Source organism: Methylophaga sp. F-2 (genome assembly GCF_056859315.1).
Map to the genome: position 1 here is coordinate 57,672 of NZ_JBSXOF010000021.1, position 57,671 is coordinate 115,342.

Annotated in this window: 52 protein-coding genes (2 of these 52 cut by a window edge); 20 read left to right on the top strand and 32 right to left on the bottom strand. The window is 44.7% G+C overall.

What is annotated here, in order from left to right; all coding sequences use genetic code 11:
- A protein-coding gene (gene fae, locus AC13DA_RS14880; RefSeq protein WP_007143952.1) for a formaldehyde-activating enzyme crosses the window boundary here: on the top strand, positions 1-220 show its end. The gene continues 299 nt to the left of window position 1, outside the view; 220 of the gene's 519 nt are visible here — the last part of the coding sequence; the start codon falls outside the window, past its left edge; its stop codon occupies positions 218-220.
- Between the two features lie 27 nt (positions 221-247).
- Here the strand turns inward: fae and AC13DA_RS14885 are convergent, their stop codons facing one another.
- On the bottom strand, positions 248-964 hold the full coding sequence (locus AC13DA_RS14885) for a HisA/HisF-related TIM barrel protein (RefSeq protein ID WP_284451572.1): 717 nt from the start codon (positions 962-964) through the stop codon (positions 248-250).
- Positions 965-986: 22 nt separating this feature from the next.
- Here AC13DA_RS14885 and AC13DA_RS14890 point away from each other — a divergent pair, with 22 nt between their 5' ends.
- From AC13DA_RS14890 to AC13DA_RS14910, 5 genes are read left to right on the top strand one after another with little or no spacing between them, the layout of a single operon-like run.
- Positions 987-1,943, top strand: coding sequence for an ATP-grasp domain-containing protein (locus AC13DA_RS14890; protein ID WP_284451571.1), 957 nt, complete (start codon positions 987-989; stop codon positions 1,941-1,943).
- Positions 1,940-2,986: a hydantoinase/oxoprolinase family protein gene (locus AC13DA_RS14895; protein WP_284451570.1), complete on the top strand. Its 1,047-nt coding sequence runs from the start codon at positions 1,940-1,942 to the stop codon at positions 2,984-2,986. Before AC13DA_RS14890 ends, AC13DA_RS14895 begins: the two co-directional genes overlap by 4 nt.
- Positions 2,987-2,995: 9 nt before the next feature.
- Positions 2,996-4,381 carry an aminodeoxychorismate synthase component I gene (pabB, locus tag AC13DA_RS14900; RefSeq protein WP_284451569.1) on the top strand — a complete coding sequence of 462 codons (1,386 nt, stop codon included), beginning with the start codon at positions 2,996-2,998 and terminating at the stop codon, positions 4,379-4,381.
- Position 4,382: 1 nt separating this feature from the next.
- Positions 4,383-4,967, top strand: a complete 585-nt coding sequence (locus tag AC13DA_RS14905) for an amino acid kinase family protein (RefSeq protein WP_284451568.1) — start codon at positions 4,383-4,385, stop codon at positions 4,965-4,967.
- Positions 4,968-4,973: 6 nt separating this feature from the next.
- Entirely contained in the window at positions 4,974-6,131 is a 1,158-nt protein-coding gene (locus tag AC13DA_RS14910; RefSeq protein WP_284451567.1) for a pyridoxal phosphate-dependent decarboxylase family protein, read from the top strand.
- On the opposite strand, the gene AC13DA_RS14915 is transcribed toward AC13DA_RS14910, so the two are convergent.
- The 8 genes from AC13DA_RS14915 to AC13DA_RS14950 form a co-directional block, all read right to left on the bottom strand.
- Entirely contained in the window at positions 6,106-7,659 is a 1,554-nt protein-coding gene (locus tag AC13DA_RS14915) for an SPOR domain-containing protein (protein ID WP_284451566.1), read from the bottom strand. The two genes, AC13DA_RS14910 and AC13DA_RS14915, sit on opposite strands and share 26 nt — an antisense overlap.
- A 7-nt stretch (positions 7,660-7,666) precedes the next feature.
- Complete coding sequence (gene aroB, locus AC13DA_RS14920; RefSeq protein WP_284451565.1) at positions 7,667-8,752, bottom strand: 3-dehydroquinate synthase; 1,086 nt, start codon at positions 8,750-8,752, stop codon at positions 7,667-7,669.
- Entirely contained in the window at positions 8,733-9,284 is a 552-nt protein-coding gene (gene aroK / locus AC13DA_RS14925; RefSeq protein WP_139031814.1) for a shikimate kinase AroK, read from the bottom strand. Before aroK ends, aroB begins: the two co-directional genes overlap by 20 nt.
- Positions 9,285-9,366: 82 nt before the next feature.
- Positions 9,367-11,448, bottom strand: a complete 2,082-nt coding sequence (locus AC13DA_RS14930) for a type IV pilus secretin PilQ (RefSeq protein WP_482945995.1) — start codon at positions 11,446-11,448, stop codon at positions 9,367-9,369.
- Positions 11,449-11,478: 30 nt separating this feature from the next.
- Entirely contained in the window at positions 11,479-12,030 is a 552-nt protein-coding gene (locus tag AC13DA_RS14935; protein ID WP_284451563.1) for a pilus assembly protein PilP, read from the bottom strand.
- Between the two features lie 12 nt (positions 12,031-12,042).
- A complete protein-coding gene (locus AC13DA_RS14940) occupies positions 12,043-12,630 on the bottom strand; it encodes a type IV pilus inner membrane component PilO (RefSeq protein ID WP_273178427.1) in 588 nt (195 codons plus the stop codon).
- A complete protein-coding gene (locus AC13DA_RS14945; RefSeq protein WP_273178428.1) occupies positions 12,630-13,190 on the bottom strand; it encodes a PilN domain-containing protein in 561 nt (186 codons plus the stop codon). The genes AC13DA_RS14940 and AC13DA_RS14945 overlap by 1 nt, the downstream gene beginning before the upstream one ends.
- On the bottom strand, positions 13,190-14,248 hold the full coding sequence (locus AC13DA_RS14950) for a pilus assembly protein PilM (RefSeq protein ID WP_273178429.1): 1,059 nt from the start codon (positions 14,246-14,248) through the stop codon (positions 13,190-13,192). The genes AC13DA_RS14945 and AC13DA_RS14950 overlap by 1 nt, the downstream gene beginning before the upstream one ends.
- Positions 14,249-14,439: 191 nt before the next feature.
- Here AC13DA_RS14950 and AC13DA_RS14955 point away from each other — a divergent pair, with 191 nt between their 5' ends.
- The gene (locus AC13DA_RS14955; protein ID WP_482945996.1) at positions 14,440-16,815 is read left to right on the top strand and encodes a penicillin-binding protein 1A; all 2,376 of its coding nucleotides are present in this window, start codon (positions 14,440-14,442) and stop codon (positions 16,813-16,815) included.
- Between the two features lies 1 nt (position 16,816).
- Here the strand turns inward: AC13DA_RS14955 and AC13DA_RS14960 are convergent, their stop codons facing one another.
- The 9 genes from AC13DA_RS14960 to miaB all read right to left on the bottom strand — a co-directional run bounded on the left by AC13DA_RS14960 (position 16,817) and on the right by miaB (position 25,852).
- Positions 16,817-18,307 (bottom strand): M48 family metalloprotease, encoded by a 1,491-nt coding sequence (locus AC13DA_RS14960; RefSeq protein WP_284451560.1) that lies wholly within the window; start codon positions 18,305-18,307, stop codon positions 16,817-16,819.
- Positions 18,308-18,333: 26 nt separating this feature from the next.
- Entirely contained in the window at positions 18,334-18,534 is a 201-nt protein-coding gene (gene rpmE, locus AC13DA_RS14965; RefSeq protein WP_007143969.1) for a 50S ribosomal protein L31, read from the bottom strand.
- A 123-nt stretch (positions 18,535-18,657) separates the two neighbouring features.
- The gene (locus tag AC13DA_RS14970; protein WP_284451559.1) at positions 18,658-19,233 is read right to left on the bottom strand and encodes a class I SAM-dependent methyltransferase; all 576 of its coding nucleotides are present in this window, start codon (positions 19,231-19,233) and stop codon (positions 18,658-18,660) included.
- Positions 19,233-20,684, bottom strand: a complete 1,452-nt coding sequence (locus tag AC13DA_RS14975; RefSeq protein ID WP_284451558.1) for a TrkH family potassium uptake protein — start codon at positions 20,682-20,684, stop codon at positions 19,233-19,235. The genes AC13DA_RS14970 and AC13DA_RS14975 overlap by 1 nt, the downstream gene beginning before the upstream one ends.
- A 5-nt stretch (positions 20,685-20,689) precedes the next feature.
- Positions 20,690-22,195 (bottom strand): apolipoprotein N-acyltransferase, encoded by a 1,506-nt coding sequence (lnt, locus tag AC13DA_RS14980; protein ID WP_284451557.1) that lies wholly within the window; start codon positions 22,193-22,195, stop codon positions 20,690-20,692.
- On the bottom strand, positions 22,195-23,058 hold the full coding sequence (locus tag AC13DA_RS14985; protein ID WP_007143973.1) for an HlyC/CorC family transporter: 864 nt from the start codon (positions 23,056-23,058) through the stop codon (positions 22,195-22,197). The genes lnt and AC13DA_RS14985 overlap by 1 nt, the downstream gene beginning before the upstream one ends.
- Positions 23,055-23,519: an rRNA maturation RNase YbeY gene (gene ybeY, locus AC13DA_RS14990; RefSeq protein ID WP_007143974.1), complete on the bottom strand. Its 465-nt coding sequence runs from the start codon at positions 23,517-23,519 to the stop codon at positions 23,055-23,057. The genes AC13DA_RS14985 and ybeY overlap by 4 nt, the downstream gene beginning before the upstream one ends.
- Positions 23,516-24,493: a PhoH family protein gene (locus tag AC13DA_RS14995; protein WP_284451556.1), complete on the bottom strand. Its 978-nt coding sequence runs from the start codon at positions 24,491-24,493 to the stop codon at positions 23,516-23,518. The genes ybeY and AC13DA_RS14995 overlap by 4 nt, the downstream gene beginning before the upstream one ends.
- Positions 24,494-24,511: 18 nt before the next feature.
- Complete coding sequence (gene miaB / locus AC13DA_RS15000; protein WP_273178436.1) at positions 24,512-25,852, bottom strand: tRNA (N6-isopentenyl adenosine(37)-C2)-methylthiotransferase MiaB; 1,341 nt, start codon at positions 25,850-25,852, stop codon at positions 24,512-24,514.
- 125 nt (positions 25,853-25,977) lie between these two features.
- On the opposite strand from miaB, the gene radC reads away from it, so the two are divergent.
- The 3 genes from radC to AC13DA_RS15015 all read left to right on the top strand — a co-directional run bounded on the left by radC (position 25,978) and on the right by AC13DA_RS15015 (position 29,914).
- Positions 25,978-26,652, top strand: a complete 675-nt coding sequence (radC, locus tag AC13DA_RS15005; protein ID WP_284451555.1) for a RadC family protein — start codon at positions 25,978-25,980, stop codon at positions 26,650-26,652.
- A 100-nt stretch (positions 26,653-26,752) separates the two neighbouring features.
- Positions 26,753-28,774, top strand: a complete 2,022-nt coding sequence (locus AC13DA_RS15010) for a TonB-dependent receptor (RefSeq protein WP_284451554.1) — start codon at positions 26,753-26,755, stop codon at positions 28,772-28,774.
- A gap of 6 nt (positions 28,775-28,780) precedes the next feature.
- A complete protein-coding gene (locus AC13DA_RS15015; RefSeq protein WP_284451553.1) occupies positions 28,781-29,914 on the top strand; it encodes a PepSY-associated TM helix domain-containing protein in 1,134 nt (377 codons plus the stop codon).
- On the opposite strand, the gene AC13DA_RS15020 is transcribed toward AC13DA_RS15015, so the two are convergent.
- The 5 genes from AC13DA_RS15020 to AC13DA_RS15040 form a co-directional block, all read right to left on the bottom strand.
- The gene (locus AC13DA_RS15020; protein WP_284451552.1) at positions 29,911-30,660 is read right to left on the bottom strand and encodes a cytochrome b/b6 domain-containing protein; all 750 of its coding nucleotides are present in this window, start codon (positions 30,658-30,660) and stop codon (positions 29,911-29,913) included. The genes AC13DA_RS15015 and AC13DA_RS15020 overlap by 4 nt on opposite strands.
- Positions 30,657-31,100 (bottom strand): bacteriohemerythrin, encoded by a 444-nt coding sequence (locus AC13DA_RS15025; protein WP_482945997.1) that lies wholly within the window; start codon positions 31,098-31,100, stop codon positions 30,657-30,659. Before AC13DA_RS15025 ends, AC13DA_RS15020 begins: the two co-directional genes overlap by 4 nt.
- Before the next feature lie 29 nt (positions 31,101-31,129).
- Positions 31,130-31,981, bottom strand: coding sequence for a thymidylate synthase (locus AC13DA_RS15030; protein WP_273178442.1), 852 nt, complete (start codon positions 31,979-31,981; stop codon positions 31,130-31,132).
- A 71-nt stretch (positions 31,982-32,052) separates the two neighbouring features.
- A complete protein-coding gene (locus AC13DA_RS15035) occupies positions 32,053-32,979 on the bottom strand; it encodes a sigma 54-interacting transcriptional regulator (protein WP_284451550.1) in 927 nt (308 codons plus the stop codon).
- Between the two features lie 5 nt (positions 32,980-32,984).
- Positions 32,985-33,710: a sulfite exporter TauE/SafE family protein gene (locus AC13DA_RS15040; RefSeq protein ID WP_284451549.1), complete on the bottom strand. Its 726-nt coding sequence runs from the start codon at positions 33,708-33,710 to the stop codon at positions 32,985-32,987.
- Positions 33,711-33,870: 160 nt separating this feature from the next.
- On the opposite strand from AC13DA_RS15040, the gene AC13DA_RS15045 reads away from it, so the two are divergent.
- On the top strand, positions 33,871-36,090 hold the full coding sequence (locus AC13DA_RS15045; protein WP_284451548.1) for a TonB-dependent receptor: 2,220 nt from the start codon (positions 33,871-33,873) through the stop codon (positions 36,088-36,090).
- A gap of 54 nt (positions 36,091-36,144) precedes the next feature.
- Here the strand turns inward: AC13DA_RS15045 and ppx are convergent, their stop codons facing one another.
- From ppx to AC13DA_RS15090, 9 genes are all read right to left on the bottom strand, one after another.
- The gene (ppx, locus tag AC13DA_RS15050; RefSeq protein ID WP_482945998.1) at positions 36,145-37,683 is read right to left on the bottom strand and encodes an exopolyphosphatase; all 1,539 of its coding nucleotides are present in this window, start codon (positions 37,681-37,683) and stop codon (positions 36,145-36,147) included.
- Positions 37,684-37,786: 103 nt separating this feature from the next.
- Positions 37,787-38,509 carry a phosphate signaling complex protein PhoU gene (phoU, locus tag AC13DA_RS15055; protein WP_007143987.1) on the bottom strand — a complete coding sequence of 241 codons (723 nt, stop codon included), beginning with the start codon at positions 38,507-38,509 and terminating at the stop codon, positions 37,787-37,789.
- A gap of 22 nt (positions 38,510-38,531) precedes the next feature.
- Positions 38,532-39,374: a phosphate ABC transporter ATP-binding protein PstB gene (gene pstB / locus AC13DA_RS15060; protein WP_007143988.1), complete on the bottom strand. Its 843-nt coding sequence runs from the start codon at positions 39,372-39,374 to the stop codon at positions 38,532-38,534.
- 3 nt (positions 39,375-39,377) lie between these two features.
- Positions 39,378-41,051 (bottom strand): phosphate ABC transporter permease PstA, encoded by a 1,674-nt coding sequence (gene pstA / locus AC13DA_RS15065; RefSeq protein WP_284451546.1) that lies wholly within the window; start codon positions 41,049-41,051, stop codon positions 39,378-39,380.
- Between the two features lie 13 nt (positions 41,052-41,064).
- Positions 41,065-43,335: an ABC transporter permease subunit gene (locus AC13DA_RS15070; protein ID WP_284451545.1), complete on the bottom strand. Its 2,271-nt coding sequence runs from the start codon at positions 43,333-43,335 to the stop codon at positions 41,065-41,067.
- A gap of 134 nt (positions 43,336-43,469) precedes the next feature.
- Positions 43,470-44,426: a PstS family phosphate ABC transporter substrate-binding protein gene (locus AC13DA_RS15075; protein ID WP_007143991.1), complete on the bottom strand. Its 957-nt coding sequence runs from the start codon at positions 44,424-44,426 to the stop codon at positions 43,470-43,472.
- A 143-nt stretch (positions 44,427-44,569) separates the two neighbouring features.
- Positions 44,570-45,859, bottom strand: a complete 1,290-nt coding sequence (gene phoR / locus AC13DA_RS15080) for a phosphate regulon sensor histidine kinase PhoR (RefSeq protein ID WP_273178449.1) — start codon at positions 45,857-45,859, stop codon at positions 44,570-44,572.
- Between the two features lie 12 nt (positions 45,860-45,871).
- Positions 45,872-46,564: a phosphate regulon transcriptional regulator PhoB gene (phoB, locus tag AC13DA_RS15085; RefSeq protein WP_273178450.1), complete on the bottom strand. Its 693-nt coding sequence runs from the start codon at positions 46,562-46,564 to the stop codon at positions 45,872-45,874.
- A 189-nt stretch (positions 46,565-46,753) separates the two neighbouring features.
- Positions 46,754-48,400, bottom strand: coding sequence for an inorganic phosphate transporter (locus tag AC13DA_RS15090; protein ID WP_284451544.1), 1,647 nt, complete (start codon positions 48,398-48,400; stop codon positions 46,754-46,756).
- Between the two features lie 140 nt (positions 48,401-48,540).
- On the opposite strand from AC13DA_RS15090, the gene dsbD reads away from it, so the two are divergent.
- The 9 genes from dsbD to AC13DA_RS15135 form a co-directional block, all read left to right on the top strand.
- Positions 48,541-50,358, top strand: a complete 1,818-nt coding sequence (gene dsbD, locus AC13DA_RS15095; RefSeq protein ID WP_284451543.1) for a protein-disulfide reductase DsbD — start codon at positions 48,541-48,543, stop codon at positions 50,356-50,358.
- A 136-nt stretch (positions 50,359-50,494) separates the two neighbouring features.
- Positions 50,495-50,932, top strand: a complete 438-nt coding sequence (aroQ, locus tag AC13DA_RS15100; RefSeq protein ID WP_284451542.1) for a type II 3-dehydroquinate dehydratase — start codon at positions 50,495-50,497, stop codon at positions 50,930-50,932.
- A 22-nt stretch (positions 50,933-50,954) separates the two neighbouring features.
- Positions 50,955-51,404 (top strand): acetyl-CoA carboxylase biotin carboxyl carrier protein, encoded by a 450-nt coding sequence (gene accB / locus AC13DA_RS15105; protein ID WP_007143997.1) that lies wholly within the window; start codon positions 50,955-50,957, stop codon positions 51,402-51,404.
- Between the two features lie 63 nt (positions 51,405-51,467).
- Complete coding sequence (gene accC / locus AC13DA_RS15110) at positions 51,468-52,808, top strand: acetyl-CoA carboxylase biotin carboxylase subunit (RefSeq protein ID WP_273178455.1); 1,341 nt, start codon at positions 51,468-51,470, stop codon at positions 52,806-52,808.
- Positions 52,809-52,814: 6 nt separating this feature from the next.
- A complete protein-coding gene (gene prmA, locus AC13DA_RS15115; protein WP_284451541.1) occupies positions 52,815-53,687 on the top strand; it encodes a 50S ribosomal protein L11 methyltransferase in 873 nt (290 codons plus the stop codon).
- Positions 53,677-54,684, top strand: a complete 1,008-nt coding sequence (gene dusB, locus AC13DA_RS15120; RefSeq protein WP_284451540.1) for a tRNA dihydrouridine synthase DusB — start codon at positions 53,677-53,679, stop codon at positions 54,682-54,684. The genes prmA and dusB overlap by 11 nt, the downstream gene beginning before the upstream one ends.
- Positions 54,681-54,971, top strand: a complete 291-nt coding sequence (fis, locus tag AC13DA_RS15125; RefSeq protein WP_273178458.1) for a DNA-binding transcriptional regulator Fis — start codon at positions 54,681-54,683, stop codon at positions 54,969-54,971. Before dusB ends, fis begins: the two co-directional genes overlap by 4 nt.
- A 33-nt stretch (positions 54,972-55,004) precedes the next feature.
- A complete protein-coding gene (purH, locus tag AC13DA_RS15130; RefSeq protein ID WP_284451539.1) occupies positions 55,005-56,567 on the top strand; it encodes a bifunctional phosphoribosylaminoimidazolecarboxamide formyltransferase/IMP cyclohydrolase in 1,563 nt (520 codons plus the stop codon).
- Positions 56,568-56,584: 17 nt separating this feature from the next.
- Positions 56,585-57,671: the beginning of a class I adenylate cyclase gene (locus AC13DA_RS15135; protein WP_284451538.1), read on the top strand. It continues 1,550 nt past the right edge of the window; the window shows 1,087 of its 2,637 coding nt (coding positions 1-1,087); the start codon lies at positions 56,585-56,587; its stop codon lies off the right edge, out of view.

Here is a 57,671-nt window from a genome sequence, read left to right on the forward strand (position 1 = left end):
ATGTGTTGAAGATGGCACAATCCCAGCTGGTGAAGCTGATGACTGCTTCATTTGCGTTGGTGTATTCATCTCTCCAACTGCTGATAGCGATGAAAAAATCCAAGATTGGAACTATCGCGCTACTAAAGAAGCTATCAAACGTGCAGTTGCTCGTGAGCCTAAAGCGGCTGACGTTGTTGCACAATACAAATCTAGCGAACACCCATTTGGTGCTAAGTAAGATTTAAGCAATTCATACATCACTCTTCTACGGAAGAGTGATGTCCCTGCTTAAATTTTCGATTGCTGATTTGCTTAGTTTACCAGTGTGTAGTGCACTGGCAATTAGTGCGCCTGCGACTCCCATTTCTAATAATCGTTCTAAATCATCTTCACTACGTACACCACCCGCGGCATACCAGCTCACACTCTGTTTAGCTTCCATTAATAACTTCAGCCACTCAAAATCAGGACCTTGATTCGCACCGATATTATCTAAACTCATCGCGATGCATCTATCTGTCCAGTATACTGATTCATGGATGGCCCCATGTCCCAGAAGCTGCCCAGACTTTTTATCCAATGACAAAATTGGTTGTTTTTCAACATTAGGTCCAGACTTTTCAAGCAAACTGATATCTTTCAGAGTTTCACTACCAAGCACCAGAAATAGTCGGGATGTGTCTGAATAACATAAATAATCCTCCATTCCCGCAATACCCGCATCAAGCCATATATTCAGCCGTGGAAATGCCGCCAAGATATTTTTATAACGCTGTGGATGATGAACTCCCTTCTCTATCGCATCCAGATCGGCAATATATAACTGCTGAAAAGGGTACCAAGCTAATAAATCGCCAATGACATCCTCAGGTATCACTGATGACGTCAATAAAGAAGTCAATGGCTGGTAGTTAGCCCTGTCCCCGCCTTTTGCATGTACAACAATACCATCACGTATATCAATGACAGGTATAATATCCATAGTTCTCAATATGTCCGCTTAAATGACGATTTTTATATATGAACATCTTACCAGTGGAGCCTTGTCAGAAGAGGTATTTTCCGCTGGCCTGATGCACGAAGGCGAGTTAATGCTTGAAAGCATCTGTCGTGATCTACTGGCATATGGTTATAAAGTCGCGCTCATGCGAGACTCAAGACTGCCAGCACTAACTATCCCTACAGATCGTTTAACGACATATCCTATCCAAAATCAGCTTCAATTCACTGAAACCTGGCAACAATGCCAACAGCACTATGATTTCTTTCTGGTCATAGCCCCCGAAACAGATTCAATACTGTTTAATTTTGTGTTGTCACTGGAGCAGCAACAAAAGCGGATATTTAACTGTAGCTCCAGTGCTATTCGACTTTGTAGTGATAAATATCTCTGCTATCAACATTTAAAAAAACATCATATAACAACGCCAAAGACCTTCACAGCAAATGACTGGTTAAACAAAGACCACTCCGCCGATGCTCAATGGATAATAAAACCAATTGATGGTGCAGGCTGTGAAAACACCTATTGCAGCGATAGTGTTGACACAAGACAGCGACTGTCGACATTGCCTAAAGATAAATTTATTGTTCAGACTTATATTTCTGGTGAGAACCTCAGCCTAAGTTTATTTATCAATGAAGGGGAAACTCAACTGCTTTCAGTCAATATTCAGCATATAAAACAAGATCAGCAACAGTTACACTTAGGTTACTGTGAAGCACAGCGTTTTGATATGTTATCTCGTGAGCAGGCATTGAGTTTAGCCAATCAGATTAGTCATTGTATCGATGGGTTAAGTGGATTTGTTGGTATCGACATTGTAAAAACGACCAATGCCATATATGTCATAGAGGTAAATCCACGACTAACCAGTACCTATGCTGAGCCTGCCATGCGAGAAAAAACAAATCCCGCTGAAACACTTAATAAACAAATACAAGCATTACTAGCAAAATGATAACAAAAACAAATATGGCTTATTGTGGCTGGGATATTGGCGGGGCTCACCTTAAAGTCGCTTATGCAGACAGCAAAGGTAAACTGCTTAATGTTTTTCAGCTCCCCTGTGCGTTGTGGAAAGGCATTGATGCATTAACTGATACGCTACAAAAAGCACTCAAACAATTGCCTGACACGCCCATATCACACTACATCACGATGACAGGGGAACTGGTTGATGCTTTTAATAATCGAGAAGAAGGTGTCAAAGCCATTGTTAATTGTGTTGATACTCACCTAAAAGCTGATGACTTGCATTTTTTTGCAGGCCAATCTGGTTGGCTCAATAAAAAACAAGCCATCCTGCAATGGCAAGATGTTGCCTCAATGAACTGGCAAGCCAGCGCAATGCTGGCTGCTAAGCATATCGAACAGGGCTTATTCATTGATATTGGAAGTACGACTTGCGACATCATCGCCATTGATAACTATCAAATCCAACCAGCCGCTACCACCGATTATGGTAGGCAGCGTTCAGGAGAACTGGTGTATACCGGTGCCATAAGAACACCACTTATGGCCATTACTGATGAAGCGCCATTGCATGGCGACCGTATTTCACTCGCTGCAGAATGGTTTGCCAGTAGTGGTGATATCTGGCTGTTATTAGATCAACTTACCTCCACCGATATTCAGGATGAAAGTGCTGATGGCAAGCCATGGAATGCGGTTTATAGCCAACAGCGATTAGCCAGAATGCTAGGCTGTGATGGACACGATGCTTCCATAGCACAATGGCAAAATGTCGCAGCCTGGTTTGCTGAAAAGCAGTTACAACAAGTCATTAAAGGCTGTCATCAAGTATTAAGCCGATTTCCAGACTGGAAACTATCCAGTCCCATTGTGGGTGCAGGTGTGGGGAAATTTATCGTCGAAAAATGTGCAACCCGGCTGAACCGTCCCTATATCGATTATGCTCAGTTTTGCCAACATCATCCCGAAGCCTCTTGTTTCGCACCTGCAGCGGCTTTAGCTCTTCTTGCCGCACATCAGTTGTCGTAGAATACCTTAATGAATGCTGATTACCCTTCTTTAACAACTGAGCTGCCCTATGTCGAAGATAGTGCCGCTCTTTTTAGTCAAATACGTGATTATCCTTGGCCGGTCATGCTGGATAGTGCTAATACCTCACCAGAAGTAGGCCGCTATGACATTCTCGCGGCAGCACCATTTATTACCTTAGAAACAGCGGCCGGCAGCACACAGATAAGCCATCATCACAATAAGCGAACTGTGACGTTGGATCCTTTTCTGCTGCTTAATGACATATTAAAAGACTATAAACAGCGGACAACCGATTTGCCTTTTGCCGGTGGTGCAATAGGTTATTTTGCCTATGATTTAGGTCGGTATTTGGAAGTATTACCTGAACTTGCTGAAGATGCTGAACATATTCCAGATATGGCGATTGGTATCTATGATTGGGCTGTCATCGTTGACCATAAGTTGAAACGCTGCTGGTTAACCAGTCATGGTCTGGATCCACAAACCCATAAAATATGGCCAGAACTGCTTCAGAAATTAAATTTGTCTACAGCTAAAGAAACATCGGATACATTTACTATTACCAGCCCACTCACCAGTAATTTTGATGAATCTGGCTATAAAGCGGCATTCGCAAAAATCAAAACATATATTACCGAAGGTGACTGTTATCAGGTAAATCTGGCAAAACGCTTTGAGGTCACAGCTGAAGGGGATCCCTGGATAGCTTATCAGGCATTACGTAAACAAAATTCAGCGCCGTTTTCAGTCTATTTTGACACGGGCAATGTAACCATTTTGAGCTCTTCACCAGAGCGCTTATTACGCGTTGATGGGGCCAAAGTTGAAACAAAACCGATTAAAGGTACAAGGCCGCGGGATCTAAACAATCCGGAAAAAGACCGCCAGCTTGCTCAATCATTACAGGCCAGCCTGAAAGACCGTGCCGAAAATTTAATGATCGTTGATTTACTCCGAAATGATATCGGCAAAGTGTGTGAGCCTGGAAGTATTCGGGTTCCACAACCTTTTGCACTTGAAAGCTTTGCGACTGTACATCATTTAGTCAGCACGATTACAGGTACACTTGCCAACACAGAGTCTGCCGTAACCTTGCTCAGGGCCTGCTTTCCTGGTGGTTCTATTACTGGCGCCCCCAAGCTTCGGGCAATGGAAATTATTGAAGAACTCGAACCACACCGTCGTGGTATTTATTGCGGAAGCATTGGTTATATTGGCTTTGATGGTAATATGGATACCAATATTACTATTCGCACTATGGTCTTCAGCGATAATCGCTTAAGATTCTGGGCGGGTGGTGGCATTGTGGCAGACTCAGATGCAGATGAGGAATACCAAGAAGTGCATGATAAAGCAGCAGCCATGATCAATTTAATCAAGTTTTTACAATAATATGCGGATTATCAAGCTGGGCGGCAGCCTTTTTCATACCCCAGAGCTGAAACAATGGCTGACATTGTTAAGCAGAGCCAGTGAATACGAAACGGTCATTATTGTACCGGGCGGTGGCCCTTTCGCCGATGAAGTCCGACATGCCCAACGTCTACATCGATTTAGTGACTCAACAGCGCATCACATGGCGATATTAGCGATGTCACAGTTCGGCTTACTGATACAAGATCTCGCGCCAAATTGTCGGCCTTTTTATTATCCAACTGAGCAACCAACCACGCCACTGAAAAACGGTCTTTATATCTGGTTACCTGATAAAAAAGTATTATCTGTCCCGGAGTTGAGACACAGCTGGAATATTACATCAGACAGTATGGCTCTATGGCTAAGTCAATCTCTACATGCTGACGAGCTGAGCATTATCAAACGCAGCACGGTAATCTCAAGTCAAATAAAATCATTGATCAGTCATAATGTACTAGATAGTGGTTTTCTGCCTTTATTCCATCAACAACCAGTGATGACCCGTTTATTTCATTTTCAACAACAAGCCTTGTTCCCTGACAAAGGTCTTGTCCTGCAATGACAGCTGATGAAAAATCCTGAATCCCCTGTCGTTCATCGTTCAGAAGACAAAGAATATATCATTGATACGCAACGGTTAATGTCGTCAGACATCTCTTACCAAGACTTAGTTAACGAAGCCAGCTATCATCAACGCGCCGACTGGGCTGCTCATATGACACCGTCATTAGCACCTTATAGTCAATTAGGCATGCAGTTAGCACTACACCACCATGGTAATCTCTTATCTCCGGAGCTTTACCCTAAACTTAAACACGCTGAAAGCGAGATAAAGACAACGTTAGCTCACGAGTTTGGCTTTTCTCATGCACGCTTCACGCATGGCGGATCCTACTCAAATTTAGACGCATTATGGCAGGCAAGAAGTCAGTCTGTTAATAAAAAGGTGGTATACGGCAGTGAAGCTTCACATTACTCGATAAGAAAAGCCTGTGACATTCTCGGCATCACCTTTGAAGCGATTCCCTGCAATACGGCTCAACAAATCGACCTCGTTGCATTAGAGAAAAAATGTGCACAAGATGCCCCCATCGCGATTATCGCTAATATGGGCACCTCCGCGACAGGGGCAATTGATCCCATAGAAGAAATCACCGCTATTTCAACAAAACATAACTGTTGGTTACATATCGATGCGGCATGGGGCGGCAGTAATTTACTCATCGATGACAACAATCTGTTTAAGCAATTTATGCCCAAAGTGGATAGTCTCAGCTTTGATCCCCATAAGTCACTGTTTCAGCCACGCCCTTGCAGTGTTTTATTCAGCCATTCAAAACCTGAACATACCCATGACATCAACTACCTCTCCGAATCACCAGAGAAGGCCATTAGCGGCTCTTACGGGGCAGAATTATTTATACCTTTATGGCTAAATTGGAAAATATTAGGAAAAGATTGGTTTATCGATAAGATCAACTACCGACTTGAGCAAGCAGAATATTTTGCAAGCCAACTTCAGAAACAAACAAAATGGCCGATTATTAATCATGGCACTGGGATTGTCTGTTTCAAAGCGGATCAAGACGCTCTGTTAGCCCCTTTAGTCGAAAAGGGTACCGTGTCTACCATTAACTTGAATCAAACGTGCTATCACCGTGTGATTTTTGCCGGGCTCGATACTAGTGCAGAAAAACTGCTCAAGGCTTTACACCCTTTTCTTTAATTTGTTTCTGTACGCTATCAAAACGGCGTAACCAGGTAGGCAAATTATTCATTGCACCTGACCACTGATTACTCGCTTTTAAAGCTGCCTGCTTAGATGGATAAACACCAAAAATTAAAACATGCCAAGGTTTGTTATCACGCAAGCTGGTAAAGCGCGCCACATCACCGGTCAGCCCATGTTCTTCAATAAAGGCATCGACTTCTTTATCATCCCATGACCCCATTAACTGGAATGTGTAATGTTTGGCTGGGCGAGAAAGAATCCACTTAGTGTCGTGAACCTTATCAAGGATACTTGATTCAAGTTTTTTGACTTGTTTTGGAGCAATTGTTTTATTTTCATTGTTAACTATTTGCTCTTCAGGCCCAGGAACGGTAGGGGTTTCTTTTTCTATTTCCTCAGGTTCTGCTTCGACAACTACCTGCTCAGCTTCAGCCGACGGCATCAATTTTTCCTGTTCTTGAGCACTTGAAGTTTCTGACGCTGGCGTTGGGATTTCTGCAAGCAAGGCCTCTAGTTTTTCTCGCTCAGATAGCATTTTGGCTTCTTTCTCTTGCTCATCGCCCACCACTACTGTAGCCAGCTTATTATCCTCTGCGGAAATATCTTCAGGTAATTCCAGTGTGTTCTGTGATGCTGTAGATGCAGATATCCAGTCATTGATTCGATTCTGGAAAATCAGAATAAGCACAATAACAGCAGCAAGTGAAATACCACCGCTCCATCGAAGCCAGTTAATCTGACCCAAGGAAATTTTAGGCGTACGTTTCCAGGTTTTTGCCTTGATACCCAGCAATTGTTGATGAGCCAGAGCATTTAACCGCGCAAGATTACCAGCAGAGGCCTTACTTAAATACTGAATTTCTTTTGCCGAAAAAGGGCTGTCGCCCTGATATCCGGCGCTTTTCAAACGATGTAGTAAATACGCTTCTGTCTCAATAAACTCCAGCGGTGGTAAATCCAACCACTGTGTAGAAACAAGATTAAATTTCGTCTCTGCCGTCATCGAAAGAACAGCTTGCAGAATGGGTTGCTGTTCATCATCCTGCCAGCTCAGGCAACTGTGTAATAGTTGCTGCTCAGGCTCAGATAAACGTTGTACGTCATCTACTAGCAATACCGGTGTGATATTGAGTTTTTTTAGATGACTCAACCGCTCTTTTAATAGATTCGCCAATGATTTTTCATCATTTGTCGACGCAAGTTCAGTAGCTAATGCCTTTAGCATGCCCTGATATTGTTCAAGTGTGGAAATATTATTACGCCAGCGATAAAAGCGCATATCCGACGTCGTTTGACGCTGTAATTGTTGCAGTAACGTCGTTTTTCCTAAGCCAGTGTCAGCTTGCAACAATATCGGTGTGGAAGTGGATCTTAATAAATGCAGAATAAGCAAACGACGTTGCTTAATATATCGGCCATCAAAAAAATCTTCCGCAGATTTGACTTCAGAAAAAGGTAAACGCTGTAAGGCCAGCTTAGTGATATATGCTGGCTCAGGCGATGTTGCCGCAATATCACTCATCTATCACCTACTGTTTTTCCTGAAATGCCACCAGCGTTTCTTGCAGCTTTTCTACATCATAATCATCACTGATGATGGCCTTACCAATACCTTTTAAGAGTACAAGACGGATAACGCCATCCTGCACTTTTTTATCCACAGACATCAGGGATAAAAATTTCTCAGCAGACATTTCCTGTGGGCTTTGAACAGGAAGTCCAGCAGCGAGAAACAAATCGGCAATTCGGCTCACTTCATCGGCAGACATCCAATCTTGCCGTGCAGAGAGATCTGCCGCCATCAACATACCAGTTGCAATCGCTTCGCCATGTAGCCAATTACCATAGCCCATGCCAGTTTCAATGGCATGGCCAAAGGTATGACCTAAATTCAATAAGGCACGAACATCCTGCTCTGTCTCATCTTTGGCAACAATATCCGCTTTATCCTGACATGAGCGTTCAATGGCGTAAGCCAGGGCTTGGGAGTCACGTTGTTTTAATGCTGAGATATTTTTTTCTAACCACTCAAAAAAGTCCAGGTCATTGATCAAACCATATTTAATGACTTCGGCAAGACCCGATGCTAATTGTCGGTCATCCAACGTATTGAGTGTATTGGTATCAGCGACCACACACTGAGGCTGATAAAAAGCGCCGATCATGTTCTTACCCAAAGCATGATTAACCGCTGTTTTCCCACCCACAGAAGAATCCACTTGTGACAATAATGTGGTGGGTATTTGAATAAAGGGTACACCACGCTGATAGCAAGCGGCTGCAAACCCTGTCATATCGCCAATCACACCACCACCTAATGCAATCAAAGTCACTTGTCTGGAAAACTGCTCAGACAGTAACTTGTCAAAGATATGATTCATGACCTCCAGAGTTTTGTATGATTCGCCATCAGGAAGCACCACCGAGTCACATTTAAACTCTGTCAACAGAGCACTTACTTTATCGAGATATAAAGGTGCGATTGTTTCATTGGTGACAATCAATACTTCCTGACGTTTAATATGCTTTGTAAGGAGTTCTTTCTGTGACAATAAGTCAGTACCGATGTATATCGGGTAGCTTCGCTCTGCTAATTCAACCTGTAACGTTTTCATGAGTTCTTCTTTTCTTGTCTAATTCTTTCAGCCTACGGATAACTTCATTTACAGTGTGCTGGACGGATTGTTCACCGGTTTTTATTATGATGTCAGCCACGTCACGATAGAGTGGTTCACGAATAGTGAGCAAATTTTCGATTTGTTTACGTCTATCCGTATTTTGTAACAATGGCCGTTTTTTATCTCTGGCCGTGCGCCGATATAACTGTTCGGCTGAGGCTGATAAATAAATCACCTGGCCACGAGACTTCAGGCATTGTCGATTCTGCTCGGATAAAACGGCACCTCCACCTGTAGCCACGACCACATTTTTTAGCTCTGTCAGCTCGTCAATCGCTTTGGATTCACGTTCTCTAAAACCCGACTCGCCTTCCATCTCAAAAATCCAGGAAATCGAGACGCCTGTACGCTTTTCGATGACTTTATCGCTATCATAAAATTTTCTATGCAGAACTTTAGCCAGTTGTCTACCAATCGTAGACTTCCCTGATCCCATCGGCCCAACAAGAAATATATTACCTAAACTCAATGTGGTTTATCCAAATGCTGATGACAAAAAAGCCGGCTCATACAAGACCCGGCTTTTTGATTTTAACTGAAAATGACTGATTTCAGTATTGAAAACCTTCTTTTACAATTTTTGGTGTAATGAAAACAAGTAGTTCGCGCTTTGTATCTGTTTTATTCGTATTTCTGAACATAAAGCCGACATAGGGTAAATCACCAAAAAATGGCACACGTTCTACCGTATCAGATTTTGTTTGTTCATAAATACCACCAAGCACGACGGTTTCACCATTGTCGACCAATACTTGAGTCTGAACTTTTCGAGTATCTATACTCGGAATACCATTAAAAAGGCTACCTACTGCATCTTTACTGACTTCCAAATCCATGACAATACGATCATCAGGGGTAATTTGAGGTGTCACATCCAGCTTAAGAACAGCTTCTTTGAAAGATACATTCGTCGCACCACTTGAAGTTGCTTCCTGATATGGAATTTCTGTGCCCTGCTCAATCGTAGCTTGCTTTTGGTTAGAGGTGATCACTCGTGGAGATGAGATAACCTCACCTTTACCTTCTGTTTCCATGGCTGATAATTCAAGCTCAAGAATCATGCCTAGCGGTAATTTTGTTAATGCAAGACCAATAGTGCCTGCGGCATCACTAACAGGTAGATTAACATTTAAATCCTGTCCAAGTGCTCTGGCTCCTGTTGCTGGAGTAACACTACCGGTGTCGGTGACTGACAAATCACTGAGTGATGACGAAGTAGCAGCACCCAAGGTATTACTTTTTGCAGAGGCTCCAAACCGCACACCTAATTCATTTTCGAAATCATTATTGGCAATAACGATTCGTGATTCAATCAGTACTTGTCTGACAGGTTTATCCAACTGTTCAATCACTTGCCCAATTTCAGTCAGGCTCTTCGCTGTGTCACGAATTAACAGGGAGTTTGTTCTGGCATCAATCGTAATATTACCTCGGGCTGACAAGAAACCTGACTCTTTACCATCGCCCTGCAACAAAGTTGCCAGTTCATCAGCTTTGGCAAACTTGATTTCTTTGATCTCCGTATACAAAGGCTCTAACTCAACTAGCTGTTTTTGTGCTTCCAGCTCTTGCTTTTCTCTTGCCGCAATTTCTGCTGCCGGTGCCACTAACATCACATTGCCATTTTGTCTCATGGCAAGGCCTTTTGTTTTTAGAATGATATCTAAGGCCTGATCCCAAGGGACATTTTTCAAACGTAGAGTAAGATTGCCCGTTACTGTATCACTGGTGACCAGATTCATTCCTGTGAAATCAGCCAAAAGTTGAAGTACCGCTCTCACTTCAATATTTTGGAAATTCAATGAGAGTTTTTCGCCGGTGTAGCCAAACTCATTTCGGCCACCTTTTTTCAACTCATCTTCTGCTACAGGTTTAACTTCCACCACCAGTGTATTTTCAGATTGATAGGCAAGGTGTTCATATTTACCTTTTGTTGTCAGCGTTAGCTGCGTCCCACCATTTTTACTTTCAGTATCCACAAACTGTACTGGTGTAGCAAAATCCATCACATCCAGACGACGATGAAGTTTTTCCGGCAAAGTAACATTGCTCAAATCAACAACAATATTTCCCCGCTCCTGTTTAACATCCATAGAGGCATTATCATTAGCGAGTTTTAATATCAAACGGGCCTGGCCGTCATCACCTCGACGAAAATCAATATCTGTCACACTATTTGCTGCCGATGTCGTACTTGTTTTATTTTTGGCCACATTGACACTATCGATGGTAACAGTCATCTGATTGTTGTCACGGCTTATTGTATAAGGCACTTTTTGCAGTAGATTAATAACCATTCTGGTGCGATCCCCTGCTTCCACAGCAGCGATACTTTTAGTCACACCAATATTTACCTGTTTGACTCTCTGTGGCAGTGCATTCTTGACACCAGCAAAATCAATCACAATCCTGGCTGGATCATCTGTCGAAAAACTATGTGGTTCAGGAAAATCTCCAGAGAACTGCACCTGTATTTTTGCTTTATCACCAGGCAGTGCAGTGAAATCGACAGCCGTCATTTCTGCTGCATTGACGCTATTTGATGCCATTAGAAAAGCGGTTAACCAGAATAAATGCTGTTTCAATCTAACGCTCCAACTCGGCTTGGTTTGTAATGATTGCTGTGTATCCATGACTTTTCCATCTCTAATCATTTTCATTGACTAATTTACCTCTACCGCCGGAACGGAAGTCTCACGTTCGATATAACCACCACCGCCCTGAGGAACGATTTCCTTGAGAACCAATTTAGAATCACTGATTTCCATGATTTTGCCGTTATTCTGGCCCATATAGTTACCTGTCTGCACACGGTGTATGACACCATCCGGTGCCCTTACCAAAGCCCAAACCTGCTCTTGCTCCAATGTACCTACATATTGCAACTGTGATAAATCGAAAAATTCTAATACTTCTTTTCGTCTGTTTTCATCGGGACGAATACCATTATCAACAACAGGCTCTGGTGCGGGCTGCGGGACATCAATCACAGTTGGAACAAACGGGTCTCTCAATTTTGAAGCCGCATACGCAAACTTCTCATAGGGTTTCATAACGGGTATCGGCTCTATATCCGATTTCTGTTGACTTTTCACCTGAGCTATATAGGCATTCAAATCGGCTTTATCCTGATTACAAGCTGCCAGTGAGCATACAAGAAGCAGTGATAAGGCCCATTTAAATATAAGGCTTGATGATGGGTAAATTGTGTTCATGTCATTGTTACTCTATTTATCATCATCAAAATAACGATAGGTTTTTGCTGTAATGTTCATGGTCATTTTGCCTGTCGCCTGACTCATTGGCCCCATGCTGATGTCATGCAAAGTCACAATCCGTGGTAAAGCCGCTACCCCACTCACAAATTCTCCGAACTGGTGGTATGTTCCAGTCACCGTCATCTGTATCGGCAATTCAGCATAAAAATCCACAGGCCTCTCACCTTCGGGTTTGAAAAGCTCAAACTCCAGACCATTTATCAAACCTGTTCGGGTGATATCGACGAGTAAATCGGGTACTTCACTTTTTTTAGGTAGTTGCTCAAGCATAGAGGAAAACATCACTCGCATTTCGGCTAACTGTTCTTTGTAAGCCTCGAGATTTACCGCTTTGGCTTGTTTAATCTCAAAAATTTGCTTGAGTTCGACTTCTTTTTGCTCAAGTTTGGTCAGCTCGGCTTGCTTATCTTTCAGAATAAAATAATAACCACCAGCCCAGACCAACAGACAAATCAACACAGCAGCAACGATTTTTATAGGCGTGGGCCACTCACCACTTTCATTAAAATCAAGTTCGGTAATAGAGGAAAGGTCCATTATTTATCCCCCTTTGTCGCAGCTGCTGATTCATTGACCTCTACAGTAAACTGTCTGATCGCATTATTGCTTGTAGATGTCCGTTTGATAACTTCCAGGCGAGACTCGCCGTATTCCGGATTTTCATCAAGTTGACGCATAAAGACAGATACCCTGGCATTCGATTCTGCCGTTCCGCTGAAGGTAATGGTATTACCTGTACGTACCACTTTTTCTAAATGAATACCCTCAGGAACCACCCGCGCAATAGAGTCGAATACTTTTACCACTTTAGGACGACTTTCCTGTAAATCCTGAATAACTTGCATTCTGGCCAGAAGCCGTTTCTTTTGTGCTTCGAGGTCTTGAATTTCTTTAATTTTGACATCTAACTTAGTGATTTCTGTCTGTAATAGCGTATTGCGCTGGTTTTGATCACTAATCAGGCTATTGGCGTAACCCATCACAAGATAAAAAATAAGGGCTGCAAACAAAAAAGTCGCGCCCATCGCTAAATAAAACTGTTTCTGCCGCTCTTCTCTTCGCTCTTCACGCCATGGCAGTAGATTGATATGTGCCATCAGTCAAAACTCCTCATTGCCAAGCCGCAAGCAATCATCATCGAAGGAGCATCATTACTTAATGCCTGTATTTTCACCCGAGATCCCAGAATCATCTCTGCAAAAGGATTAGCAATAGATGTTGATGTACCGGTTTCTTCTTCTATCATCGTATCGATACCTTCGATAGAAGCACACCCTCCAGCCAGAATAATATGATCGATGGACTGATATTGTGTCGATGCTGAAAAGAAGAATTGCAATGCTCGTGTTACGGTCATTGCCATTGAACGCTTGAAAGGTTCAAGCACTTTCGGACCATAATCATCTGGCAAACTGCCATCTTTCTTCGCTCGCCCCGCCTCCTGATAAGACATCCCGTAATGGCGTTCAATATCTTCAGTTAACATTCTTCCGCCAAATGTTTGCTCTCGGGTAAAAACAATTTTACCGTCAACCAGTACGTGTAAGGTTGTCAGTGTTGCACCAACATCAGCAACGGCGACCGTCAAGCCCTGGCCATGGTGTGGCAATTGTCGAGCGATTAATTCAAACGCATTTTCCATAGTATAGGCTTCGACATCGACCAGTCGGGGTTTTAATCCAGCTTTCTCGACCACCTCAGTACGGACATCCACATTTTCACGGCGTGAAGCAGCAAGCAGAACATCAACAGCTTCAACATCAGCTGCTGAAGGCCCTAATATTTCAAAATCCAGTCGTACTTCATCAAGTGGGTAAGGAATATAGTTTTCTGCTTCCATAAGTACATTTTCTTCAAGCTCACGCTCTGATAATGAAGCAGGAAAAGATACGATTTTACTGATGGCTGAGTTAGCAGAAACGGCAACAGCGGCTTCTTTGGCTTTTGTGCCTGAACGTTTGACTGCGCGTCTTATTGCACCAGCCACTTCATCTCTATTTTCAATGCGGCTTTCAACCACAGCATTGACAGGTAAAGGCTCAACGGAATATGACTCGACAGTATATTTCTCACCTTTTTTACTCAGTTCTAATACCTTTACTACCGAAGAACTGATATCTATGCCTAGCAAAGGGGATTTTTTTCGTCCGAACATTTATCGCCTCAATTCCCGTTGATTCATTGAATAAGCCCACTTAGCACTATTACTTAAAGTAGTTTATTAAGAATCTTGAGCTTGTCAACCTAAATATATCAATAAAACTAGTGATTTGAACCCTCTCACTGTTATTATTTGTGACTCAATATATACTTTCACATCATTTCTTACATAGCAGCCAAGTCTACATGTATCGATTTATTCGTTTGACCACAAAGCTTATTTTAATTTTAGCGTTGTTGACCCTTATCGCCGCCGGCGTGATTTATTTCTTTTTGGCTCCCAAACTGCCTGACACTAACACCCTTAAAGAAACTCAGTTGCAAATCCCTTTGCGAATTTTCAGCTCTGAAGGTCTATTAATGGCTGAATTTGGCGAGAAAAGACGTATTCCAGTGGAATATAATGATATCCCCAAACCGCTGGTTGAGGCCTTTTTAGCCGCAGAGGATGATCGCTTCTACCAGCATCCTGGGGTTGATTATCAGGGCATTATTCGTGCTGCTTACTCCCTGCTGCTCACAGGTGAAAAATCACAGGGTGGTAGCACAATCACCATGCAAGTTGCGCGCAATTTTTTCTTATCTAATGAAAAAACTTATTTAAGAAAATTAAATGAAATTATTCTCGCACTGGAGATTGAAAAGGTTTTATCGAAAGAAGAAATCTTAGCGCTTTACTTGAATAAAATATATCTAGGCAGTCGTGCCTACGGTGTCGGTGCCGCTGCTAATGTTTATTACGGCAAACCACTGGATCAGTTATCCCTCGCTGAGATGGCGATGATTGCAGGCTTACCCAAAGCCCCTTCCGCTTATAATCCCATAGCTAATCCAGAACGCGCGACAGTAAGACGAAACTATGTTTTACGACGTATGTGGGAAGTCGGCTTTATCCAGAAAGCCGATTACGAGGAAGCCATAAAAGCACCCGTTACTGCCAGCTACCATGGCCCGGAAATCAAAGTTTACGCGCCCTATGTGTCTGAAATGGTTCGTACAGAATTGATTAATAAGTTTGGTGAAGAGGCATACACCAATGGCTTTAACGTCTATACAACGATTCGTGCAAAGCATCAGCAAGCAGCCAATAAGGCATTACAATCGGCTTTGTTAGATTACGATCGCAGACATGGCTATCGCGGTCCCGTTGCAAATGTGGCTTTACCAGAAGATGTTTCTGACCGCGCAGCTCTTGATAAAGTGGTTAAGGACTATGACAACATAGGTCCGTTAAAAACGGCTGTTGTTATTGAGACCACAGATGAAAAAGCAGAGCTCTATATTCGAAACTGGGGTTATGCTCAATTACCACTTAATGCCGTTAAGTGGGCTCAGAAAAAACTCAGTACCAACAGTCGTGGCCCTGTCCCTAAAAAGATCACAGATGCCATCAAAGTAGGTGACATCATCCGTGTCGAACAATTGACCAGCCCTAACTGGGAATTGGCTGAATTACCTGAGGCCCAAGGCGCATTAGTTGCTGTTGCCCCATATGATGGTGCAGTCACAGCATTGAATGGTGGTTTTGACTTCTTTAATAACAAGTTTAACCGTGTGACTCAGTCTCGTCGCCAACCCGGCTCTGGCTTCAAACCCTTTATCTACTCTGCTGCCTTGGAAAAAGGGTACACCGCAGCGACGATTATTAATGATGCACCAGTAGTGTTTGATGATCCTGGTCTAGAGAACGTCTGGCGACCACAAAACTACAGCGGTAAGTTCTTTGGGCCCACACGTTTACGCGAAGCCCTTATTCATTCCCGTAACCTGGTATCCATCCGTTTACTGCGCGATATTGGCGCTGACTATGCCGTCCAATATGCAGAACGTTTTGGTTTCAAACCGGGCATGATGCATAAAAATCTGTCGTTAGCGCTGGGCAGTGGCAGTGCCGCCCCATGGGATATGGCACGAGCCTATTCCTCACTGGCTAATGGCGGTTATAAAATTGAGCCTTACATCATCCAGCGTGTAGAAGATGCCTCTGGAAAAATTGTGATGCAGGCAACACCTGATACCGTTTGTGAAACCTGTCTGATGGATGAATCTACTCTTGATGATAGTGATTTCCATGTCGCTAAGCGTATCATGACGCCACAAAATAACTACATCATGAATAGTTTATTACGGGATGTGGTTAAACATGGCACCGGTCGCAAAGCAATGAGTCTTGCTCGTGATGATTTAGCCGGAAAAACCGGTACAACCAATGATCAGGTGGATGCCTGGTTTAATGGTTTTCATCCGGAATTAGTGGCTGTGGCCTGGGTAGGATTCGATAATCCACACTCATTAGGCCGCTATGAAACAGGGGGGCGCGCCGCTTTACCAATGTGGATAGATTTCATGAAAGTTGCTCTGGAAGGCATGCCAGAAGCACCATTGCAACCACCTGTTGGAATGGTAACCGTCAGAATCGATCCCGCGACAGGCCTACTGGCTAGACCTGAAGCCACAGATGCGATATATGAGACCTTCAGAGAAGAATATGTACCAAAACAGATGGCACCGCTATCTGGGCAAGGTGATAGCGGTACATCACCGGTCATCGACTTATTCTGATTTATCGAACCTGTTTGGCCAACTGCCCGGACTGTAATTCACCGTTCGGGTAGTCGCCATTCAGTAATCGTAATTGCTCAATTGGGCTGTTGCTGATTCTGCTTTGTTTTGCCCATGAAGCATAATTATCGTTTTTACCCACCCTGAGAATTTGGATTTTTAGCTCCTGAGCCAGTTTAATTTCATCTTCTCGCAAACTATGCAGACTTTTAATCGTGTTAATAAAAGCTTGATCATAGCTGCTAAACAAAGTGTTACTTTCTGCACCACCAAAGAAAATATAGGCTTTATCTTTTAAGTAAACGACAGCGACCCTGACGGTTTTATCCTGAGCAAGCGTAATCCCGGTATATCCGTCGAGCCCATGACTATTAAAGCTTTGGCCAGAACGAATTGTGGTAATTTTCAAACGCTGCTTAATAAACTGCTCCGGCGTTAACTTACGATTCAGATCCGCAGCGCCCATTTCAACGACAGCCTTGCCATCAGGGGCTACAGCCTGCAGGCTATCCGGGTTATTGTTAATATGCCATTTTTCAGGAAAATCTACAGCAAACCCCATAGCAAGATGATAAAAATGATTTTCGGAGCGAATGCCTTGCTCCTCACTATCACCAAAGGTCATGCTGGCGATATGGTCTAAATAAGCCGTTCTGTCGATTTTACCGTCAGTCACTTTATATTTATCCGCAGCGGCAACAACGCCTTGCAACCGTGTATCATTATCAGGGTGACTAGCAAATAAACCATGGTAGCCCTGATACTCACGACCTTGTTTCTTCGCCTCAGCAGCAGCAAAAATCTCCTGATTTTTCAATACAGTGATGACATCAATCATGGCATGTGGATCATAGCCTGCTCTGGCCAGATACTCGGCACCTAAGCGATCCGACTCAAGCTCATGTTCACGACCATAACCGCTTAATAAAGCACCACCTAACATATTGAAGATATTCTGAGAACCTGCGTTACGTAGCTCCGGGATTAATATCGAGCCCAGGGTATATCCAATATTGGCCGCTTGTGCCGCACTTTGTTGTCTGACACCATGCCGGGCAGTGACATGACCAATTTCATGGCCAAGCACCGCAGCAAGTTCAGCTTCAGAATTCAGATAAGCCATTAGGCCACGGGTGATATAAACATAACCACCAGGCAAGGCAAAGGCATTGATGACCGGAGAATCCAGTACAGTAAATCGATAGACTAAGTCTTTACGATGACTAACCGATGCCAGTTTTTCGCCCACAGACTGCACATAACGTTGCAGTTGCTCATCATCATAACGACCATATTCAGCAATAATTTTGGGATGATTGGTCCTTCCCATCTCCAGCTCAGTATCTTCACCAAACATGACGAAGTTTTGATCACCGGTTACCGGATTCGTTGCACATCCACCAAGCCCCAGAAACAACAAAGCCCCTGCGATTAAGCAGAGGCTTCGTATTCTGTCGTGACTTGTACTACCTTGTACGAACACGTCAATCATAGTTCAAACCATTTTTGTTCGACAGATTATTTACCGTATTTTTGACGGAATTTATCAACACGACCCGCTGTGTCTAACATTTTTTGTTTGCCAGTGTAGAACGGGTGGCATTCTGAACACACATCCAGAGTCAAGTCTGAAGTGCGTGTAGAGCGAGTTTTAAAGGTGTTACCGCAGCTACAGGTAACATTGATCTCGGTGTAATCTGGATGGATATCCGCTTTCATATCTGTACTCGTTATGTGTGTTTGCAAAAAATCTTGCTGTAACCATAAGGTTACGAGCTTTAGAACCGCGTTATTTTATAGATCAACCTTGCTTCAGGCAAGTTTATTTACAATAAAATCTGCTTAAGCTTTCTCAGCGACCAGCATGGCTTGATCTCGCCAACCTGACTCAAGCTGCCCCAACACAGATTCTTCACGATAAACCCGAACGTTAAGACCGCTGAACATATGCAGTAGCTCATTATCATCTAACAGAAAGTCAGGGGTATTTGGACCAATCTCATTAACTTTATTCCGACAAAACGTCTGATAAAACAACAGACCACCCGACTTGAGAGCATCAACAATCACTGGCGCCATATCCCGTACTAAAAAATGCGATACGACAATCACATCATAGACTGCTGTTGCAGGAGGATCCGCAATGACATCACGTTGTTGTGCATGAATATCCAAAGAGACTTTTCCGGCATTTACCTTTAATTGTTCAATCGCGACCGATGAAATATCCCAACTCTCAACTTTTAAGCCTTTCTCTGCTAAAAAAAGACTATTGCCACCCAACCCACAAGCCAGATCTAATGCCAGCCCAGTTTTAGGTAATAAATGCTGGTTTTGCTCTAACACTGTCGAAACACCAGGCTTCTCACTCTGGCGCTTGCTGTAAATCGCATCCCATTTTTGTTGTACATCCATCATTAGCGACGCCAAAAGGCCGGGGTCAGCACCACAAGCAAAGTAAATATTTCTAATCGTCCCAATAGCATAGCCATGGCTAATACCCATTTGGAGGGTGCATTAATTTCACCAAAGTTAGCCCCCACTTCGCCAAGCCCGGGACCGAGATTATTCAGACAGGCTGTTACTGCAGAGAATGAGGTCACTACATCAAGGCCGGTCGACATTAAAAATAAATGCATGATACTGAAACAGAACACATACATGGCAAAAAAGCCCCAGACCGCGCCAACCACTTTCGCAGGCAGGGCTTTGCCATTCACCTTGATGGCAAAGACCGCATTAGGGTGAATCAGACGTAATACTTCACGATACCCCTGTTTAAACAGCAGCATGATACGGATGACTTTAATACCGCCACCCGTGGAAAAAGCACAGCCACCGATATAACTTGCCATCAATAATAGGATAGGTAAGAAACCAGGCCACAGGTAATAATCGGTTGTGGTGTAACCAGCCGTTGTACCGATAGACACTGTCTGGAAAACGCCTTGATGCACTGCGGTCCAAAGGTTATCGAAGGTACCACTGAAATACAGATAACTCGACGTCACTACTGATATCACGCCAAGTATGGCCAGATAAGTCCGTAACTCAGAGTCTTTCCAATAATGTTTGATGCTGCGGTGGCGCCAAGCCAGAAAGTGAAGCGAGAAGTTCATACCGGAGATCAACATAAAGACCACGGTAATCATTTCAATCGTTGCACTGTCAAAAAAACCAATACTGGCATCATGAGTGGAGAAACCACCTATCGCCACTGTTGAGAAACTATGACAAATGGCGTCAAACCAGGTCATCCCACCTAAACGAAAAGCAATCGCGCAAGCAATGGTCAACGATAAGTAGATATACCAGAGTGCTTTAGCTGTTTCGGTGATCCGTGGTGTGAGTTTGGCATCTTTCATCGGCCCCGGTGTCTCAGCACGATAGAGCTGCATACCACCAACACCTAATAAGGGCAGGATAGCGACCGCCAATACGACAATTCCCATGCCGCCTAACCACTGTAGAAACTGGCGATAAAACAGAACGGCTTTAGGCAGTGTATCTAAGCCAGTAAGAACGGTTGCACCAGTAGTTGTCAAACCCGACATCGACTCAAATACAGCATCGGTAAATGACATTTTAGGGACTTCAGTCAAAAAGAAAGGCAATGACCCGGATAAGCCCAAAGCAATCCAAAACATCACCACCACAATAAAACCATCGCGAATTTTTAACTCTTTACGATGATGCCTGACGGGCAACCAAAACAATAAGCCGATAATCAACAACATAACAAAGGCGGTGAGGAAGGCGCTGCTGGCACCATCTTGGTAGTACCAGGACACCAATACAGGCGGCAGCATCGTGATACTGAACAGCGATAACAAAATACCTAGAATGCGTTGAATCGTCAGTAACTGCATGATGGTTAGGTTGAATCCGTTTTACGGTGATAATAAAACCAGCTTAGCAGCATCAAAAGCATCAACATAAACACTGGCCAGCGTTTGGCGATAACATAGGGTGTTGCCCCCTGTCTGGGCTGAATATCAGCCGTCAGCGTTGCCTGCTCAAATTGAGCGGTTTGCGACTGAATACGGCCTTTATAATCGACAAATGCCGATATGCCATTTGTTGTTGCCCGCACCAAAGGCCTTTCTGTTTCTAAAGCACGGCTTCGTGAAATTTGTAAATGCTGGTGCGGCGCAAATGAATCCCCATACCAGGCATTATTGGTGGCATTAATCAGAATAGAAGCTTGAGGTAACGCGTCTAACACCTCCAGTGAAAAAACATCTTCATAACAAATAGAGATGCCAACTTGCTGCCCAGAGGCTTTTAACAGACTTTGTTGCTCTGGTCCCGGTACAAAGCCAGACATCGGCAAATCAAAAAAAGCAATCAACCCTCTGAGCCAGGCAAAAGGCACATAATCGCCGAAAGGCACCAGATGGCGTTTATGATAGAAGCCCTCATCCTGCCCGGCGACCATCATACTGTTGTAGTAGTCCTGACCATTTTTATCTTCAACCGGCAGGCCAAGTAAAATATCGGTATTGTGTTGTTGCGCTTCGTTAATCAGCGGGTCGATATAAAAGTCTTTTAACTGATGATAAAAAGCAGGAACGGCATTTTCAGGCCACACCACCAGCTGACTGTCCCAATGTTGTTCCGTTAATTGCTGATACAGGGTAAGTGTGCTGACAAGTTGTTCAGGACTCCACTTCACATCTTGGGGCACATTGCCCTGCACAATCGTAGTTTTGATAGGTTCGCCAGCGGCCCTAGTCCAATCGACAGATTGAAGCCCTTGTCCCCCAACCCAAATAACCACTACAGGCAGTATCCACAACTGTTGTTTGTATTTAAACAAAATAAACAAACAACTTGCTGTCAGTGCGACCAGGAAAGACACAGCATTGACACCAATAACAGGTACCCAGCCAGCTAACGGACCTTCAATTTGACTCACACCCAACTCTAACCAGGGAAAACCACTCAAGAACCACGCTTTAAATAACTCAAAACCAAACCAGGCAATGGGTAACAGTAAAGCAATATCAAATAAGGAAAATGTGTAAGAAGAGAGTTTTTTTACCAGCCAGCCAAACAATGCCAGATAGGAAGCCAGGATAGCGACAAACAAAAATGTCAGCATTCCCGCCAAAAACCAGCTGGTATGACCGAAGACATGGATAGCCACATACACCCAGGACACGCCGACACCGAACATGCCAAGCCCAAACAGCCAGCCTCGCCATGCGGCTTGTTTTGCCGTGGTGTTATCCCAACTGGCGAAAAGCAGAATCAGACTTAAAACAGCAATCGGATAAGCGTTAAAGGGAGAAAATGCCAGCGGTAAAATAGCACCGCCAAATAATGCAACGATATGTCCTTTCCAACCCTGCATAGTCAGCCCATTATTCTTTTGCATTATTCGGTATCTGCTTCTGGTTCTTCTTCCGGTAACACCACCATCTTCATCAGATATAAACGACGGTTATCTGCACGTAAAATCGTGAACTGGAAACGGTCAATCGTGATTTCTTCACCACGTTCAGGCAAATGCCCGAACTGATTAACAACGTAACCACCCACCGTATCAAAATCTTCATCACTCCAATCGGTTTCGAAAAACTCGTTGAAGTCTTCGACCATCGTTAAAGCTTTGATGGTGTAGGTGTTTTCATTTCTTTGCAGAATAGGTGCATCATCATCAATATCATGTTCGTCTTCAATTTCACCGACGATTTGTTCTAATACATTTTCAATGGTGACAATACCAGCCACACCACCATATTCGTCCACTACGATGGCCATATGATTACGGCGAGCCCGAAACTCACGTAACAAAACATTCAGACGTTTACTTTCGGGAATAAATACAGCGGGACGTAATATCTCACGCAGATCAAAATTGAAATCACCGCTGTTCACCACGGCCGTTAATAAGTCCTTGGCGAGCAGGATGCCAATCACATCATCACGGTCATCATCCATCACAGGAAAGCGTGAATGCGCCGTTTCAGTGACCAGTTTCAATGTTTCTTCAGGGGCAGCATCACGTGACACCATGACCACTTGTGAGCGTGGAATCATAATATCGCGGGCCTGCATTTGCGAAACGCTTAATGCGCCTTCAACAATAGATAGCGCTTCTGAATCCAGAATATGCCGTTCAGAAGCTGAACGAATTAATTCAATCAGTTGTTCCTGATCTTGCGGTTCCAGAAACAAGTTACTGAGCTTTCGCACCCAGGATTGATTTGCTAAGCGACTCGGTCGTCCTTCACTCATGATTCCACTCCCTGCCATTCATAGGGATTAGCTATATTTAACTGATGCAGAATAGCTATTTCTAATGTTTCCATCTGTTCCGCTTCATCCGATTCAATATGATCATAACCTAATAAATGTAAACATCCATGGATCACCATATGTGCCCAGTGATGTAACTCGGCCTTACCTTGCTCTTGCGCTTCTTTTCTTACCACAGGCACACATATCACTAAGTCGCCTAATAAGCGGGGTTCTAATTTAATGGGTGCATCAAAAGGAAAAGACAAGACATTGGTTGGCCCATTTTTGCCACGATACTGACCGTTGAGTTCAGCACTTTCTGTTTCATCAACTAAACGAATACTCAGTTCACAGTCTTCATTGACTTCGTCTAACGCTGCTTCAGCCCACTGAGTAAACAGTGACTCATCCGGTATATCACCATCATAAGCACACTGAAAATCCACTACCACGCTCATGCTTTTCGGTCAGCCTTATCGTATGCCAAGATGACTTTTTGTACCAGCGAATGTCGAACAACATCTTTTGCCTGGAAGAAAGTAAAGCCGATACCATCCACATCCTTCAACACTTCAATGGCATGACGCAAGCCAGAGCGGGTTGAACCGGGCAAATCCACCTGAGTGATATCACCGGTAATGACCGCAGTGGAGTTGTAACCCATCCGGGTCAGGAACATCTTCATTTGTTCGACAGTGGTATTTTGCGCTTCATCAAGAATAATGAAAGACTCATTGAGTGTGCGACCACGCATATAGGCTAATGGGGCGACTTCAATCACATTGCGTTCCATTAACTTAGCCACGCGTTCAAACCCTAACATTTCATACAAGGCATCAAACAGCGGTCTGAGATAAGGGTCAACTTTCTGAGCTAAATCACCAGGCAAGAAACCAAGACGTTCGCCCGCTTCTACTGCAGGTCTGACCAATACAATTCGGCGACAAAAATCACGTTCGAGGGCTTCCACCGCACAGGCCACGGCAAGATAGGTTTTACCGGTACCAGCAGGCCCCACACCAAAGTTAATATCATGGGTCATCACCCGACGTAAGTAGGCTTGCTGATTTTCACCACGGGCTTTAATCAAACCACGCTTGGTTTTAATCACCACCTCTTTATCAGGTTCACTGGCCGTGGCGACATCGTCACCACCACTTTTACGAATCGCCATATGAATCTGCTCAGGTGCTAATACGGTCTGTGCCGTTTCAGCATACAAGTCATGAATCACTGCCTGAATGAGTGTTAATGTATCTGCCGGGCCGATAATCTGAAAGTTCACGCCCCGATTATTGATTTCCACACCAAAGCCACGTTCCATCATACGAATATGTTCATCCATATGACCACACAGATTGGCAAGACGAGGGTTATCTGCCGGACTAAGCTCGAAGCTGATGCTATCGAGCGCTTGAGAAGTTTGAGTCACTATAGAATTCCGATGAGCTTAAAGTGCAACGCTATCAGCGAGTAATTCGCCGCGCAAGGAGTTCGAGAAGGCTTCTTCAATACGCACATCCACAAACTGACCGATAAGACTGCGGTCACCAGGGAAATTCACTACCCGGTTATTTTCTGTGCGACCGGCCATATCACCACCACCGCGATGAGCTTCGCGCTCAACTAAAATACGCTGAGTGGTGCCAATCATGGCTTTGGCATGCTCGTCTTCCAACTCACGTAAACGATCCTGCATGATTTGCAGACGACGTTTCTTTTCTTCTTCGGAAACGGAATCCACGAATGCCGCGGCCGGTGTCCCAGGGCGAGCGCTATAAACAAAGCTGAATGAATGATCGAATTTAATCTCGTTGATTAAATCCATGGTCGCCTGAAAGTCTTCTTCCGTTTCATTAGGGAAACCGACAATAAAGTCACTCGACATGCTTAAATTCGGTCTGACTTCCAGTAATCGGCGAATCTTACTTTTATATTCCAACGCGGTATGACCACGCTTCATCATCGTCAGAATACGATCAGAACCCGACTGAACCGGTAAGTGCAGATGATTCACCAACTCTGGCACTTCGGCAAAGGCCTCAATCAGGCTGTCAGAAAACTCAACTGGATGAGAGGTAGTAAAGCGAATACGTTCAATGCCATCTATTGCAGCGACGTAATGAATTAACAGCGCCAGATCAGCGGTTTCATCACCTTCAATCACCCCCTGATAAGCATTCACATTTTGGCCTAACAGGTTCACTTCACGCACACCTTGCGCCGCTAACTGACGAATTTCACGCAGAATCGGACCAACCGGGCGGCTGACTTCTTCACCACGGGTATAAGGAACGACGCAGAATGTGCAGTATTTACTGCAACCTTCCATCACCGAAACAAAGGCAGTTGGGCCATCAGCTTTCGGTGCTGGTAAATTGTCAAACTTCTCAATCTCAGGGAATGAGATATCAATGCTGGGTTTGCGGCTGATTTTGACCTCTTCCAACATGGCCGGAAGACGGTGCAAGGTTTGTGGTCCAAAAATCAGATCGACATAGGGCGCACGCTGACGAATCGCTTCACCTTCCTGGCTTGCCACACAGCCACCCACACCAATAACCAAGTCAGGACGTGTATCTTTCCAACGTTTCCAGCGACCAAGCTGGTGAAACACTTTTTCCTGTGCTTTTTCGCGAATCGAGCAGGTATTAAGAAGTAAGACATCTGCTTCTTCTGGAATATCTGTGGGTTCTAATTGATGAGATGCCGCCAGGACTTCTGCCATTTTTGATGAATCGTACTCATTCATCTGACAGCCGAATGTTCTGATATATAGTTTGCCAGCCATAGTTTCTGCTAAAGTCAAAGGGCGCACAGGATACTATTTTTTGCTTGATTAGTACATACAAGTGATTGTTTTTACTAATAACTGCAAATATAGTGTGGGAAGGAACAACAACAAGGAAGTGAATCATGGCAATCAAGGATTGGCCTGCCGATGATCGCCCTCGGGAAAAGCTTTTATTATCAGGTGCTAAGGCACTTTCTGATGCAGAGCTTCTGGCGATTTTTCTGCGCACGGGTGTGAAAGGATTTTCAGCTGTCGACTTAGCACGCAAACTCATTCATGAGTTTGGCTCTTTACGACAATTATTAGAAGCGGACCAGCAGCAGTTTTGTGAAGGTCATGGATTAGGTCAGGCGAAATACGTTCAGCTTCAGGCTGTTCTGGAAATGGGCCGCCGTCACCTGGAATCGAGTTTAAAGCATGGCGATGCCTTTACCGATGCTGACAACACCATGCGCTACATCAAACAACGTTTACGCGCCTATCCCCATGAAGTATTTGCCTGCCTGTATCTGGATAACCAACATCGTTTTTTGTACTTCGATGAATTATTTCGCGGCACCATTGATGGTGCCAGCGTTTATCCACGTGAAGTCGTTAAAGCCGCACTGAAACATAACGCTGCCGCCATTATCCTGGCCCATAATCATCCCTCTGGTGTCGCTGAACCCAGTCAGGCCGATATTCATATTACAAAACGAATTAAGTCTGCCCTCGATCTCGTCGATATAAGAGTACTGGACCACATTATCGTCGGGGATGCAGATGTCACTTCTTTGACACAACGCGGTTGTATTTAATTGCGGCAATTGCCATAACGATAAGTGAAATGACCTATTTATCAGGTGTTTGATATCTCTACTATTGTCCGGTTTTTGAATTTAAATGGGTGAGAGAATCATGAGAAAGTCACTGGAATTATTCAGCCTGGGCTTTTTATTAACGCAGAGTATGTGTCTGTACGCTGCCGATAATGGGCTAATCGATGATGCCAGCCTGAGCTTGGGCAGCCTGGTGGTGTCATCAGACAGCACAGGACCACTAACCTCACGTAATCTGTCGACATCAGTTGATGTGTTGAACGAAGACCGGATTGAAGATCAGAACGTGAGTTACACATGGCAGCTTTTTGACCAGATGCCGGGCGTGATGCTGACCCAGTTCGGTATGGGTAATGAGTCTGGCAAAATTTCTTTTCGCGGCTTTAATGGCGAAGGTGAAGTCAATGCTGTGAAACTGCTGATTGATGGCATTCCCAGTAACCAGAATTCCGGCAATATGCCCTATCTGGAATTACTGACACCTCTGGAAATCGAAAGTATCGAAGTCGTTCGTGGTACCAATGATCCACGTTATGGTTTACATAATATTGCCGGTAATGCTGGTATTTTTACTCGCCAAGGAGGTAACTATAATAAAGCTCGTGTCACTTATGGTAGTTATGCGACACGCAATGTGCAGTTTATCAGCGGCATGGAAAGTAATGGTTTTTCCCAGAACTATGCAATTAGCTATTTAAATTCAAATCGCTATCGCCACCACAGTGATATCGAAAAAAGTACCTTCTCTGGTAAGTGGTTTTATACACCGAATGATGGCCGTGCCCAAATCGGCTTTATTGCCAGACATGGCAAAGCTGAAGCTGATGAAGCCGGTTATCTGACCCGGGCTGAGGCACATGATGATCCAGAACAATCACGTCCGCATAACGCCGCAGATGGTGGTGATCGTATGATGAATCAGTTCAGTGCTCACTTGGATATTGATATCACGGATAATCTGTTCTGGAGCAGCAAAGCTTATTTAAATGAGTTAGACGAAGATCGTTATGTCACCTTTGCAGCAGGCGGCAACCATAACGAACGATTAACCGAAGAAGAACATAAAGGGGCTTTAAGCACCTTAACCTGGCGACCGGATGTAAGCTGGGCGCATGAGTTCAGCCTGATGGGTGGATTGAGTGCTGAATGGCAAAATAATGAAAGTCGTCGTTATCTGGTGGATCTGGACCGAAATAGAACATCGCAGACTCGCAACCAGAACTTCGATTTTGATATTTATGGTGGATTTATTCAGGCCATATACAAACCGACTGAGAAACTGAAAATTGTTCCCGCGTTTCGGGTTGATACTGTGCGTGGCAGCTTAAATGATAATGGCACGCATCGTGAAATTAACGATTATGGCAATATCAACCAGCCAAAACTCAGTGCGGTCTATTCTTTTAATGAGCAATACGCTGTATACACCAATTGGGGCAAAACCTTTCAGGTCGCTTCCGGCGCTGCCAGCTATAAACAAAACGCATTATCAAATGATCTCGATGCTTCAATTAATGAAGGCTGGGAAGTCGGACTTAAATTTACACCCACAGATTGGTTAAATGGACGGATTGCGGTCTGGCAGCAAGTCGCCTCAGGTGAATTTAAAACAAAGTTGGGAGACGCCAATAATGACAGTGAGAATATTGGTAAAACTCAGCGTCGAGGAATTGATTTCCAGTTCAATGCACAAGCCTCTGACAAACTTGGCCTCTGGTTCGCGGCTTCATTTCAGGATTCAGAAATTATCAAAGCTGGTGCAAAAACCCCACTCAATAAAGGTAATGAGATTGATCATGTGCCACACTATTTGATTGATGCCGGGGTGGATTATCAGGCTACACCAAAACTTAAATTATCTTCCTGGGTCAGCGCCCAAGATGATTATTATCTGAACCAGGAAAACGATACCAATAAATATGGTCAATACGTGTTAGTAAATGCCTCAGCCAGTTATGCACTGACAGAAAAGGTCAGGCTCGATGTTGAACTTAAAAATATCTTTGATCGTTATTATGAATATGTCTGGATGAATTCAGAATCAATGCATTCGCCTGGCGATGGTCGCTCGATTTATGGCTCAATTCAATATGACTTTTAAGCATTAATGACAAAAGCGCGACAGCTTTGGCTGAAAATTCATACCTACCTGGGACTCAGCATTGGCATCATGCTGGTCTTATTAGGTCTGACGGGCAGCATTTTAGTGTTCTATTTACAATTCGATATCTGGTTGAATCCAGATATCGAAGCTGTCTCGACAGCCCCCGTCAGTCAGCAACAAACTGTCTTTGATCAATTACAGCAGCAATTTCCAACACGAACTGATTCCTGGCGTATTGAACAGCCACTTCATTCAGGCTGGCCAATTATGGCGCGTTATTACACGCCTGTTGAAACACGTGATCTGCAATTTGCGCCGTTGATGGTAACAATCGATCCCGCCACATTAGAGATCACCAGTAAACGCTTCTGGGGCGAATTTGCGATGACCTGGATCTACAATCTGCATTACAGCTTATTAGTAGATAAAACAGGCAAAACCTTCGTAGGTATTATAGGTCTCATCAGCCTTATCTCCCTGCTCTCCGGTGTCGTTTTATGGTGGCCCGGCTGGCATAAATTGCAACAAGTGATGGCTTGGCGATTACGTACCAGTTATGCCAAAAAAGTGTTTGATCTGCATATTCTGTCTGGCAGTTATGGTTTCATTGTGTTGTTTATGCTCAGTTTAACGGGTGCAGCACTGGCTTTACCTACACAGACTCAGCAGATTATCCGTGTTTTTTCTCCATTAGCCTCCAGCCCTATACTTTCTCGCTCACTGCAGCAGCAAGGAAAAAAACCTGTTATCTCAGCAGATACGGCGGTAGCGTCAGCTTTTAAATTATTCCCCGATGCTGAGTTACGCTGGGTAGAGTCACCGGGGATCAAAAAAAATAGCTGGCGAGTCGTTTTCTATCAACAAGGCGAACCAAGCCGCCGTTTTCCACGAACACAAGTCTGGGTGAATGCGTTTACTGGTGATATTGTCGCTAGCCGCGATGGCTTAGCCGATAGTGCCGGAGATAAAGTCTTAAACTGGCTACACCCCTTACATAATGGCGAAGCTTTTGGTCTAACCGGCAGGATTATTGTGTTTATCTGTGGTTTTCTGCCATTAATTTTATTCATTACCGGCTTATTGCGCTGGCAACAAAAGCGGCACGCCAGAAAGCGCACCGCTTATCGCCATTGTTAATCTTCGTCCCAGTCTACCGGGGTATCTTTGAATACTTTTTTACCGGTAAACATGGCCGATACCAGACCATTACGCTCCCGAAGCTCGCTATAAACGACTCCCAGAATATGTAAGATGATGGCCAGACTCAGCACCCAGAATACGATCTCATGTATTTCTTTGAAGGGTGAACGAAAGTCACGCATTTGCTGATAAGCCGCTTCATTCACGCCGTCTTTTGAGTATGGCTGAACTAAGGCTTCTGTTTGTGGACTCTCTGCCACCCAGGCTTTAAAACTATCGCCAAATGGTGGCATATACACATCGGTACCACCAAGCACTAACCCTGTTACCGCCTGAATCGTTAACAAGATAAACAACAAAGTCACCATTAAACGTGCCAGAGGATTATGTCCGGCAAAACCAACCGGCTTACCTTCATTGATGCTATCCAGGTAAAGTTGTCGTTGCTGTTTATACTTTTGTCCAAGCGGCAAAATAGCTGCCCAGCGACTAAATCGGTTACCAATAAAACTCCAAAACAACCGCACGGCAAGATTAATCACAAACACATACCCCACATATACATGCCATGTTTTTAACAGGATTTTGCCTTCTGTCGTTACGCCCAAGGCTTTACTGTTCATAATTGCCACACCAATAGCAATCAACCCAATAACCGACAATACGTTTATCCAGTGAAACCAGCGAACCATACGATCCCATACTGGATACTCTGTTAATGTTCTCGCCATTTGTCTTTTCATTTTTCTCTCTCTCCTTGTTTATCTACACGGCAATATTCGCCACTCCAGTCATGTAGATAAGGTGTGATAGTTTTATGAACATCAAGATGGGCCTGCCACCAATCTTTCAGAAAAATAAGCACTTGTTCGGGCCGCTTTTGATGTTTTGCATGCTCACAAACAACCTTGAACTCGGTAATTAACTTATCCATTGCCTGCTGATAGTTTTTCAGTTCAGGATATTCCGTGGAATTTAATATGCCTTCTTCTGTTTTGTAATGAAACACGATGTAACTTATCAGAAGCTTAACCGTGGGTAATAAGGACTCAAATTCCAACCCTTGCTGGAGGAAATAATGCAGTGAATTTATGGTGGCGAGGATGGCTCTGTGCTGCTCATCAATAATGGGCACCTGCTGAGTGAACTCCTCTTGCCATACCAGTAATAACGGTCTATCCATATCGTTCACTCCCGCAAGAAGCTATCGCATCAGACTGAAAACGGATATTTGATGGCTTCGTGATATTGGTAACCTTCAACCTCAAAATCATCCAGGGTGACCCAAGTTTCCAGATCCTTTAATGATTTAATTTCCGGGTTAATGTGTAAGCTCGGTGAAGGATAAGGTTCACGTTTCAACTGTACATCGCGCATTAATTGCAATTGGTCTTCGTAAATATGCGCATTCACAATCTTATGGTAAGCCTTACCCGGTTTCAGACCAGAAATTTGCGCCATGATTTTGAGTAAGAAAAACACCTGCACCTGATTGAAGTTAAGGCCCAGAGGCACATCACAAGAACGCTGGTAAGAGGTTAAATAAAGCGTATCGCCTAATACAGAGAAAGTGTGGGTATGCATGCAGGGTCTGAGACAGCCCATATCAAACTCACCTGGATTGTAAAATGTCAGGATCTCGCCACGATCATCAATGCCACGCTTCAAGTCATCGGCGATTTTTTGTAACTGATCTAATGTTGAGCCATCCGGTTTTTGCCAGCGACGGCCCTGAACACCATACACCCGCCCCATATCATCATCACCTTTGCGGTGAGGATTATTCAGCCAGTCTTTATTATCATTGGCATTGGCATCCCAGGTGCGACAACCAATCGCCCGAAAATCTGCTGCATTGTCATAGCCACGCAGATATCCCAACATTTCGGCAATGGCCGCTTTCCAGTAACTCTTACGAGTGGTGATTAAGGGAAACTGATTGTTGGCCACATCATATTCCAAATCAGCATTAATCACGGTCAGGCAACGTTTACCCGTCCGTTCATTTTCAACCCACTCACCTTCGTCGATAATACGTTGGCATAAATCCAGATACTGTCTCACTCAGAAGACTCCAATTCTCGCTGCAAAATTGCTGATGATTTTGGCATTGCTAGGTCAGACAGACAACCTCATTAAGGGGACAGGTTATATTTCTGCATTCGATATAACAGGGTATCGCGGCTAATACCTAATAAGCGGGCGGCTTTAGAGCGATTACCCGCCGCCATATCCAGTGCCTGCTCAATTAAGTCCAGCTCCACTTTTGCGAGATCGATACCACTGGCCGGCAGCACAAACTGATGTTGCTCTATGGCCACTTCGGGGCACATCTCTCTCGGTAAATCAGCCGGTTGCAATAACTCACCGACATGCAAAAGCGCCAGACGTTGACACAGATTCTGCAATTCCCGGATATTGCCAGGCCAGCGGTAATGGACAAGGCTCTGTTCCGCTTCTCGCGAGAGCCTGACCACCGCATTATTACCAGCAAACTCTTTCAGGTAATGTTTCATCAGTAGTGGAATGTCTTCAGAGCGATCACGCAAGGCTGGTAATTCAATTGGCACCACCTGTAAACGATAAAACAAATCTGCTCGAAATCGCCCGGCTTTCACTTCCGCAGGCAAGTCAGCACTGGTCGCTGCCAAAATACGAACATCGGCGACATGTAAACGATGACTTCCCTGTAACTGACACTCACCTGCTTCCAAAAAACGTAAGACTTTTGCCTGAACAGATAAAGGTAGAGCATCCACTTCATCCAGAAACACCGTGCCACCTTCTGCCGCCAGTAGCCGTCCCCGAAATGTGACTTCGCCATGCTCATTACTTCGGCCAAACAAATCCAGCTCCACATCTTCTGTGGGTAATGCGGCACAGTTAATCGTAATCAGGGCATTGTCACGTCGACGACTTTGCTCATGCAAACTTAAGGCAATTAACTCTTTGCCAGTCCCCGTTTCGCCACTGATAAGCACACTGGCATCACTCAAGGCAATCATGGGCAATGTACGCAGGATATGGGTTAAATCAGGCGATTGTCCTAAAATCGTAGTCATAACGCTTACCCCTGCATCTGATGTTGATGATCAGGCATGGCATGATGCTCATGCAGACTTTCCATCGGCCAGAACAAGGTCGCTAATGCCATCAGAATAATCAGTATCCCTGCGGCTTTACGTAAGTTTGGCGAACGTCCCAGCGCAGCTAACATACCGGTAAATAAACCCGCGCCCATCACCGCCGGTAAGGTGCCCGCGCCAAATGACAGCATCACCAGCCCGCCTTTAATCGGGTCACCGGCAGTGGCTGCTACAGCCAGTGCGGCATAAACCAGACCACAGGGCAACCAGCCCCAAACCATGCCCAGAAAAAATGCCTGGCTGCCTTTTCTGACTGGTAACAGTTTTTGCCCAATAGGCTGCAATAACCGCCATAAAGGTGCGCCCATACGCTCGGCACGAGCAAATTTAGGGAACCAGCCAGCCAGATATAAGCCCATTGAAATCATAATGATGACCGACAATACCCTGAGTACCCAATGTGCGTTCAGTTGGGTCAGTGGCGTACTTAACAGACCGACGATAATGCCAGCAAAGCTATAACTCAGAATACGGCCGACATTGTAGTTAAATACAAACGGTAACATCCGTCGCTGACTCTCTCTTACTTCTTTCGGCAAGCTCAGCGTCAATGCGCCAATCACCGAGCCACACATCGCAATACAATGCACCGTACTGAATAAACCGAGTAAAAAAGCCGTGATATAGGAACTGGTAATAGCAGCCATGCTTACAGTCTTCTCTTATTTTTTTTGATTAATTATCAGGTTAGCACGCCTTTTCAGCATGAATTTGTGTCATTTCACCTACTACTTATTGAAAAAACACACTTCTTAATAACGATAACTTCCTATTATTTTTGGTTGGGTTATCTGAGAGAGAAGATAAATGAAACGCACCAGTCTGTCACTCAGCATCATGCTGAGTTTATTCCTACCATCACTTGCCTATGCCGAACACAAGCACGATGTCGCACAACTAGACAAAGTCACCGTGTCTGGCGAAGCCATTCAACCGTTACCTCAAGACAGTGCCGGACTTGATCTGGAAGCACTCAAATCAAAGCGTGCCCAATCAAGTGATACGGCCTCTTTATTAAAAGGTATTCCAGGTGTCTCCTTATATGGGGCTGGTGGCGTATCCAGTCTGCCAGTGATTCATGGTCTAGCTGACGATCGTCTTCGGATTAAAGTTGATGGGATGGATCTGATTTCAGCCTGTGCTAATCATATGAATCCGCCACTGTCATACATTGCGCCGAATAATATTGCTGAATTAAAAGTGTATTCAGGCATTACACCAGTTAGTGCTGGTGGCGACAGTATTGGCGGGACTATCATCGCCAAAAGTAAACAACCTGAGTTTGCCAAAGATGCTGACAGCGTATTATCAAAAGGTGAAATCGGTGCCTTCTACCGCACTAATGGCGACGCTCGTGGCGCCAATTTATCCACCACACTGGCAACGGAGAGCTTTAGCCTTAATTACACCGGTTCCACCAGTAAAGCGAATAATTATGATGCGGCAGATAGTTTTAAAACTGCAGGCCCCGCCGCCTCTAATCGTGGCTGGTTAGATGGTGATGAAGTCGGCTCCACCGCCTATGAAACACGTAACCATGCTTTAAACCTTGGCTTTAAACTTGATAATCACTTATTGCAATTAAAACTGGCCCATCAGGATATCCCTTATCAAGGTTTTCCAAACCAACGTATGGATATGACCGAAAACCGGAGTAATCAAGTCAATTTAATCTACAACGGTCTGTTTGATTGGGGCTCCTTGGAAGCCTCGGTTTATCGTGAAAAAACACACCACAAAATGCAGTTTGGTGATGATAAGCAGTTTTTATATGGCACTGCCGAAGGCATGCCAATGGAGACTGAAGGCCGCAATACTGGCGTCTCGTTAAAAACAGAAATCATACTTAATGATCGTGACTTATTAAGAGTCGGTACGGAGTTACAAAAATACCGTCTGGATGATTTCTGGGAGCCCACGGGTTCCGGGATGATGGCACCAAATACCTTTGAAAATATCAATAATGGTCAACGCGACCGTTATGCTATTTATACGGAATGGGAAGCCGACTGGACCTCAAAATGGACAACATTGGCAGGTATTCGTCATGAAACGGTGAAAATGGATGCCGACAATGTTCAAGGATATAACACAACAAATTACAACCCTACTGACTTCAATAATGCAGATAAAAGCAAAACCGATAACAATCTTGATCTGACCTTAATGGGACGTTTCACCCCATCTGATAATGCCAGTTATGAATTCGGTTACGCTCAGAAAACACGTTCCCCTAACCTCTATGAACGTTATGCCTGGTCAAGCAACGGTATGGCTATGCGTATGGTGAATCTGGTCGGTGATGGCAATGGTTATGTTGGGAATGTGGATTTGGAGCCAGAAATTGCACACACCATCAGCTTCACAGCCGACTGGCATGATGCTGACAAGCAGGACTGGAATGTGACTTTCACCCCCTACATCAGTTACGTAGATGATTTTATCGATGCCAAACGCTGTAGCGGTGAAACTGGGATGATGGCGGTATGTACAGCCACTAATCTGAGCACGACAGATAACTTTGTCTACCTGCAATATGACAATGTCTCAGCGAAGTTATATGGCGCGGATTTGTCATTGGCTAAACACCTTTATCATGATGACCAGATTGGTCATATCAGTGGCCAAGCGGTGTTCAGTTATGTCAGGGGTAAAAACCGTGATACTGGCGACAATCTGTACAACATCATGCCATTAAATGCGACATTCACTTTGCAGCATGCCAAAGGTGCCTGGCATAACACCGCTGAATGGCAAGTAGTCGCTGCTAAAGATCAGGTAAACGATGAACGGAATGAACAGGAAACAGCGGGCTATGGCTTATTAAACTTACGTACCAGCTATGAGTGGAAACAAGCACGTGTTGATTTTGGTATCGACAATGTTCTGGATAAAGCTTACAGCGAACCATTGTCAGGTGCTTATACGGGTCAGGGAATGACAATGTCAGGTTCCGGTGTGCCTTGGGGCGTTACCGTTCCCGGCATGGGACGGTCATTTTATACGGCTGTCAGTTACTCTTTTTAGTTAAAACAAGGCATCTCTGCCGAGATTATCCAGAGATGCCTTTTTATTGCTTAGCTAGGCTACAACACTCAATTTCAAATCCACTTTTTTCAGTTGTTCCACTTCATGGGCCAGGTCGGCTTCAGTTAATGGATGCTCTTTTAACCAACCATCAGGCAAAACCAGCATCATCTTTTTACCGTCTAATTTTAACTTGATATAGGTATCGGCATGCTCAGACCGGCCGCGATTAAACACCATGGAAAGTCGCAGCAGCACCGTTAAGCGTTGTGTGCTTAACTGCATTTCATCCGATAATTTATTGATATGTTTTTTCGGGAATGAACGCCGTTGCCCCCTGACCATTACTGATAAGGCATGCTGTTCCTCACGGGAAAAGCCGGGTAAATCCGAATGTTCCACCAGATAGGCCGAGTGTTTATGAAACTGGTTATGAGAGATAGACAATCCTACTTCATGGAGTTTACAGGCCCATTGCAGACGATGCAGTAACTCATCGTGATCCAGCTCCCACTCATGTGCCACTTGCTCATACAGTTGGGTTGCCATCACCGCAACACGTTCGGCATGCGCCTCATCAACGTGATAGCGACGCATCAAGGCTAGGACGGTGCGATCACGCTCATCATCGTGCTGAATACGGCCAAGCAGGTCATACAATAACCCTTCTCTTAAAGCGCCATCGGATACAATCATTTTTTCAATGCCGAGTCGCTCGAACGCAGCAGCCAATACACACAAGCCACCAGCTAATACATTATTTCGCTCTTCAGACAGCCCTTCAAACTTTGCCTCTTCGACGCTGCCGGCTTCGATAAGATGGTTTACCATCTTCTCCAGCGCCTTGCCGGTAATCACGCCATCATCAGCCCAGCCGTGTTCTTTGCATATATTGGCGACCGTTCGAATCGTGCCCGATGCGCCAACAGCCTCCTGCCAGCCAGCCTGACGATAAGGTCGCTGGATATAACGAATACGTCTTGCCGCAGCCAACATCGCATGTTGCATCTGTGTCGCCGTGGTTTTGCCATCAGCAAAAAACTTTTGTGAAAAACTGACACAGCCCATTTCCAGGCTCTCGCGCATCAAGCCTTTAAATCCGTCACCAATGATAAATTCGGTACTGCCACCGCCGATGTCCATCACTAAACGGCGGCTGTCATCAAAGCCCAACGAATGAGCCACGCCCAGATAAATCAGTCGGGCTTCTTCTTCACCGGTGATAATTTCAATCGGATGACCCAAGGCAAGGCGAGCCTGGCGCAGAAAACGTCGTGAATTATGTGCGATACGTAAGGTATTGGTGCCTACCACCCTGACGCTGCCGTATGGCAAATCCTTTATGCGTTCGCCAAACCGTTCCAGACAGGCTATCGCCCGTTCCTGAGCTTCCAATGAAAGGTAGTGATGTTTATCCAGTCCAGCCCGGAGCTGTACCATTTCCCGAAGTCTGTCGACCACTTGAAAATGGCCATCACGCATTCGGGCGATGATCATGTGAAAGCTGTTAGAGCCGAGGTCCACCGCCGCCAGCACATCATGATTTGTTTCTTCCATAGCACCTGTCAGTTCGTTTTTCGGTTTATTCTGCACTAGCTGGTTGCTGGTGAACAATGTTAAATCATCTTTTCCATAAAAAAAGCCTGGTCTCAAACGCAACCAGGCCCTTTTTAGCCGTGACGAAAATCCTCTTTTTTTATTCAATAAGTTGACCTTTAATCACTTGTTCGGCTTTTTCGATACTCAAATGGCGCACATCTTTACCTTCCACCAGATAAATAATGTGTTCACAAATATTATTAGCATGATCACCAATACGTTCCAATGAGCGCGCAGACCACATCATATCAATCACGCGAGTAACGGCTCGGGTATCTTCCATCATATACGTCATTAACTGACGTAAAATCGCCTCATATTCGGCATCGACTTCACGGTCTTCTTTTGCCACACGTAAAGCCATATCCACATCAAATCGCGCAAAAGCATCCAATGCATCGCGTAACATGCCACGCACATGATTTCCCATGGCTTGCAGCTCTCGGTAATTATGCTTGGGACGATCTTTTTCAGACAGATTCAGTGCCATTCTGGCAATACGCACAGACTCATCACCAATGCGTTCCAAATCGGTAATGGTTTTTAATATGCCGGAGACAAGGCGTAAATCCCCTGCCGTTGGCTGGCGAAGCGCAATAATCTGAATACATTCCTCATCGATACTGACTTCTAATGAATTTACCTCATCGTCGTAAGCAATCACTTCACGAGCAATATCGGCATCACCTTTAATCAGGGCTTCCATCGCGTTATGAACTTGCTGCTCGACTAGACCACCCATCGCTAAAACACGAGAACGGATATCCTGTAATTCATTCTCAAATTGTTGCGAAATATGTTGGGAAGTAGTTGTAACCATATGCGTCTCTCCTCAGCCCGGATTAACCGTAACGGCCGGTAATATAATCTTCTGTTTGTTTTTTACTTGGGTTGGTAAAGAGTTCATCAGTGGCACCAAACTCTATTAATTCGCCCATATACATAAATGCAGTGTAATCAGATACCCGCGCCGCTTGCTGCATATTATGAGTCACGATCACGATCGTATACTTTTCTTTCAGTTCGTAAATCAACTCTTCAATTTTTAATGTAGAGAGTGGATCCAGAGCCGAGGCCGGTTCATCAAGCAGCAAGACTTCGGGTTCGATAGCAATAGCACGGGCTATCACTAGACGTTGCTGCTGACCACCTGACATACCCATCGCTGACTCGTGAAGACGATCTTTGACTTCATCCCATAAGGCGGCACCTTTTAATGATTTTTCAACCACTTTATCTAAAGTAGAACGATCATTGACACCTTGCAGACGCAGACCATACGCCACGTTTTCATAGATAGACTTAGGAAATGGATTGGGTTTTTGAAATACCATTCCGACCTGACGGCGTAAATCCGCCACATTCACGGAGGGTGAATTAATTTCCATCTTATCAAGCAATAATTGACCTTCCATCCTGACAGAGTCAATCAGATCGTTCATACGGTTAAAACAGCGTAATAACGTTGATTTACCACAACCACTTGGGCCGATAAACGCGGTCACTCGATTTTTTGGAATCTGCATATTGATATTGTGCAGAGCCTGTTTATCACCATAAAACAGGTTAAAGTCTTTGACTTGCAGGCACAGCGTTTCATTATCCAGGTTCACACGAGGCCCTCTTTGCATCGACTCAATATCAATGCCTCGCGATACATTTTTCTGTTCTTTGACTGCTTCCATCGTTTAACTCTCACTTGCTTTATAAGTTTCTCGCAGACGATTACGAATACCAATCGCTGCCAGGTTCAGCACAACAATAATCAATACCAATAAAAATGCCGTGGCATAGACCAGCGGTCTGGCGGCTTCAACGTTCGGGCTTTGGAAACCCACATCATAGATATGGAAACCCAGGTGCATAAATTGACGATCCAAATGCAGGTATGGCGCAATATTATCAATCGCTAGTGACGGTGCCAGTTTCACCACCCCAACCATCATCAGCGGCGCCACCTCACCTGCCGCCCTGGCGACAGCCAGAATCAAGCCCGTCATCATCGCCGGTGCGGCCATTGGCAATACTGTTCGCCACAAGGTTTCTGCTTTTGTCGCCCCAAGCGCCAGACTACCTTCACGAATCGCTCTCGGAATACGCGACAAGCCCTCTTCCGTTGCGACAATGACCACCGGCACAGTCAAAATCGCTAAGGTTAGCGAGGCCCATAATAAACCTGGTGAACCAAAGGTAGGGGCTGGTAGTTTGGCCTGGAAGAAAATCTCATCCACGCTACCACCGATGAAATAAACAAAAAAACCAAGACCAAATACACCATAGACGATGGATGGCACACCAGCCAGATTATTGACCGCGATACGAATCAATCGAACCACAGCACCTTGTTTGGCATATTCCTTTAGATAAACAGCTGCAATTACCCCAAACGGCGTGACCAGTACAGACATGATCATCACCATCATGACTGTACCGAAAATCGCCGGGAAAATACCACCTTCCGTGTTTGCTTCACGCGGCTCGCCTGACACAAACTCCCAGGCATTGTGGAAATACTGGCCCAGCTTCTGTAGCGTAGTCATCGCATTCGGTTTATATGCCTGAACGATTTTTGCCATTGGTATTTCGGCTTCACGGCCATCAGAAATCTTGACGGTGATTTGATCGCGATTCAGCTCTGAATATAATTCATCTAACTCTTCACGAATTTTTGCATAACGTGTATTGAGTTGCTTACGTTCCTCTTCAATTTCCAGATACGGTGTCGTGCCTTTTTCAACCTTATCGAGCTCTAATCGACGCTGTTCAATTCGCAGCTCTTCAAGACCATGATTGATCTTGCCGATATCCGACTTTTCGATATCTTTTATCTTGTTATACAAAGCATTACTTCGGGCTAATCGTTGCTGAAATGCATCCCAGGCCTGTTCACCCTCAGCGATAACTTCACCCTGCTGTTTAACATTGACCAGATAACCATAAAAGTTGCCCCATTCACGTCGCTCTATTGATATCAGGCCGTCAGGTTTTTGTGTATCTTCAATCCAGGGATCGTTAATCCAACGAAAATCGAGACCAAAAAAGTCACGATTACCTATCTTTAATAAGGTTCGATTGGCTGTTTCCTGGCCTTCGGGTAAATGCACACCTGATAAAGCCAAACGAGCGGCAGGCACCGTTTCATGATCCACGCGTTCGCCCACCAGCATGATTTTTTCTTCGCCGGGTTCGGCATAGCTCAGCTCAACGATATCAGCAGGCCAGAAATGGCTCAGGCCTCTCACGGCGATCAAACCAATCAAGCCGATGACCATCACCAGACTGATACTGACCGCGCCGGCATTTAACCAAACCCAAGGTTTACCGCTATCAAACCAGATTTTCATTGAAGAACGTTGTTTCATTCTATATTCCTAACTACAGCGAGCTGTATTTATTACGTAAGCGCTGGCGCACAATTTCAGCAACGGTATTCAACACAAATGTCGCTAAGAACAATACCAATGCCGCCAGAAACAATACGCGATAATGCGAACTAGCCACTTCAGCCTCTGGCATCTCTACAGCGATATTGGCGGATAAGGCTCTGAAGCCTTCAAAGATATTGAAATCCATAATCGGTGTATTACCTGTTGCCATCAGTACAATCATCGTCTCACCAACAGCACGGCCCAAACCAATCATCACCGCAGAGAAGATACCTGGGCTCGCCGTCAGCAACACCACTCGCGTCATGGTTTGCCATGGGGTTGCACCTAAAGCTAATGAACCTATCGTCAAATGTTTCGGCACACCAAAAATCGCATCTTCGGTAATAGAGAAAATTGTCGGAATCACCGCAAAGCCCATAACCAATCCGACTACCAGCGAATTACGCTGGTCATAATTAATACCGATATCATTTAAAAATTGCGGCATATTGCCATCAAATAACCACAGCTCAATCGCACCACTGGTCGCCATCGAGACATAACCGACTAACAACACAATTGGAATCAACACCGCCGGCTCCCAGCCATCAGGAATGCGTTCACGCCATGCTTTAGGTAATTTTGTCCAACCCCAGGCAGTCAAAATAATCATCACCGGCAACATAAACAGCAATGTGAACACACCAGGCAAATGGTCTTCGACTAATGGTGCTAACCATAAACCCGCGAGGAAACCTAAAATAACCGTTGGCAAAGCCTCCATAATTTCGATGGTCGGTTTCACAAAGCTACGCATTCTGGGCGACATAAAATAGGCGGTAAAAATTGCGCCCATAATCGCCAGTGGAACAGCTACCAACATCGCGTAGAAGGCCGCTTTGATGGTGCCGAATGTCAGTGGCGTTAAACTAAATTTAGGTTCAAAGTCATTACTGGCTGACGATGACTGCCAGATATATTCAGGCTGATCACGACTTTCATACCAAACTTTTTCCCATAAGGAATGCCAGGAGATGTCCGGATGTTCATTACGAATATCCAGTAACTTCACGTCACCATTATCAGTCATGCTGATAAGACCATTTGCCCTTGGTGAGAGGCCAATAACCGCTTCGCTGTCCACATACGGTTCAACCAATAACGTCCGGTGAGCCGTGGTGTGATAAATCCCCAATTGTCCGGTTTTATCCAGCGTTAAAAAGCCTTTACGGGCTTGCTCTGGTGCAATGGCAATAATCGGGCTGCTCTGAGCATTAAAACTACGCACATTATGTAAGGTGTAGTTATTGTCCTTGTCTCTGACCGGAAACCATTGATCAATCTGACCGTCGCTGCGTCCCACCAGAATAGAAATACCGCCTGTCAGAAATTCAAAGCTCGTAATATTCACGCCTGTGGGTACCGCTTTGATTTTCTGAATTAAACGCGGTTTATCTAGCTGCTGAACATCGTAGTAATAAATAAAGCCCTTATCATCGGCCAGATAAAGCTCACGTTGATCAACATCCAGTTTGACCTGAGTCAGATCACTGACATCCGTTAAGGGGATCTCATGCTTTTCTTCGTTGATGGTAAATTGGGTGTCATCAAGGAAATCCACTTCTTTTTCAAAGCGTTTCAGTATTAGACGCTTATCCTCGGTGTAAGCAATGAATGTTGTTTTATCTTCATAACTCTGAACTGAAAGCAGGCTGATTGACTTGCCTTGATCGTCAATCACAACATGCTTTTCACCTAATGGATAAGTGACTTCTGGCACGATAACGCGTTGTGTTCCGGTTGGATAAGTCACTTTGTATTTTTCTTTAATGACTAATGCGCTGCCATCATTAAAACCATAACTAAATACACCTGTCGTTGCGGCACCAGCACTGACAGTGCTGATGGTTTTCCCCGCCAACGGCAGTGAGGTTTCGGTCATCGTTTTGCCGGTTTTGGCATCAAAAAAACGTACCATGCCGCTAGCTTCGACAGCCATGGCCACCGTGTTGTATTCGTTCAGGGATAAAAAGGCAGGTTGTTTAAAATCGCTGTGATATGTCGCTTCTGTCTTCAGACTTGCCCCTTGAAATAAGGGCATCACCACATAGAGCAGATAAAAGAAAATCAGCACAATAGCCAGGATGACTGAAATACCACCCACTGCCACACCATATTTGGCAATACGATCTTTCACCTCACGCCATGCACGTCTGCGATTTGCTACTTTGGAACCGGGCGCAGGTAATACACTATCTTCGACTGTTTGTTCTTGCATCTAGCAATACCACTTCATTTATTTTTCAGCTTTATTTATTGCTAAACATACTGACTTAGAGTGTTTTTAGCGATAAATTTAGAAAAAACGCCCCGTAAAAACGAGGCGTCTTCCCGATCATGACAAATGCTGTTTTATTGCAGCTTTTGCAGTTCTTTTTCTACAACTGAGTCTGGTAGTGGAATATAACCATCTTTTACTACCACTTTCTGACCCACTTTTGACAGGATCATTTTAATGAATTCACGGTCAATTGGCGCTAATGGTTTGTTAGGCGCTTTGTTGATGTAAACGTACAAGTAACGTGAAAGCGGGTAAGAACCATTCGCTGCATTATCTAATGTTGCAGGAATCATTTTACCGCCCTCTTCTTTAGCTAAAGCAAGTGCTTTAACACCAGACGTTTTATAACCGATACCTGAGTAACCAATACCGTTAAGCGATTTTGTCACACCTTGAACCACTGATGCTGAACCAGGTTGCTCATTTACGCTGTTTTTGTAGTCACCTTTACATAAAGCGTGATCTTTAAAGTAACCATAAGTACCGGAAACAGAGTTACGACCATAAAGTTGGATGTTACCTAAATCCTGACCTAGCTGTTTCCAGTTAGTAATGTCTTCTGGGTAACCACAGGTGCGGGTTGCAGAGAAAATCGCATCCACTTGAGGAATAGTCAGACCATCAATTGGGTTGTCTTTGTGCACATAGACAGCCAAAGCATCGATAGCGACACGAATGGGTGTGGCTTTGTAACCATATTTCGCTTCAAATGCCGCGTCTTCTTTATCTTTCATTTTGCGGCTCATTGGACCAAAGTTAGAAGTACCTTCAGTCAATGCAGGTGGCGCAGTTGAAGAACCTGCAGCCTGAATTTGAATACTCACATTTGGGTATTCACGTTTGAACTCTTCAGCCCACATTGTCATCAAGTTAGCTAATGTGTCTGAACCAACACTCGATAAGCTGCCTGAAATACCGCTCACTTTTTCGTAGTCAGGTAAAGCAGGATCAATATCACCAGCGAATGTCAGCGGCGAGAAAGCCATCGTCATTGCAGCACCTAGCAGAGCAAGGTTTTTCTTGAACATAGTGTTCAACTCCCAAAAATTAAAAGAAAAAAGCAACGTTATTAACGTAAGCGCTAGGTAGTATGAGTTTAGCGTGTGACAAGCATATGAAAAATATATGACAAAGAGATGACAGAGGCATTTTTTCTTTGTTTAACGGGCATTTATACCGGGATTTTCTCCACTGCTGCTGTCTCAGGAAAGCAACATTTAAAACTGCTACCTTTGCCTAACTCGCTAGTGATAATCAGTCTTGCGCCATGTCTTTGCAGCACGTGTTTAACGATCGCTAAGCCCAGCCCTGTGCCGCCAGCATCACTACTACGACCTTTATCAACACGGTAGAAACGTTCCGTCAGCCGATCTAAGTGATGAGCCGCTATACCTTCCCCTTCATCCGTTACTTCAATGCAGACGCCATCATCTGTTTCGCGCCAGCTGAGTGTGACCTTGCAACCCGCAGGAGTATATTTCACCGCATTAAAGACCAGATTAGATATTGCACTTCGTACTTCACCCAAATCACAAATCAACCATTTATCTGTTTCCAGATGGAGACTGAACTGATGCTCATGGTAGTGCTCCAATGCCTTGGCATCCTCAATGATGGAATGCAGCAACTTGTCCACATCCGTTGGAATGCGACGTAATGATTTTTCTCCAGTCTCCAACTGAGATAAGACCAATAAATCCTTAATCATCAAATGCATACGTTCACTTTGCTGACGCATTGCTGGCAGAGCCATTTTCCACTGTTCCGGATCGGTCTCTTCGGTAAACGCTTCCAGATAACCTCGTAAAACGGTTAGAGGTGTTTTTAGTTCATGCGAAACATTAGCAACAAAGTCACGACGCATACGCTGAAGTTTGATGGTCTGGGTAATATCACGGGCAATCAATAAGCGGCCCGAGCCCATGTAGTTCACCAGCTTGACTTCCAGCTGCACATCTTCATTCAGCGGTGATTTGACCGTCGTCGTGCCGCCGAGGTGGATATGATTTTCCAATAAGTGCTGAAAAGCAGGTTCACGAATGAGATTATTGATCCTGACATTGTTATCCCGGGGCCAGCGTACGCCTAATAACTCCCGAGCGGCCTGATTTGCCCAATCCACTTCACCAAACTCACCCAAGACAACGATGCCATCCGGTAAGGCGGCTGTTGCTGATTGAAAGCGTTTAAGGTATCCGGTTAGTTTTCTTTTCCGATTACTATTTTGTTGACGCATCTGCTCAATCTGACGACAGACATCATCAATGACCCCTTCCGCACTGGGAGAGCGACGTTTTTTGGGTTTTTGTAACCAATACCAGAGTTTGTACCAGTTATGCTGAAGCCACAAAGCATAGGCCAAAGTGGCAACAAACATAAATGCCATCATTTGACCAAATAACAGTCCGACAAAACCTGCCAGACTGACTAGTGTCAGTAGCCGCCAATTATCCCATTGCATATTTCAGTTCGCTTAATCGACTGAAAAACGGTATCCAACACCTCGAACGGTCTGGATAAATTGATCATGGCCTGTTGGCTCAAGTGCTTTGCGCAAACGACGTATATGGACATCCACGGTACGTTCTTCAATGTACACGGTATCGCCCCAGACATAATCCAGTAACTGTGAGCGACCATATGCGCGTTCAGGATTTTTCATGAAAAAGTGTAATAAGCGAAACTCGGTAGGCCCTAATTCAACACGCACATCATCAACAGTGACACGATGACTTTTTGTATCCAGCACTAAATTGCCAAACTGGAGTTTCTGAGCATCTTCATTTTCTGGCGGCTGGCAGCGACGTAATACCGCTTTAATACGAGCGATAAGCTCAGGTGGTGAAAAAGGTTTATTGACGTAATCATCAGCCCCAACAGCAAGACCTTTGACCATGTCTTCGCTTTCACCTTTGGCAGTAAGCATGATGACGGGAATATTGGCCAGAAACTCGTTAGCACGCAGACGACGAATAAACTCAATGCCATCAATGCCAGGTAACATCCAGTCGAGTAAAATCATATCGGGTTGGTTATTTTTTAATAAGTCCAAACCAGATTCTGCATCACCAACCGACTCGCAAGTCAGACCGGCCTGTTTCAGGGTGAACGTCAACATATCCCTGATGGCGACATCATCTTCAACCACTAATACGCTTGTAGCCATAAATTCATCCCAGTATTTCTTCAATCATAGTCCAAGTATCTTACCTCTGAATTATGACAATTTCGTAACAACCGTGTTTTTATTACCATTGCAGGCTACTTTATAGACTATCTGAAAAATATAAAGCCACAATTTTCGCTGGAAAATGTGGCTTTATGACAGTTTTATGTCAAAACACATGCCGTTGTTTTAACTCATAATTCCCTTAATCATGTAAAACAATGACGCGGCTAATACTGCGGCAGCAGGGACAGTGATTAACCAGGCTGTAACAATTTTTTTAACAATATCGCGTTTGACGTAAAGACTTTTCTTTTCTTTCTTCAATACTTTTTTGGCTTTTTTGAGCGTGTCTTTTTCACGGTCAATTGAGCTATATAACTGAGTGATGCGCTGGTAATCAGCCGCTGACTTTTGTTTTTTATCGAGCAACATATTCAGCTCACTGCGTAATGCGCTTAATAAACGTTTTTCTTCCTGAATTTCTTGTTTATCTCGCTCAATTTCCTGCTTGAGGCTACTCGACTTATCCATCCATTCTCGCAAGAAACCAACACCAAAAACACCGCCAATGGCAATATGCGTTGAGCTGACCGGCAAACCTAACTGGCTGGCGATAATGACCGTGATAGCGGCTGCCATCGCAATCGAAAATGCACGCATTTGATCCAGTTCAGTAATTTCACCACCCACGGTGCGAATCAAACGGGGACCATAGAGGCCCAGCCCAAGCGCAATACCAAAGGCACCGACAGCCATTACCCAGAAGGGTATGCCCGCTTTGGCATTAATACCGCCAGTCATCACAGCATCATGGATCGCTGCCAGCGGCCCGATTGCATTAGCCACATCATTCGCCCCATGAGCAAAACTCAATAAAGCCGCAGCAAAAATTAATGGGATGGTAAACAGAATATTGATGCTTTCACGATCGTTTTTCAGCTTGGGCAAACGACGGCGCAATGAGGCTTTGACTAAAAAGAAGGAAATAAAAGCGACGATCAAACCAATAGTTGATGCTTGCAACATGCTTGGTTTATCGACGATGTCGACGGTGAACAACCAGTCATTGACCAAGGTTAAGAACTTCGGCCAGATGTGTTTCAGGCCTTTTAAGACCAGATAAGTTACAAAAGCCCATGCCATGATCGATACATACACAGGTACCCATTTCAGCGAGGCGGCTATTTTGTTTTCCTGAAAGATAATGGTTTTTTTGATGGCAAACAAGAAAGCGGCGGCCACCACACCACCAATCACTGGAGAAATTACCCATGAGCCCACTATGGCGCCCATCGTTCCCCAGTTCACAATCTTAAACCCTGCTGCGGCAATACCTGCTCCCATCACACCACCGACAATAGAATGCGTGGTTGAAACAGGTGCGCGAGCAAATGTCGCCATATTTAACCAGAGTGCAGCCGCTAGTAACGCGGCCATCATTGCCCAGATGAAAGTATCACTCTCCTGACCAAAGGCATTGATATCGATGATGCCATTTTTAATCGTGGAAACCACATCGCCACCAGCAATAATGGCGCCGCTGGCCTCAAAAATCATCGCGATGACAATGGCACCAGTCATTGTCAAAGCCTTGGAGCCCACCGCAGGCCCGACATTGTTGGCAACATCATTGGCACCGATATTCATTGCCATATAAGCGCCAAAGACAGTGGCTATTGCCAGAAAGAGATTATTGGGAACGCCGCCACTGGTAACAAAGCTGTAGCCGAGCACGGCCACCATAAAAAAAAGGGCCATGCCGATTCTGGTTAGTTCAGCATGACTCTTCTTATAGGCTTGTTTTTCAATTTTATGGATGTCTTTTATTTCCACGATGATTCCGTTAATAACTACCCAAAACGGCGCAATTATTACAGCAATGTGACATGAGGCATACCCCAGACAAGACCGATGTAACTATTGCCTGCTATGATTGTCTTGTTATACAACCTTCTGACAAGCATTTGAGACTGATGAAAAAATTTTTATTTTTTATATTACTGCTAACCGTTTTTAATGCACATGCGCGCAGCAGCCTGTTTGATGGTTTAGGTCTGGGCAGTGATGAAGAGGTCCCACCACTTGTCGAAGACGCTTTTCAATTCAGCGCAGAAGTCAATGATGCCAACAGCATTCTGGCACATTGGAAAGTACTCGATGGTAACTACCTGTACCAGAATAAAATTCAGTTTGAAGTGGTTGGTAATGACAACGTTAAATTAGGCCAGATATCGCTACCCGCTGGCGAAAACAAGCAAGATGAAACCTTTGGTTTAGTGCAGGTTTATCATCATGATTTATCACTGATCATTCCCATTGAGCGCCCTGAAGGTCCAAGCACATTTACTCTCAAAGCACGCTTTCAGGGATGTTCAGAAAAATTTGGTATTTGTTATCCGCCCTCTGAGCAACAAGTTTATCTGGCTTTACCAGCCCTCAGCCAGGCCCCGCAACAAAAAGCGGATGACGCCAAACCCATTGCTAATCAACTCACCGAACAAGACCGTATCGCTCAGAAACTGGAACAGGAAAACCTAGGCCAAATCATTCTTGGTTTTATTGGACTGGGCCTGTTACTGGCATTTACCCCCTGTATCTTCCCGATGATTCCTATTTTATCCAGCATTATTGTCGGCGAAGGAGAACACATCACAACCCGCCGTGCTTTCACCTTGTCGCTTGTCTATGTTTTGGCGATGTCAGTGACATATACCATTGCCGGAGTGATCACGGGATTACTCGGTGAAAACTTACAAGCGATGTTTCAAAATCCATGGATAATCAGTGCATTCAGTGCCTTATTCGTTATTCTCGCTTTATCCATGTTCGGCTTATACGAGTTGCAACTGCCCCACACCGTTCAACACCGCCTACATCAACTCAGTCACAAGCAGCAAGGTGGCAAACTGATGGGAGTAGCGATGATGGGTTTACTGTCAGGCTTGATTGTTGGCCCTTGTCTGGCGCCACCGCTGGCGGGTACCTTAATTTTTATCGGCCAACATGCCGATCCCGTATTAGGCGGACTCGCTTTATTTGCGCTGAGTATAGGGATGGGTATGCCTCTGCTTATCATTGGTACATCGGCTGGCAAACTGCTTCCTAAAGCCGGCAACTGGATGATGTTTATTAAATCGGTGTTTGGCGTGCTGCTATTAGGTCTGGCCATCTGGATGTTGGAACGCATCATCCCCGGTTGGCTGACGTTGATTCTTTGGGGCGGCTTATTAATTGTGACCGCCGTCTACCTTGGCGCATTTAATCATCTTGATATTGATGCCACGGATCTCAATAAACTTAGTAAAGGTGTCGGTTTAATACTCTTTATATACGGCGCAATGTTGATGATTGGTGGTGCGAGTGGCAGCCAAAATGTCTGGCAACCGCTTAAGGCGATGGCACTAAGCTCTGACAAGTCACTGGTGTCACAACACCTTACTTTTTCACGTATAAGCGATCTGAACGAACTGAATCGTCGACTGGCCAGCACAACACAACCGGTGATGCTGGATTTTTATGCCGACTGGTGTACCGAATGTAAAACGATGGAAAACACAACGTTTCAGGATCCTGAAGTCATTGCCGCAATGAAAAATTACACCTTGCTGCAACTGGATATGACGGAAAATACGCAAGTCCATCAGGATATGCTGAAATCACTGCGGGTATTTGGCCCTCCGACCATGTTGTTTTTCGATAAAACAGGCAAAGAACTAAAGCAACACCGGCTGGTTGGCTTTGTAAAAACCGATACCTTCTTGGATCACATTAAGCAGATTCAGCGCCAATAACAGAAAACTCCAGAAACCAGACTTTTCGGCGAAAATAGCAACAAAAAGCCGCTTTTTATTTCGATAAACTGGACATCATCAGTTTGCTGGTGCACAATTCCGCCTATTATCTTTGACCCGTAATTGAAGGATCGCAATGGCGAATATTGTTGTGCTTAACGGCCCCAATCTCAATCTGCTTGGGACACGCGAGCCTGAACATTATGGTGCTGACACGCTGGACGATGTTCAACAACGCCTGGATGCAATCGCAACAGATGCCTCACACCAACTCGATTTTTTTCAAACCAATGCAGAGCATCAATTAATTGAAAAAATTCATGCTGTCAGAGGTAAGGCTGATTTCATCATTATTAATCCGGCTGCCTTCACACACACCAGTGTGGCATTACGAGATGCTTTATCCGCGGTCAAAATTCCTTTCATCGAAGTACATATTTCTAATATTCACGCACGCGAAACATTCCGCCATCACTCCTACCTGTCAGATATTGCAGTAGGCGTGATTTGTGGACTTGGCACCCAAGGCTACGAATTAGCTTTGGCATCTGCCATCAGACAACTCAACCCATAACGACTAAATATAAGGTTTTAGCATGGACATTCGTAAAATAAAAAAACTGATTGATTTGATCCAAGAATCTGACGTATCTGAAATTGAAATTTCAGAAGGTGAAGAGTCAGTACGTATCAGTCGTAATCAGCATTCTGCGGCTGTTTCTTACAGCGCTCCAGCACCTGCTCATTATGCTGCTCCAGCGGCAGCCCCTGCACCAGCACCCGCAGTAGAAACAGCCAAAACGGTTAATGAAGCTAATGCTGTCCGCTCACCAATGGTGGGGACTTTCTACCGTTCATCATCGCCTGAAGCCGCGCCATTTGTTGAAGTTGGCCAATCCGTATCTGCTGGTGATGTCATTTGCATCATCGAAGCCATGAAAATGTTCAACCAAATCGAAGCAGACCGTAGTGGTACTGTCAAAGCTATTCTGGTTGAAAACGGTGATCCTGTTGAATTTGACGAGCCGCTAGTCATTATCGAATAACAGTCACGCTGGCTATCTCAGCATAGCCATTGCTCACCCTGAATTGTGGATTAAAACCAAATTATGATCGATAAAATTGTTATTGCTAACCGAGGCGAGATTGCCTTGCGTATCTTGCGGGCTTGTTGGGAACTGGGCATCAAAACGGTTGCTGTTCACTCAACGGTAGACCGTGACTTAAAACACGTTTTGCTAGCTGATGAGACTGTTTGTATCGGCCCTGCCCCCTCTAGTGAAAGTTATCTCAACATCCCTGCACTTATCAGTGCTGCTGAAATTACAGATGCCACAGCAATTCACCCCGGTTATGGCTTTTTATCTGAAAATGCTGACTTTGCAGAACGTGTAGAAGAAAGTGGCTTTATTTTCATCGGTCCACGTGCTGATACCATCCGTCTGATGGGTGATAAGGTATCGGCAATTAAAGCGATGAAAGAAGCCGGTGTACCTTGTGTACCAGGCTCTGACGGCCCATTAGGTAATGATGATGAAACCAATTTACGTCTGGCACGTGAAATCGGCTATCCGATCATTATTAAAGCCGCCGGTGGTGGTGGTGGTCGTGGTATGCGCGAAGTTCACAGTGAAGCACACTTGCTTAACGCTATTGCCTTAACACGTAGTGAAGCAAAAGCAGCATTTGGTAATGGCATGGTTTATATGGAGAAATTCCTGGAAAATCCTCGCCATATTGAATTCCAGGTACTCGCCGATCAGCATGGCAATGCTATTCACTTAGGTGAACGCGACTGCTCTATGCAGCGTCGCCATCAAAAAGTTGTTGAGGAAGCTCCTGCTCCAGGCATCACCCCAGAAATGCGTGATCGTATGGGTAAAATCTGTGCGGAAGCTTGTGTGCGCATTGGTTACCGTGGTGCTGGTACCTTTGAGTTTCTCTATCAGGATGGTGAATTCTATTTCATCGAGATGAATACCCGTATTCAGGTAGAGCATCCGGTTACTGAACGTGTAACTGATGTTGATCTGCTGGTGCAACAAATACGGATCGCGGCTGGTGAACCACTATCTATTAAACAAGAAGATATTGTCATGCGTGGACATGCCATTGAATGCCGTATCAATGCTGAAGACCCTCGCACGTTTATGCCAAGCCCAGGACAAATTACGTCTTATCATGCACCAGGCGGTGCCGGTATCCGTATGGATTCTCACATTTATAGTGGCTACCGTGTACCACCAAACTATGATTCTCTGATCGGCAAACTGATTGCTTACGGTAAAACACGTGATATCGCGATTGCCCGTATGCAAACGGCCTTAAAAGAAATTGGTATTGAAGGCATTAAAACTAACGTTGAGCTGCAACGTGACATCATGGACGACACTCACTTCCAAACGGGTGGCACCAATATTCATTACCTTGAAAAGAAACTGGGCATGTAATCAACCATGGCCTGGATTCAATTTATTTGTAACACCACATCAGACAAGGCAGATGCATTGTCTGATGCGTTTTCTGAGTGCGGTGCAGCGGCTGTCACCTTTGAAGATGATGCCGATCAGCCTATTTACGAACCCGATCTGGGTACCACACCTTTGTGGACGGCAACACGTGTTGTTGCCTTATTTGATGCGGAAACCAATCCTGATGATGTCGGCAAGATGTTATCAACGCTGGTAAACGATATACCGCCATATCGCGTTGAAGCCGTTGAAGATAAAGACTGGGAAAGGGAATGGATGGATAACTTTCATCCTATCCAGTTTGGCGAGCGTTTATGGATATGTCCCAGCTGGCATACACCACCAGCACCTGATGCGGTCAATATTATGCTCGATCCCGGTCTGGCATTCGGTACCGGTACCCACCCCACCACAGCCTTATGTCTGAACTGGTTAGACCAGGCAGATCTCAAAGGTAAATACGTGATTGATTATGGCTGCGGTAGTGGTATTTTGGCGATTGCTGCTGCCTTGTTAGGGGCTGAACGTGTTATTGGTGTCGATACCGATCCGCAGGCACTTGAAGCGACACGTGCCAATGCTGCACGTAATGGCGTCGAGATCGAAGCCTATTTGCCCGGTGACTGTCCGGATGAACCATGTGACCTATTACTGGCGAATATTCTGGCCGGCCCACTTCAAACCCTTGCGCCACGTTTTGCCAATCTGGCCAAACCCAGTGCGGAGCTGGTGTTGTCAGGCATATTAGAGGTACAAGCACAGGAAGTATCGGATAGCTATGCTGCATGGTTTGATATGCAAGCGCCTACCATCAAGGAAGATTGGACTCGATTAAACGGCACACGTCATGCAAGGTAACACCCTCAGTATCGGGCCATACCGTTTGCCGAATAATTTATTTCTGGCGCCGATGGCAGGAGTGACGGATCGCCCATTCCGCCAGCTTTGTCGTCGACTTGGTGCGGGAATGGCGGTATCAGAAATGATTACCGCAAACAAAGCCTTATGGGCCAGCAAAAAATCTTTATTACGTGCCAACCATGCAGGTGAGCCGGAACCACGTAGTGTACAGATTGCTGGTGCCGATCCCAAAATGATGGCTGAAGCAGCAAAACATAATGTCGATCAAGGTGCCCACATTATTGATATCAATATGGGCTGTCCTGCAAAAAAAGTCTGTAATGTGATGGCGGGTTCTGCTCTATTGCAGGATGAATCATTAGTGGCCAGCATCCTTGAATCAGTGGTAAATGCTGTCGATGTGCCTGTCACCCTGAAAATACGTACCGGTTGGGATAGAGATAATCGTAATGGTTTAATAATCGCCCGTATTGCCGAACAATCTGGCATACAAGCCTTAGCGATTCACGGCAGAACACGAGCGGATGCCTATAAAGGCGAAGCCGAATATGACACCATTGCAGAAATAAAAGCGGCTATTTCATCCATGCCAATTATTGCTAATGGCGATATAGATTCGCCATTAAAAGCAGCTGAAGTACTCAATAAAACTGGCGTTGATGGCTTAATGATTGGGCGTGCTGCCCAGGGTAACCCATGGATTTTTAGACAAATTATCCATTACCTTGAGCATGACAAACTGTTATCATCTCCTTCTGTTGCTGAAATTCGTCAAATCTTGATTGAACACCTGGAAAACCTGTACGATTTTTATGGTGATTTTTCTGGTGTCCGAATGGCGCGAAAACATATTGCCTGGTATAGCAAAGGCCTACGAAATGGTAATGCCTTCCGTCAGGAAATGAATTTGCTCGAATCACCGCAACAACAGGTAGACTTTACACGTCAGTTTTTTGATCAACTACAAGAACAACAGGATATTCAAGCCGCATGACTCAACCGCTAGCCAAAGATTCAACTACATGCGCAGAGCTAGCTGTCGCCGCTGAGCAAACAGCGGCACCATTGAATGTGTGTGTGACGCGTGCACTGGCTGATTACTTCGAACAACTGGAAGGTCATCCTGCAGCCAACTTGTATGAAATGTTAATGACGGAAGTCGAAGTTCCCCTGCTCAAAGCCACCCTGGAACATACCAACGGCAACCAAAGTCGTGCAGCTGAAATTCTCGGTATTAACCGTGGAACATTACGTAAAAAGCTTAAGCAATACGGCTTATAAATCGAATTTTTTATCTCCTGGAAGTGATTTTCAATGAATCAAATCAAACGTGCTCTATTGAGCGTATCAGACAAAACTGGTGTGCTTGAATTAGCCCAGCAATTAAACAAGCTCGGTGTAGAACTGTTATCCACTGGCGGTACAGCCAAATTATTAGCCGAAGCAGGCTTACCAGTAAAAGAAGTCTCCTCACATACTGGCTTCCCAGAAATGATGGATGGCCGTATCAAAACATTACACCCCAAAATTCATGGTGGTTTATTAGGTCGTCGTGGTACCGATGACGCCATTATGGCTGAGCATGATATTGCTCCGATTGATCTGGTAGTCGTTAACCTTTATCCCTTTGAAGCCACGATTGCACGTGATGACTGCACCTTGCCGATGGCTATTGAGAATATTGATATTGGTGGCCCCACCATGCTGCGTGCTGCGGCCAAAAATCATGCGGATGTCACTGTGCTGATTGATCCTGCTGACTACGCCAACGTTCTAGCACAAATCGAAGCCAATGGCGGTGTCGATGATGCCATCCGTTTTGATTTAGCAGTAAAAACATTTGAACATACAGCACATTATGACGGTGCTATCGCCAACTATCTGGGCAAATTAACCGGTGAAGAAAAAGCCTCTTTCTCACGTACATTTAATAGCCAGTTCGTGAAAAAACAAGACATGCGTTACGGTGAAAATCCTCACCAAAATGCCGCTTTCTATACCGAAGCGAATCCTGCCTCTGGCACCATCAGTGCTGCCAAGCAATTGCAGGGTAAAGAACTGTCATATAACAATATTGCCGATACAGATGCCGCGCTGGAATGTGTGAAAGTGTTCCCTGAAGCGCCTGCCTGTGTGATTGTTAAACATGCCAACCCATGTGGTGTGGCTGTCGCAGATAGCTTGCTCAAGGCATATGACTTAGCTTACGAAACCGATCCAACCTCTGCCTTTGGCGGTATTATCGCCTTTAATCGTCCATTAGATGCTGAGACAGCAAAAGCCATTATTGATCGCCAGTTTGTCGAAGTCATTATCGCACCATCAATCAGTGAAGAAGCCCAGGCAATCGTCGCTCAAAAAGCCAATGTGCGTTTATTGGCCTGTGGCGAATTTGAAAACAATGCCGCAACTGGACTCGATTACAAACGTGTTAACGGTGGTTTATTAGTTCAGGACCGTGATGAAGCACTGGTGCAAAAAGCCGATCTGAAAGTGGTCACTGAAATAGCCCCATCTGAAGAACAAATGGCTGACTTATTATTTGCCTGGCGTGTCGCTAAGTTTGTGAAATCAAACGCCATTGTGTATGTCAAAAATCAACAGACTGTTGGTATTGGTGCCGGACAGATGAGCCGTGTTGTGAGTAGTCGAATTGCGGGTATTAAAGCTGAAGATGCGGGTTTAACGGTACCAGGTGCCGTGATGGCTTCTGATGCCTTTTTCCCATTCCGAGATGGCCTGGATGCGGCAGCAGCGGCAGGTATTAAAGCTGTTATTCAACCAGGCGGCTCTATGCGTGATGATGAAGTTATCGCGGCAGCAAATGAGCATGGTATTGCCATGGTCTTTACTGGCATGCGTCACTTCAGACATTAAATAACCGCGGATTGTTTGTGGATCGCGTTGAGGCTTATCGTTTATTCCAATCGCTAAATTATCAGCGCTTTCAACACTTAATTGAAATGGCGCCTGCTCGTCAGGCGTTAATTTTTCAATTATTGCCCCTTTTCTTACATATCAATGCCAAGCTGCTGCCGGGTTATATCAGTGATGATGTGCCGGCCGGCTTGCTTGATTATCGTCCGTCACAGGACACGATAAACAAAGCACAACAACTGAATCGCAGCTTCAGTCATCGTGTACGCGCTTTACGTCGTTATCCCTTGCGCGGCCTTTATCTTATCAACCCTCACCATCATTACAGCTACTCCGATAAAACGGAATTTGAGTTATGGGTACTCTGTTCTGATCTTGTCGATATTGAACAGCGTCACCAACTGCAATTAAAGTTAGATGCCATCACCGCTTGGTGCGAAGAAAATGGGCTATGGCTGAAAACACAGTTACTCACCGAAAAGGCACTAGCTGATAACACTGCCTTATCTGAAGGGCAAAAAGAACAGTTTTATACACAAGGTATTGTTCTGGCAGGTGCTGACCCTTATTGGTGGCTGATAAGCCATGAAGAAGCGACGGATCATCAAGCCATTGTTGATGAATTCAAAACACAGGCTAAATTTAAACAATACAATCTGGTGGATTTTGGTCCGGTCAAGGTTGTTGATCAAAATGCCTTGTTTGAAACGACTTATGCCGTAGGCAAAGACGTTCTGTTAGACGGACATGTCTCACTTGATCTGCTCTATCTGCCTCTTCTATTAGAAACGGTGACGTCTTTTCCATTACTGTCGTCTGTTTTAAAACAAGCTATTTATCGCGGTGAGTCTCGCTTTTCCGCTCTGGAGAACCAGGCATTAAAACTCTCCATTATTGAATCATACGCCGAAGAATCATTAATCAATATCGCCAGAGAAGTATTCTATAAGGAAAGTCAGGAAGCACTTTCTGTTCAGCTAAACCAAGCTCAGCATCCATGGCGCAGAGAATTTGTAAAACAGCTGACAACGTTGTGGGGATGGTCTGAAATCCAATTACAAACATTGGATAATCGCCACTCCAATATCAAACAAAACCAACTTT

Excerpts from the sequence above, each read along its gene's own strand:
- AC13DA_RS14885 (WP_284451572.1), bottom strand. The coding sequence starts at position 964 with ATGGATATTATACCTGTCATTGATATACGTGATGGTATTGTTGTACAT.
- AC13DA_RS14890 (WP_284451571.1), top strand. The coding sequence starts at position 987 with ATGACGATTTTTATATATGAACATCTTACCAGTGGAGCCTTGTCAGAA.
- AC13DA_RS14895 (WP_284451570.1), top strand. The coding sequence starts at position 1,940 with ATGATAACAAAAACAAATATGGCTTATTGTGGCTGGGATATTGGCGGG.
- pabB (WP_284451569.1), top strand. The coding sequence starts at position 2,996 with ATGAATGCTGATTACCCTTCTTTAACAACTGAGCTGCCCTATGTCGAA.
- AC13DA_RS14905 (WP_284451568.1), top strand. The coding sequence starts at position 4,383 with ATGCGGATTATCAAGCTGGGCGGCAGCCTTTTTCATACCCCAGAGCTG.
- AC13DA_RS14910 (WP_284451567.1), top strand. The coding sequence starts at position 4,974 with ATGAAAAATCCTGAATCCCCTGTCGTTCATCGTTCAGAAGACAAAGAA.
- AC13DA_RS14915 (WP_284451566.1), bottom strand. The coding sequence starts at position 7,659 with ATGAGTGATATTGCGGCAACATCGCCTGAGCCAGCATATATCACTAAG.
- aroB (WP_284451565.1), bottom strand. The coding sequence starts at position 8,752 with ATGAAAACGTTACAGGTTGAATTAGCAGAGCGAAGCTACCCGATATAC.
- AC13DA_RS14930 (WP_482945995.1), bottom strand. The coding sequence starts at position 11,448 with ATGGATACACAGCAATCATTACAAACCAAGCCGAGTTGGAGCGTTAGA.
- AC13DA_RS14935 (WP_284451563.1), bottom strand. The coding sequence starts at position 12,030 with ATGAACACAATTTACCCATCATCAAGCCTTATATTTAAATGGGCCTTA.
- AC13DA_RS14940 (WP_273178427.1), bottom strand. The coding sequence starts at position 12,630 with ATGGACCTTTCCTCTATTACCGAACTTGATTTTAATGAAAGTGGTGAG.
- AC13DA_RS14945 (WP_273178428.1), bottom strand. The coding sequence starts at position 13,190 with ATGGCACATATCAATCTACTGCCATGGCGTGAAGAGCGAAGAGAAGAG.
- AC13DA_RS14950 (WP_273178429.1), bottom strand. The coding sequence starts at position 14,248 with ATGTTCGGACGAAAAAAATCCCCTTTGCTAGGCATAGATATCAGTTCT.
- AC13DA_RS14955 (WP_482945996.1), top strand. The coding sequence starts at position 14,440 with ATGTATCGATTTATTCGTTTGACCACAAAGCTTATTTTAATTTTAGCG.
- AC13DA_RS14960 (WP_284451560.1), bottom strand. The coding sequence starts at position 18,307 with ATGATTGACGTGTTCGTACAAGGTAGTACAAGTCACGACAGAATACGA.
- rpmE (WP_007143969.1), bottom strand. The coding sequence starts at position 18,534 with ATGAAAGCGGATATCCATCCAGATTACACCGAGATCAATGTTACCTGT.
- AC13DA_RS14970 (WP_284451559.1), bottom strand. The coding sequence starts at position 19,233 with ATGATGGATGTACAACAAAAATGGGATGCGATTTACAGCAAGCGCCAG.
- AC13DA_RS14975 (WP_284451558.1), bottom strand. The coding sequence starts at position 20,684 with ATGCAGTTACTGACGATTCAACGCATTCTAGGTATTTTGTTATCGCTG.
- lnt (WP_284451557.1), bottom strand. The coding sequence starts at position 22,195 with ATGCAAAAGAATAATGGGCTGACTATGCAGGGTTGGAAAGGACATATC.
- AC13DA_RS14985 (WP_007143973.1), bottom strand. The coding sequence starts at position 23,058 with ATGAGTGAAGGACGACCGAGTCGCTTAGCAAATCAATCCTGGGTGCGA.
- ybeY (WP_007143974.1), bottom strand. The coding sequence starts at position 23,519 with ATGAGCGTGGTAGTGGATTTTCAGTGTGCTTATGATGGTGATATACCG.
- miaB (WP_273178436.1), bottom strand. The coding sequence starts at position 25,852 with ATGGCTGGCAAACTATATATCAGAACATTCGGCTGTCAGATGAATGAG.
- radC (WP_284451555.1), top strand. The coding sequence starts at position 25,978 with ATGGCAATCAAGGATTGGCCTGCCGATGATCGCCCTCGGGAAAAGCTT.
- AC13DA_RS15010 (WP_284451554.1), top strand. The coding sequence starts at position 26,753 with ATGAGAAAGTCACTGGAATTATTCAGCCTGGGCTTTTTATTAACGCAG.
- AC13DA_RS15015 (WP_284451553.1), top strand. The coding sequence starts at position 28,781 with ATGACAAAAGCGCGACAGCTTTGGCTGAAAATTCATACCTACCTGGGA.
- AC13DA_RS15020 (WP_284451552.1), bottom strand. The coding sequence starts at position 30,660 with ATGAAAAGACAAATGGCGAGAACATTAACAGAGTATCCAGTATGGGAT.
- AC13DA_RS15025 (WP_482945997.1), bottom strand. The coding sequence starts at position 31,100 with ATGGATAGACCGTTATTACTGGTATGGCAAGAGGAGTTCACTCAGCAG.
- AC13DA_RS15035 (WP_284451550.1), bottom strand. The coding sequence starts at position 32,979 with ATGACTACGATTTTAGGACAATCGCCTGATTTAACCCATATCCTGCGT.
- AC13DA_RS15040 (WP_284451549.1), bottom strand. The coding sequence starts at position 33,710 with ATGGCTGCTATTACCAGTTCCTATATCACGGCTTTTTTACTCGGTTTA.
- AC13DA_RS15045 (WP_284451548.1), top strand. The coding sequence starts at position 33,871 with ATGAAACGCACCAGTCTGTCACTCAGCATCATGCTGAGTTTATTCCTA.
- phoU (WP_007143987.1), bottom strand. The coding sequence starts at position 38,509 with ATGGTTACAACTACTTCCCAACATATTTCGCAACAATTTGAGAATGAA.
- pstB (WP_007143988.1), bottom strand. The coding sequence starts at position 39,374 with ATGGAAGCAGTCAAAGAACAGAAAAATGTATCGCGAGGCATTGATATT.
- pstA (WP_284451546.1), bottom strand. The coding sequence starts at position 41,051 with ATGAAACAACGTTCTTCAATGAAAATCTGGTTTGATAGCGGTAAACCT.
- AC13DA_RS15070 (WP_284451545.1), bottom strand. The coding sequence starts at position 43,335 with ATGCAAGAACAAACAGTCGAAGATAGTGTATTACCTGCGCCCGGTTCC.
- AC13DA_RS15075 (WP_007143991.1), bottom strand. The coding sequence starts at position 44,426 with ATGTTCAAGAAAAACCTTGCTCTGCTAGGTGCTGCAATGACGATGGCT.
- phoR (WP_273178449.1), bottom strand. The coding sequence starts at position 45,859 with ATGCAATGGGATAATTGGCGGCTACTGACACTAGTCAGTCTGGCAGGT.
- phoB (WP_273178450.1), bottom strand. The coding sequence starts at position 46,564 with ATGGCTACAAGCGTATTAGTGGTTGAAGATGATGTCGCCATCAGGGAT.
- dsbD (WP_284451543.1), top strand. The coding sequence starts at position 48,541 with ATGAAAAAATTTTTATTTTTTATATTACTGCTAACCGTTTTTAATGCA.
- aroQ (WP_284451542.1), top strand. The coding sequence starts at position 50,495 with ATGGCGAATATTGTTGTGCTTAACGGCCCCAATCTCAATCTGCTTGGG.
- accB (WP_007143997.1), top strand. The coding sequence starts at position 50,955 with ATGGACATTCGTAAAATAAAAAAACTGATTGATTTGATCCAAGAATCT.
- accC (WP_273178455.1), top strand. The coding sequence starts at position 51,468 with ATGATCGATAAAATTGTTATTGCTAACCGAGGCGAGATTGCCTTGCGT.
- prmA (WP_284451541.1), top strand. The coding sequence starts at position 52,815 with ATGGCCTGGATTCAATTTATTTGTAACACCACATCAGACAAGGCAGAT.
- dusB (WP_284451540.1), top strand. The coding sequence starts at position 53,677 with ATGCAAGGTAACACCCTCAGTATCGGGCCATACCGTTTGCCGAATAAT.
- fis (WP_273178458.1), top strand. The coding sequence starts at position 54,681 with ATGACTCAACCGCTAGCCAAAGATTCAACTACATGCGCAGAGCTAGCT.
- purH (WP_284451539.1), top strand. The coding sequence starts at position 55,005 with ATGAATCAAATCAAACGTGCTCTATTGAGCGTATCAGACAAAACTGGT.